We start from the raw sequence: 57,671 nt of genomic DNA on the forward strand, positions 1-57,671 counted from the left end.
GGATTACCCATAAGTATATTGTAGTAGTGATGAGTTAGGTGTGCCAATTATTTTAACAAAATGCAGAACAAATGTTTTCCTTGTAAAGAAATGCATGGTATAATATAAATATGGAAAATGTATATTTCTTACGAAAGAAAAATTACTTTCGTAGGTAGAGGAAATGGTATTCTTTACAGTATCATCTTGTCTAGTGCGCGAAGTATCGAAAACAGAAAGCAGGGACCTTTATGCAGATTGTATCCAGCTATGGAGTAGAAATTAAAAAAAAGAATATACCGCTCCGCGCTACGCTGGATATTTTTCGGAAAGCAGTTTCCTATCTGATTCCGGTAGATATGAAGATAATAAAAAAATAGTCCCTCTTTATGCCACTTTTTGCATATAAATTTCTATAATAAAAAGTGTGATCAAGTTTTTTAAATGAAATTTTGATCACACTTTTTTATATAGAATTATTTTTCTTTTGCCTGAGCACAGCGGCTAAATCCCCATTCACTCACATACAACACAGCAGCTGCTGGAATTGCTGTCACGCACACAACAACCAGATTAAACAGCCACTTGAAATTTGTAATAAAATGCAGGCTCTGGGGAACGGTAATTTTATCATACAGAAAAGCCAGAATCTGCGGATCTCTTGTCAAGATAAAAGCCAGAAATGCAACTCCTGCTCCAAGCACAACTGCCATACCAAAGAGCATCCCCCAGACACTCCATTTTGTCTTAGAATCTATCATCATGCGTTACGTCCTCCTTGAATTTGATAGTTGTAGTGTAACGCAAAGATGTGTTTCTTTTGTGAAAAGAATAGGAAATATTTCTTAATCTCTCTAAATTAAAGGAGAGCTGTCGCATTCATATGTGGCAGCTCTTTTTCTGACTAAATATGGTAACATTGTTTCTAGCAAAAAAGGTTGTAACACCATATAAGTGCACAACCCTTTTCATTTTATTCAGATCTGCCACATGTTTGTGTAACAGCTCTTCTTTTTTATTATATCATCAAATGTTATTTGAGATATAGATTATCTAGTTGCCAGTGTTCTGTGCTGTCTGTGCTGCCTGTGCTGCCTCATAATTATTTGTATTACCGATGTTTTGAACGCCCTGTCCGTCCTGTGCTGTCTGATAAATTACATTGTCGAACAGCTCAATCTTCGGTAATGTAGCGGCTTTCTTATAGTCAGTGGTAGTAGAAGACTGAATCTCGTATGTGTTCGTGAACGTAAACTTAACGTCATCAGCAAGATTTTCTACATCATACTCTTTAGAAGTAGATTTCTGAAGTTTACCTTTGTTGTTTACCAGATAGTATTTTTTATCTACAACATAGATTCTGTAATCATCATCTGCTTCCAGTCTCTTGCCATTCCAGTAAAGGTAACCGGATTTCTCACCTGTATAACCCTGACCATTCTTACCATTCTTGGTCTCGAAGTAGTATGTGTAGTTATCATCCTCTTCTTCAACATTAGCAATCTTGCCGGTCTTCATATAACCATCATTGTCGAAGTAGTAGAATTTCTTATCGATCATCTGTAAACCAGTCTGCATCTGACCTTTTTCATTGAAGCAGAAGTTCTTGCCATTGATCTTGATCTTCTTGGTATATACTTTAGCATTGTCATCAGTTAAGTGAGTATAGTTCTTCTCACCGTCATCAGCTCTCTTAGCTTTACCGTCTTTGAAGTAATACCAATCGGTATCATCGCCTGCCTTAAGTGCATCAGCACCATCGATCTGATACCAGCCATCAGCTCTCCAGCCCTCTTCAACTACGTTCATGTAACGTACTTCAGAAGCGGTAGCTGTGATGGAATCGCTATCCAGTTTTGCATTGGAAGCCATGGTTGCTTTAACACCATTGATCCACTCATACAGCATCTGACCATGCTCGTTGAAGTAGTAGTATTTACCGTTAATCTTCTTCTGCTTGGTAGAATTGTACATCTTACCATCGCTTCCGAACCAGTACCAACCTTCTTCATCACACGGATCATTATCATCCTGAGAATCATGTCTTACGGCATCTGCTGCATCTTTCTCATCATCATCTTCGGAATCCGGAGCAGCTAACCACAGCCAAGAAGAATTGGTTCTAGCACCGTCATCCTCTTCGCCTAAGTAGTATACGTTGTTGTTAGAATCAGCATACCAGCCATACTGCATTTTACCATCTTCGTCGAAGAAGTAAGTCTTGCCATTGATCTTTTTATCATCAGAAGTGGTCTTTTTGCCCTTGCTGCCGAAGTAGTACCAGCTTTCGCCATCCTCGTCCGGATCATCCTGATCGTCATCGGATACGGTCTTCTTCCACTCGTTAGTCAGCATATGACCATCTTCAGCTACATAGTAGTCATCGTCTACCCAAGAATCTGTCAGCATGTTGCCATCATCATCCAGATAGAACCACTTACCACCGTCCTTCTTCCACTCGCCTGTTACCATCTCATCGTCGCTATCATAGTAGTGCCAAACACCAGCGTCATCTTTCTGCCAACCAGCTGCGAAAGAAGTCATGGAAGCACCCATAGCGAGTAAAGCTGCTGCAGAAAGTACTGCAACTAATTTAGTCTGCTTTCTCATAATTAATGCACTCTCCTTTTTACTTTTTGAAATATTTTTCTCGAAATCCTAACTGCATTACCAGGTCATTATACTTCGGATATGGAAAAGTATCGCAAGTTGCAAAAAAAGGGAGAGATAATGTTACTGTTCACAGGTAGGCACTTTTGGAACCGAAAGTGCCGTAAGAAAACGTGGTGGCAGCAGGAATTTGCCGTATTTAAATGCGAAGCCACGGCAAATTCCGTTACTGGGCACGTATGCGTGAACAGTAACGAGATAATAGGGGAAATTTAAGATTTCCTTCCTTGCTATCCACAAAACGAAATGCTATACTGATACAAGCCGTTTCTCTGGTTTTACGAATAAGAAAAGGAGAAGAATGTGATGGAACAGACAGAGATTGCAAGAGAGCAGGGAGCTCCGACTGCATCCATTTTGGCAGAGCAGGCATGGGAGGGAAAAGTCCGAAAGGTTTTTTCATGGATTGTGTCGGTGTATCTGTGTGTGGTGTTTGGGGCATTTCCGCTATATTTCCATAATTATTATTATGATATTCTGGTATCGAAATATCAGTTTTACTGGCTCAGCACGGTTGCGATGCTGGCGTCATGCCTGATCGCAGCGATAGTATTTGCGTGCATGGACTTAAAGCGGTTTGGCGGGGCGCATGTGCGGCGCTTTTTGGGAGCGTTTCGACTGACTGAATTAAAAAAGCAGCCATTTGCCTATAAGGCGCTGGCAGTTTTCTGGGCGCTGGCACTGATATCGACGGTGCTGTCGGACTATGTGTATGAGTCGTTCTGGGGAAATGAGGGACGATTCAGCGGATTATTCTTGATTACGCTGTATGTGCTGGGAACGATTGTGATCAGCAAGTATGGTCGGATGAGAAAATGGTACCTGGATGTGTTTTTGGCATCGTCCGTTCTGGTCTGTCTGTTTGGAATCACAGATTATTTCCAGATGGATTTATTGGGATGGAAAAAGGGCGTGAGCAATGAACAGGGAAACCTGTTTGTATCTACATTGGGAAATATTAACACATATACGGCGTTTGTGGCGCTTACGATGGCGGTTGCCTGCGGCTGTTTTGTAAGTGAGAGAAAAGTGGGACGCCGTATCTGGTATTATCTGGTTTCGGCGCTGGCCTTTTTTGCATTGATTACCGGACAGAGTGATAATGCATATTTATCACTTGGAATGCTGTTTGCGGTGATGCCGCTGTTTTTATTTACGACATGGCGGGGCATCGCAGATTATGGTATTCTGGCGGCTACGTTTATGACCGTGATCAAGGTAGTAGATACGGTCAATAAAGTATATGCCGATCAGGTCATCGGTCTGGGCGGTGTGTTTGGCGTGTTGGTGCGCTATCGTTATCTGGAGGGAGTCGTCGTTTTATTCTGGATTCTGGCGGGGATTCTCTGTGTTTGGAAACGGAAGATGGAACAGACGAATCCAGAGAGCAAACCGGGACGATGGATTTGGCGTGGCTGGTGTGCAGTTTTGATTCTTGGATGCCTGGCAGTGGCATTTGTCTTCTATGATGCAAATCTGGGAGGACATGCGGAACGGTACAGCGCGTTGTCCCAGTATCTTGTTTTTGATGATGATTGGGGGACGAACCGGGGATATTGCTGGAGAATTGGCTGGCAGTCCTATCGCGAGCTGCCGTTCCTGCATCAGTTGTTTGGTTTTGGACCAGACACATATGGAATTCTGACTTGGGATTTCAGGCAGGATGCGCTGGATCGGTATGGAGTTTTCTATGAGAGCGCCCACAACGAATATTTCCAGTACCTTGTTACAATGGGACCGCTTGCGCTTGCATCCTATCTTGCGTTTCTGGGCGGCGCCTGCGTGAGAATGTGCAGAAAATGGAAAGAGTGCGCCTGGATTCTGGCGCCTGTTCTGGCGGTGCTCTGCTATGGAGCACAGGCAGTTGTTAATATCAACCTCCCGATCGCGACACCGATTATGTGGGCGATGCTGGCGATTGGGCTTGCACTCACAAGAGAGAAAGCAGAACAGGCAGAATAGCTCAAATAGACAGAATGGATTAAATAGACAGCAAATCCGGGCAGATTCGGCGGAAAAGCCGAAATGACGAACTTTGTCGATTGAGAATTTAAAGTAATGTGTGAACAGTAGCTGAGCGATGCTTCGTGTCGAAATTTGCGATCGATAGACTCTTTTATTTTTCTTAAAATCGGTTTATAAATAATATGAAACGAAAAAACGATAGGATCGCCTGGCAGAGCTGCGTTATGCAGTGTGGTCATCTGAATGGAAGAACAGGCAGTCAAAAGGAGGAGAGTTTATGGATGAAGCTAAAAAATTGGTCGTTTTGGAACAGGAAAATGAAGAATTAAAGCGTGAGCTTAAGGAGTTATTTAAAACTCTGGATCAGATGAATCAAAGCTTAAACCGGATGATTGACCACTACATACTCTGTAAGACGGAGAAGGCGGGATAAGCGGAGAAACTGGATAAGATGGGAGAGAAGAGGCTCATTTATACCAGATGGAGCAAGTGAACAATCAAATCAAAAATTAAATACTAAATCGAATATCAAAGCCGCATGATTCAGAAGGTATGTTATTAAACCAGAATGAATCATGCGGCATTTTTTATTTACTCTGTGTAATATGTAGTCGGCGCGTCAATTCCCAGATTAAATCATGCATCCAGGAGACAGTCTGCTCCAGCTGCTCGTTTTTCTCTCTTAGCGCCAATACTTCCTGATAGAGAGTTTCTTTGTCGGAATCTTTTGAAATATCCGGATGGATCTTCGAGGAAGTGGAAGACGATTTTGTTTTACCCGGTGCTGCGGAATGATCTGTCATCAATTTGGTGTTATCAGGTGCTGCATTTTGATCCGACGATTTTGCATCATCCGGTGATTTGCTCCGGCCGGATGGCTTTGTCTGCCCTGGTGCCTTAGCCTTGTTCGCCTGTTTGGCTTTAGAATCCAAAGGGCTTGCCGCATTAATCATGTGTCTGGAAATCAGGATCTGCCGTTGTGGATAGTCTAAGTCCATGAAATCCTGATACGGAATGGGAAGAGGAGTCATGGCGATTGAGCAATGCGGACACACCGCATTGGCAACGAGCTGAAAGAATCCATAATGTCCACAGTTTGGACAGCAATAAACATTTAAACCACGCATAGAGTTGCCTCCGTAGAAGTAAGAGTTGAGTCATTGGGAGAAAAATGAAAACATCCCCTTTATTATAATACGTTTTAATCGGGAACATTATAACTGGTTTTTAGAAAAAAATTTAAAAATTTCCAAAAAAATTTTTAAAACGATAAAAAAAGACATCTTTCAGAAAAAATACCGCGGTGTCACAAAAGTGTCCTGCGGTATTTGAACGGATGCAATATTATATTTTACTGGATGATTCCAGATGTGTCAACTGTCCAGGCAGTATCATTGCTGTCTTTGATATCCTTGAACCCTTTTCCGAGTTCCGGACGGGAAGCGGAAGAGGAGGAAGAGGTTGCTTTCTGGATGGTGCCGCTGGTGTTTACCAGGTAGCGTTTTTCACCGATGGAAACCGGCTCATAGCGGAGTTCCGGATCCGCCTTCTTTAAAAGACCGTTTACATAAACCTGGTTATCGCGCTCTCCATGGTAGCCCTGTCCTTTGAGGGAACCTTTGGTCTGGAAATACCAGATCTGGTTTTCTTCTAAATCATCATTGTAAATAGTCTGCTTGCCGGTACGCATCACGCCGTCGTCGCCGAAGTAGTAGGAGGCGAAGCTGCCATCCGCCTGTTTCAGGCTCTGAAGCCCGGTCTGCATTTCACCGCGCTCGTTGAAGCAGTAGCGCTCGGAATTGATGGTGAAAATAGCAAGATCCTTCTCGGCAAAGTAAGCAGTTCCGTTTTTAAAGAAGAAGGAAAATGGCTCTTCTTCTTCGCTGATGCCCGGTGCCCCTTCAATGGTGTACCAGCCGCTTGCCCGGCGTCCGCCATTTTCCGGATCGTAATAGCGGAAATCGTTTAAGCTGACAGTGTCTGTGGCAGAGTTGTCCGTTGTTGCTGCTTCGTTTGAAGGTGTGCTGGAGCTTACAAAGCCAGCTTCCGCGACATTGATCCAGCCTGTCTGCATCTGGCCGTCGATGAAGGTGTAGTAGCCATTGTCGATTTTGCGGTCCATCTGGTTTACGATCATGCGTCCTTCGGTGTCAAAATAGCACCAGACATCTTCATCGTCGGTGTCTTTCGTGATGGTTTCCAGCAGAATCCATCCGGTTTTTCTGGCGCCGTCATCCTCCTCGCCGAGGTAGTAGGTCTGTCCGTCCAGCTCCAGAAGCCCGGTCTGCATCAGTCCGTCCTCGTCGAAATAGTAGGTTTTTCCGTTGATGCTCATCCATTTGGCAGTTACAATCTTGCCGTCCTTGCCAAAATAGAGCCAGGAGCCGCCGTCCGGAGAATCCGGGCTGTCGTAGCTGATCTCATTTTCAGCCGAAACCCATTGGTTCTTTGCCATGTGCCCCTCATCGTTGACGAAATAGTCATCGACTCTCTGATTGGTAGCAATCTCGCCTTCCTCATCGAGATAAAACCAGTCGCCATTCCGCTTTTTCCATGTGTTTGTCTCTTTATAGCCGTCCTCATCGTAGTAATAAAGACGACCATCTTCCTCTGTCCAGCCGCTCTGAGCCGCCAGAACTCTGTAAGTTCCCGTATTTGTCATTATAGGTGCAGCAGCCGCGAACAAAGCCGCAGCGGATAAAACAGCTAAAGTTTTAGTTTGCTTACGCATGGTATAATCTCTCCTTTTTGAAAATGCGAAAATCCATCGCTGCATTACGGGGCTTATTATACGGGGATTATGCGTAAAAAGATAGTGTGCGTTGCTGGAAAGGGTGGAGAGATGTGGAAAAAGGGGTGAACCAGCTGGAACACCCCTTTTTCTATATGAAAATATAATTTTTTATTTTACGTATTTCGAATCCGTCAGGAACTCCAGCGTTAGCGTTCCTGCCAGCCTCTCCAGCGTATCTATCACATACTGGTTAATACTCTGTGATTTTTCCCGCGCGATCCGGTAGTCCATCGCGGAATTATAGTAGTTGTCTCCATCGACCGTATATCCGTCGAATCCCGCGCAGGCGGCGTGGTGGACGCTTGTTTTGGTCAGGACGTTCAGCAGCATGACAAAGGAATTATCGATGATCTCTGCATTCTGGTCGATCAGGGAATTATAGTTTAAGGTGTAATCAAAATGTGTATCTTTGACATTCGTCACGTTCGAGGTCGCGATGACGCGCACCGGGCGTCCCTGGGCGTCGGCGTGCTCGAGCAGGCGGTTGTTGAGCTGGACATACCGCCTGGAATTACTTAAGAACGCATAATCGATTGGAATTCCCTCCGGGATAAAATTGACGGAGATTGTGATCGGATTGTGCGCCTTAATATAGGAAAGAATTGCCTCCTTTTCCAGTTCCAGATTCTTTCCCGGACCGAGCAGCAGAAGCGGGCGCTCGCTCCAGGAAGCACTCAATGCCTGAATATCGGCTTCGTCATTGCATTCTGTGCTCTGATACCTGCGGTACAGTGTTTCAATGTAATCTTTGTCGTAGAGCAGTTTTTTCTCCGGCTCAATCGCATCCAGAATCGTATTGATGGATTTAAGCGACAGGGTGTGTTTATCCATCAGGAAGCGGACGTAGTTCGGATGGCAGTTGTTGGAGGCGGAAATATAGAAGAACAGGTTATATCCCCATGGGCTCTTGCGGAAGAACGGCATGATGCTGATGTCGATCGCCTCGAGCATCTGACTGACATTGAAATTGCGTCCGAATACGGTGTTCATATACATGGAAATGAGTTCGATCGGAAGATTTCCGGCGCTTTTTCCCATACCGTACAGGGTGGCATCAACTAAAACGGTGCGGTCTGCCGGTTCGCGTAAGACTTCCATGCTGTTCGAGTATGCGAGCTGGAAGTTATTGTGGGAGTGGTAGCCGATCGCGATCGATGGTTTTAAGTTGTAGTTTAAGAGCTGGAAATAGTGCAGCAGGTTATCCTGATGCAGCAGACCGTAGGTGTCTACAAGGGACATCGCATACGGTTCCAGATCGTTGACAAGGTCAACCAGATCCAGAAGCTCACGGTCGGAGTAGCTGGTGATCGAAACCGCCTGTGCAAACACTTTGTAGCCCAGTTTTTTGACTTCGTGGCAGAACTGGATCGCCTCATGCATCACATGTTTTTTGAAAATGACGCGGATGCCGTCGATGTAGGACTCAGAACATGGGCTTAAATTAGAAATATCGCAGGTTCCGTAGTCGATCATGGCGACGATCATCGTATTTCCCTTGTCCAGCTTGCCGAAAATCTGATCGGCACACTGGGTTGTCGGCATGATCGTGCGGTTGCGGTCGAAGGTGCGGCGGTCATCCAGAAAACCAACTTCCAGAATGTCCACGCCCGCGCTGATCAGACGTTCAAAAATAGTAACAATATTGTCGTGACCGAACTCCCAGTCGTTGACGTAGCCGCCGTCGCGGAGAGTGCAGTCGAGTAATTTGACTTGTTTCATGATGTTTGTCCTCTTGTTATGTTTGTAATTTTAAAAATTGACTCCCAGAAATGCCCCGATATCATGCGTATCCTTTGCCGTATAAACCGGCGCATATTCCTGCCATGCCTCCGCGGTATCTGGTCCGAAGCCGTAGGTAACTGCCATAAAATCGACAGCTGCCTCTTTGGCACCTTTTCCGTCGGAAGAGGTATCACCGATAAGAACTGCCTCGGATGGAGACAACTCCAAAGCTTTTAAGCACTTGTGCAGAACGTCAGCCTTCGTCATTTTGCTGGCAAAATCGCTGCCGCAGATGGAGTCACAGAGTTCTGTGAAATGGTAATGTTCCAGCAGAGTCAGCGCATAATCTTCACGTTTCAGGGTGGCAACCCCGATCTTGCAGCCCTGTGCGCGGAGTGCGCGGATCAGGTCTTTGATACCGGCGTATGGCTCGGCTTTCAGCAGGTCGTGATCCTTGTACTGGGTGCGGAAAATCTCGGTTGCGTGGTTCGCGGCGTCCTCGTCCAGTCCGTAGAGGCGGATGAGCGACAGCTTGACGGGCGGTCCGATAAAGGTGCGGAGTGTCGCCTCGTCGAGGGCAGGTTTTCCAAGTGCTTCTACCGTGTGGCGCACGCTCGCAAAGACGCCTTCGGATGTATCGAGCAGCGTGCCGTCGAGGTCGAAGATCACGCCGCGGTATGTTTTCTTATTCATAGGGTGCTAGTCCTCCTGTGTAAAATTGCCTGTACTGTTTCAAGGTCGACGGGGGTGTCTACGGAAAGCGTATATCCGCAGATGGGAAGAAATAGGATCGTTTTCCCATATTCGAGGAAACGCAGCAAATCCACGCCCTCGATCTGTTCCAGAATGCCCGGTCTGCTCTGACAGAAGAAATCGAGCGATTCCCGCGTATAAAGCCCGATACTCACAAATTTCCGGGAAGGTTTGTCAAGCGTCCCCTTGCGGAATGGAATTGGCGCACGGGAAATGTAAAGCCCTGTGCCGTCCGGGCGGCAGACCACTTTTATGTTGGATGGATCGGCTGTCTCGGCATCGTTCGGGATATCTGCCATGGCATTGATGAGAAATGGACGCTGTACATTCTCTTTTGAGGTAATAACAGTAAGCGCCTGCTCCATAAAATTTTGCAGAATCTCCGGTGTCAGAAGCGGTTCATCCCCGCCGATCATCGCATAAAAATCAAATTTCCGCGAAGAAGCAGACTTGGAATCTTCCAGAATCGTCACCGCCTCCTGAATGCGGGAGGTCGGATTCTGATGGGAATGGGAGGTGAAAACCGCCTCAAATCCATATGTCTGGCAAACAGCAGCAATCTCAGGGCTGTCGGTCGCAGCGTAAACGGCATCAAATACACCGCTGTCCCGCGCCGCTGCGAGAACCCGCACAACCATTGGAATCCCATCAATCTGTTTCAATGCCTTTCCCGGAAAGCGAACCGAATTAAGCCGCGCCGGAATCAGCGCGCAGACCTTTTTTTTCTGTGCTAATCGATTCATAAGACGTTCCTCTGTATGATAAAAATGCAGTTACATAAAGTAAACTGAACCGTAACGATTCAGGCATATCGATGTGAATCGGATGCCGACCTTTATTATAGAAAAGAAATAGGAAAAACACAAGACAACATAAGAAAAATATAAGTTGAGAAAAAAGACCGTAACTGTTCGCAGTAACAAAAGAACGTTTCAGAAGAAGGGAAAACGCCGTGCTGGCTATGAAAAGAGAAATATGTGTGATATAATATGAACACTTGACAAGGTATTTTCAGGAGGAAATCAAAATGAAACAGAAACTTTCTAATTATATAGCAGAAAAGCTTCTCGCATCCGGCATCACGGATGTGTTTATGATCACGGGCGGCGGCGCGATGCATCTGGATGACGCGCTGGGGCATCAGGAAGGGCTTCACTGCCTCTACAATCATCATGAGCAGGCATGTGCGATGGCAGCGGAGGCGTATGCCCGCATCCACAACAAGATTGCGGCAGTGTGCGTGACGACGGGACCTGGCGGCATCAATGCGATGAACGGCGTTGCGGGCGGATTTCTGGATTCAATCCCGATGTTTGTCATTTCTGGACAGGTGCGTTATGACACGACAGCGCGCAGCACGGGACTTCACCTGCGCGCGATGGGCGATCAGGAGTATGATATCACCAAATCGGTTGCCAATATGACAAAATACTGTGAGATGGTGATCGATCCGATGCGTATCCGCTTCTGTGTGGAAAAAGCCCTGTATCTGGCGTACAACGGCCGTCCGGGTCCTACCTGGCTGGATATTCCGCTGAATGTGCAGGCGGCAATGATCGAGACAGACGATCTGATCGGCTTTGATCCGGAGGATTATGAGGCGGGCGGAACCGGCTGGGCGGCAGAGAGCGCGTCCGAGATCCCGGAGGATACTGCCGGAAAGGGTGAATTTCGTGCAAAGCTTCCGGCGCGTGTGACGAAGGAGACGGCGCGTGCGATCATCGAGAAAGTCCGCACCTCCAAACGTCCGGTGATCAATGCCGGAAATGGTATCCGTATCGGCGCGGCGCACGATGTTTTCATGCGCGTGGTTGAAAAGCTGGGAATCCCGGTTGTGACCGGCGCGGACAGCATCGACTGTATCTATGACGAACACCCGCTGTACATCGGAAAAGGCGGCAACGTCGGCGATCGCCCGGGCAACTTCGCGATCCAGAACAGCGATCTGGTGCTGTCGCTCGGAAGCCGTCTGAGTTTCCGTCAGGTCGGTTACCGTTTTACTACCTGGGCGCGCGAGGCGTATGTGATTGTGAATGATATCGATGCCGAAGAGCTGAAAAAGCCGACCTTGCATGTGGACATGCCGGTTCACGCGGATGTGAAGGATCTTCTGACCGTGATGGACGAGGTTCTTTCGGAGGAAGGAAAAGCGGACGGCGCGGCTTCGATGACGCAGGAGTACAAGGACGCGCAGGCAGAGTGGCTGCGTATCTGCCAGGGCTGGAAGCATGATTATCCGGTGGTTCTGCCGAAGCACATGAACGGCGGCACGGAGACAGAGGCAAACGTATATGCATTTGCGTATGAGATGAGCCGCCGTTTAAATGAGAACCAGATCGTGGTTGTGGGGAATGGATCTGCAAATGTTGTGTGTGGACACGCAAATATTATGAAAAAGGGACAGAGATTTATCTCGAACTCCGGCATCGCTTCGATGGGCTACGGACTTCCAGCATCGATCGGCGCGTGCGTGGCAGATCACAGCCAGGATATTATCCTGATCACCGGAGACGGCAGTATTCAGATGAATTTACAGGAGCTTGAGACAGTTGTCAGCCACCGGATGCCGATCAAGATCTTCATTATCAATAACGGTGGTTACCATTCCATCCGCCAGACCCAGAAGAATTTCTTCGGCGAGCCGCTCATCGGTATCGGCGTGGACAGCGGCGATCTTGGATTCCCGAGTATGGAAAAGCTGGCGTGGGCGTATGGATTCCCATATGTATCGATTCATGGAAACAAGGAGCTGGGCGAGAAGGTAGAAGAAACACTGGCGATGGACGGCCCGGTGATCTGCGAGGTGTTTGTAACGCTGGATCAGAACTTTGAGCCAAAGTCCGCGGCGAAGAGACTGCCGGACGGAACGCTTGTATCGCCGCCGCTGGAGGATCTGTCCCCATTCCTGCCGGACGAGGAGATGGACCGTATCATGCTGATTCCGCGTATTAAAAAATAGTAAAGGAAACGATAGAATGAAGATAGTTGTCACAGGTGCCACCAGCTTTGTAGGTCTGGGGGCGGTGCGCGAGCTGTTACATCGCGGACATCAGGTATACGCCGTACTGCGGGAACATTCGACGAAAGCGGATCTGCTGCGGGAAAATGGAAAATTTCCGCAGGGACTCACGATTTTGGAGGAGGATCTGGGGAATCTCTCGAAACTGCCGGAACGGATTCCGGGCGGATGCGATGTGTTTCTCCATATGGGCTGGCGCGGTGCAGGGAGTGATTCACGGAAAAATGAGTCAGTCCAGGAGGAGAGCGTGCAGGACGCGCTGAATGCCGTCCGCGTGGCGAAAGACCTCGGATGCCGGCGGTTTCTCTTTACAGGTTCGCAGGCGGAGTATGGCGTCAAGAGCGAGCTGACAGACGAGGAGACGGTCTGCGAGCCGACCTCCCCGTATGGACGCGCGAAACTGGCAGTACGGCAGCAGGCGGAAGTGCTCTGCCGGGAACTGGGACTGGATTACGGGCATGCACGGATTTTCAGCACGTATGGACCGGGTGATCACCCGTGGTCGCTTCTTTCCTCCTGTGTCCGGGTCTTCCGGGCAGGGGAGAAGATGACGATGACCGCCTGCACGCAGCTCTGGAACTTCATGTATATTGACGATGCGGGGCGCGCTCTGGCGGATCTGGCAGAATATGCGGGAAATCTCACGGATCACGGATGTGTCTACAATCTGGGCGGTCCGATGGATGAGACAGGACCGCTGCGCGGGTTTGTCGAGACGGTCTATGAGCTGTGCGGCAGGCAGGGCAGCATGGAATTTGGCGTCCGCCCGCCGAATGCAGAGGGAATCGTCAATCTAATCCCGGATATCCGCAAGATGGAGCGGGTGGTTGGCTGGAAGCCACAGGTATATTTTGAAGAAGGAATGAAGAGAATTCTAGCTTTTCAGAAATGATTTTTCTGCCCTCTGTGCAGAGTGACGGGAGAGAATGGTAAATATTTGGACATATTTTATCAGTTTATGCCAAGTAAATAGCGAAGCAGCCAAAAATCGTTAAGAAAATTGTAGGTTGTCAAAAGAGAGAAAGACGTTTAAAATAAAGGCAGTATAGCCGAAGCGGCTTTCTCTTTTTTTTGTGTTCGAAATTTGGTGGAACGAAACAGAAGAGTTTAAACAAAAAGCAAATTAATAGGAATCAGAAAAGTATGAAAAAAATCAGTATATTAATTCCCTGCTACAACGAGGAAGAGAATGTAGGTCCGATCAGCGAGGCGGTTGTGGAGACGCTGGAGCGCGATCTGCCGGAATATGACTATGAGCTTGTCTTTATCGACAATGATTCGACGGACCAGACGCGCCCGATTCTTCGGAAGATCTGCAGCGAGAATCCACGGATCAAGGCAATTTTTAATGCCAAAAACTTTGGACAGTTCAATTCCCCGTATTATGGAATGTTACAGTGTACCGGCGACTGCGTGATCAGCATGGTGGCAGATTTTCAGGATCCGGTCGATATGATCCCGAAATATGTCCATGAGTGGGAAAATGGCTACAAGATTGTCATCGGCATCAAGACGGGAAGCAAGGAAAACCCGATCATGTATGCGCTGAGGAGCTGCTATTACAAGATGATAAAGAAACTCTCCGATGTCGAGCAGATTGAGCATTTTACCGGTTCGGGTCTGTATGACCGCGATTTTATTGAGATTCTGCGGGAGCTTGACGATCCGACGCCGTTTCTGCGCGGAATCGTGGCGGAGCTTGGTTATAAGCGCAAGGAGATCCCATATATCCAGCCGCAGCGCCGCGCAGGCAAGACACACAACAATTTTTACCGGCTCTACGATGCCGCGATGCTCAGTGTGACCTCCTATACGAAGGTCGGTCTGCGCCTGGCGACGATCTTTGGAAGTATCTGCGCGGCGATCAGTATGATCGTGGCGATTGTATATCTGGTGATGAAACTGCTTCACTGGTATGATTTTCCGGCTGGTATGGCGCCGGTTCTGATTGGAATGTGCTTTTTAGGGTCGGTTCAAATCTTTTTCATTGGTCTGGTGGGAGAGTATATTTTATCGATCAATTCGAGAGTCATGAAGCGTCCGCTGGTAGTGGAGGAAGAGCGGCTGAATTTTGATACACCGGTAAAAAAAGTTGGGGGCAAACAGCATGAAATGTAATGTCGATGTAGTTCGGATTCGTGAAAATTCGATTCAGCTCAATGGCTGGGCGATCGGAAAGACGCCGGAGACGGAGATCACCTATCAGGTTGAAGATGGGGCACATCAGCCGATTCGGTTTCAGTATGTGGCGACCCGCCGCGACGACGTCAGCCAGATTTATTTTGGGCGAACGGTAGAAAAAGAGCTTGGATTTGATATCCAGTTCCCGTATGAGCGCGGAAAAGATTATTATCTGATCGCAAAAGGCGAGGGACGCAAAATCCGCATTAAATATAATGAAGAACTGATCCGCAAGCGCAGCAGTGTGGCGCACAAGCGGATGCAGAAGATCCGCGATCTGATGAACATGGAGACTGTGCGGGTCTGCCTGGATTTCTGGAAGGAAAACGGTCTGAAAGCCCTGCTGGTAAAATCCAAGCACAAACTGCAGGGAATTGACAATGACTACGATTACGGCGAGTGGTATTCACTGACGAAGCCGACGGCGGAGGAGCTGGAGGAACAGAGGAAAAAGGTGTTTGACGCGCCGGTTAAATTCTCGATCGTGATTCCGGCATTTAAGACACCGGAGCGATTTCTGCGGGAAATGCTGGATTCGATCGCGGAACAGACATACGCAAACTGGGAGGTCTGCGTGGCGGACGGCAGTCCGGCAGGACAAAGCTGCGAGCGGGTGCTGGAGCAGTATGCGAAGAAGGACAGCCGCTTTAAATACGTAATTTTAGGCGAAAATAAGGGCATTTCCGGCAATACGAATGCAGCAATGGATATGGCGACCGGCGATTATATCGTGCTGGCAGACCATGACGATAAGCTGACACCGAATGCTCTCTATGAGTGTGCGAAACTGTTACAGGAACATCCGGGATGCGACTGCTTCTATTCGGATGAGGACAAGCTGGATATGGACGGCGGCGCTTTGTTTGATCCGCATTTTAAGCCGGATTTCAATATCGATCTGCTCTGCAGCGTCAACTATATCTGCCATCTGTTTGTAGTCAGCCACGATCTGGCAGCGCAGGTGGGCGGGTTCCGTCAGGAATACGACGGGGCGCAGGATTATGACTTCATTTTCCGTTGTACGGAGAAGGCGAAGGAGATCCGCCATATCCCGAAGGTGCTGTATCACTGGCGCTGCCACAAGGATTCGACAGCGAGCAACCCGGAGAGCAAGCTGTACGCATTTGATGCGGGTGCGCGCGCGATCATGGATCATTATAAACGCGTCGGTATCGAGGCGGAGCGCGTGGAAAAAGGTGTGGACTACGGCATTTATCACTCTGTATATAAAATTCAGGGGGAACCGCTGGTATCGATCATCATTCCGAACAAGGATCACCATACGGATCTGGATCTATGCCTGCGGGCGATTGAGACGCGGGCAACGTACCGCAATGTTGAGTTTATCATTGTAGAGAACAACAGCACGGAGAAGGAAACCTTTGAATACTATGAAAAGATTCAGAAGGAATTTTCCAATGTCCATGTGGTAACCTGGGAGCGCGAGTTTAACTATTCGGCGATCAACAACTTCGGCGTGACCTTCACAAAGGGCGAATATCTGCTGTTTTTAAATAATGATACCGAGCTGATTGCGGAGAATTTCATCGAGGAGATGCTGGGACTGTGCCAGCGGGAGGACGTCGGCGCCGTTGGCGCGAGACTGCTCTATCAGGATGATACGATCCAGCATGCGGGCGTCGTGGTTGGTTTCGGCGGCATCGCAGGGCATACGTTTATCGGGCTTCATAAGGCGGAAAACAGCTATTTCCACCGTGCGATGAGTACACAGGATTACAGCGCTGTGACGGCGGCGTGCCTGATGACAAAGAAAGCGCTCTTTGATGAGGTCGGCGGCTTTACGGAGAAGCTGGCGGTCGCATTTAACGATATCGATTATTGCATGAAAGTGCGGGCATCAAATCATTTAGTGGTTTACAATCCGTACGCATTGCTGTATCATTATGAGTCGAAGTCAAGAGGACTGGAGGATACGCCGGAGAAGGTGGCGCGTTTTAACCGGGAGATCAGGATTTTCTCGGAGCGCTGGCCGGAGATCCTTAAAGATGGAGATCCTTACTACAATCCGAACCTGACGCTGCGGAAGTCCAATTTCGCCCTCAGGGATCTGAAAAAAGAGAAAATCGGAGAACCGTATCATCTGGAGGTATAACCCGGGATGGAGATTACAACGACAATTATTATTCCCAATTATAATGGGTTAAAGTTTATGGACGAATGCATCCGTTCACTGAATGCACAGACGTATCCGAATTTCCGGACGCTGGTGGTGGACAACGGTTCGACGGACGGAAGCGTGGAGTGGCTGAAGGAACATCAGATCGATACGATTTTCCTGCCGGAAAACACGGGATTTTCCGGCGCAGTCAACGTCGGAATCAAGGCGGCAGACACACCGTATGTGCTGCTTTTAAATAATGACGTCCGGGTGGACGAGTATTTCGTGGCGGAGATGGTGCGTGCGATCGGTCAGTCGGAGCGCATCTTTTCCGTCAGCAGCCGGATGATCCAGATGTACCATCCGGACAGGCTGGATGATGCAGGCGATATGTATTCCCTGCTTGGCTGGGCGTACCAGCGCGGCGTGGGACGGGATCTTACGCATTACCGCCGTTCAAGCCGGGTATTCTCGGCGTGCGCGGGCGCAGCGATCTACAGGAGAGAGGTATTTGAGGAGATAGGCTATTTCGATGAGATGCATTTTGCCTATCTGGAAGATATTGATGTGGGCTATAGAGCCCGGATTGCGGGTTATGATAATATATACTGCCCGGCGGCGCTGGTATGGCACGTCGGAAGCGGAACCAGCGGTTCCAAGTACAATTCATTCAAGGTTAAGCTGGCGGCACGCAACAATGTGTATCTGAATTATAAAAATATGCCGTGCTTACAGCTTATCATAAATGCGATTCCGATCGCAGCGGGGATTTTCGTGAAATATTCATTTTTCAGGAAACTCGGGTTTGGAAAAGATTATCTGGAAGGTCTGAAAGAAGGCATACGGACGGCAAAGAAGTGTAAAAAAGTGGCGTACCGCCCGGAACGGCTTAAAAATTATCTGGCGATAGAGCTGGAACTTTTAGCCGGGACATTTCTCTATGTCTATGAATTTGCTGTGAGACAGATCGAGAAAAAAGCAGCATCTGATAAATCGTGAGGAAAAGGTTAGAGTTGTTACTGGGCGCGTATGTGTGGACAGTAACTTAGAGTTTGCGCGATGTGTGAACGGTCATGGTTTAGCAGATGCAACACGGAGAAAGGCTGCTTATCAGACAATGTCTGAGCGGCAGCAAGCAAGTGAAAGATGAGGTAGCTTATGAATTATGAGGATGATGAGCTGGAGCGCATGAGGGCGCGCCGCGAGGGCAGAAGCAGCCGTGCCAGTCAGGCAGGGTATTCTTCGCGCGGCAGTTCTGCTTCCGGCACCAGCCGCAGAAGAGTCAGCAGTACAGTCGAAAATAGCCAGAGAAAAGGTGAGGCGGGCAGCGGTTCAGTACGTTCCGGCTACAGCGGTCCTAAGAGCGCTGGAAGTGGAAAAAAGAGTTCGGGACGCCGCGGCAGCCATTACCGTAAATCGGCACGCCACAGAAAGCATATGATCATTGCGGCGGAGATTGTCGTGATTATATTGATGATTCTGGGCGGTGCGTTCTGGTATATGTATCACAGAACCTTCGGTTCTATGCAGAAGATTGATTTTAACGAGGACCAGGTTAAGAACGTCAACCTGTCCCAGGAACAGATCGATGATATGAAGGGCTACATGACCGTGGCGTGCTTCGGTGTCGATTCGCGAAGTGAGCACGGGCAGATGAATGTCGGAAAAGGTACGAACGCGGATGTCAACATGATTGCCAATATCAATCTGGAGACGGGTGAGATCCGCCTTGTATCGGTATTCCGGGACAGTTATCTGAATATCAACGATAAAAACTCTTATAATAAGATCAACGCCGCTTACGCACAGGGCGGTCCGGAGCAGGCAGTTAAGGCGCTGAATAAGAACCTGGGTCTTAACATTACCCAGTATGCGACGTTCAACTGGAAAGCGGTTGCGGATGCCATCAACATTCTGGGCGGTGTAGATGTCGAGCTGAGCGATGCAGAGTTCTCCTGGATCAATGCCTTCATCACGGAGACAGTAAAGGAGACTGGTATCGGTTCTCATCAGCTGACCCATGCGGGCAATGTACATCTGGATGGTATTCAGGCAGTTGCATACGGACGTATCCGTTATTCAGATACGGACTATGCGCGTACCGAGCGTCAGAGAATTATTCTTCAGAAAGCCTTTGATAAGGCAAAAAATGCAGACTGGGCGACACTCAACTGTCTGATTCAGACGATCATGCCGCAGCTTGCAACCAATGTTGATATTACGGATTTGATTCCGCTGGCACGCAATATCGCGAAGTTCCATATCGGTGAGACCGCCGGATTCCCGGCAGCCAGAGGCGAGCAGGATGTTGGAAAGATCGGCGACTGCGTTATCCCGCAGACACTGGAGTACAACGTAAAAGAGCTTCATAAGTTCCTGTTTGATGAGGAAGATTATCAGGTTCCGTCCAATGTCAAGGAGTACAGCAGCCATATCGCGCAGGTAACAGGTCTTACGACGAATGCGAAGCTGATCGGTCATGTTCCGGTCGATCAGGGTGTCAGCGCCCAGACGTTTATCAAGAAACGGGCGAGCCGGATTGCCGCGCAGGCAGCGGCGAAGGATGCCGCTAAGAAGTCATCGACGAGTGCTTCGGACGAGTCGGATGACGAGAGCGGGGATGAGACCAAGAAGGGCGAGAGCGAGAGCTCGATCGGATTGGACGAGATCTTTGATCCGGATGAAGACTGGATTGACTGGGAGGAAGAAGAGTCGAAGAGCAACAGCAGTAAGGGACCAGGAACAACGACGACTCCCGGCAAGAAAAATCATACGGATAAGACAACCGAGGCGGATGATTCTTTATCCGGACCAGGCAGCACATCGGAGACGAAGTCTTCCATTGCAAAACCGGGATCTACAACCACAACGGCGGCAGAGACATCGGCATCCAGTGAAAAGACTTCTCCGGGTGCATCAGATAATTCTGGTGTGAAAAGTCCGGTCACAGAGATTCAGGAACCGGGGGATTCCGGAAACAGCGATGCAGCAGGCCCCGGCGGTCCGGCAGGTCCGGGAGCTTAATCTGAATTCAGGTGATATACTATGATAAAAGATAACCAGAAACGGCTGAACCATTTCCACGTAGTGCTGGACGCATGTGTCATTGCATGCGCCTACGCACTTGCGTGGTTTATCGTCAATGGAACGCCGTGGTTTAATGTAACAGGGCATAATAAGAGCGCAATGGCAGTCGTCTATCTGGCGGCTGGCGTTCTTATTGTACCGTTTTATTTGATTTTATACGCATTTTTTCATCTTTACACGCCCAAACGGGTTCAGGGAAGACGGGTGGAGTTAGCCAATATTTTTAAGGCGAACATCATCGGTCTTTTGGTGATCTCACTGATGCTTTACCTAGGCGGTAAAAATGAGTATTTCCACAACTTCTCCCGTCCGATGGTATTTTTGTTTTTTGGCATCAATCTCTTTGCTGAGATTCTGATGCGGAATATCCTGCGGATAGCGCTTCGGTCGATGCGGTCGAAGGGATATAACCAGAAGCATCTGCTTCTGGTCGGTTACAGCCGGGCAGCGGAAGGATTTATTGACCGTGTGAATGTCAACCCGGAGTGGGGCTATAAAATTCGCGGTATTCTGGATGACCATGAGGAGTGGGGCAAAGAATATAAGGGAGTGCGCGTGATCGGCAAAATTGACGATCTGGATACGATTCTGGCGCTCAATACGCTGGATGAGATCGCGATCACCCTGAGCATCCAGGAGTATGGAAAACTGGAAAAAATCGTGGCAGGCTGTGAAAAATCGGGTGTGCATACGAAATTTATCCCGGATTATTATAACTTTATCCCGACCCGTCCGTTTATGGAGGATCTGCAGGGACTTCCGGTGATCCACATCCGCCATGTGCCGCTCACGAATCTGCTCAACGCAACGATGAAGCGGACGATGGATCTGGTCGGCGGCATGATGGCGCTCATCCTGTTTTCACCGGTGATGCTGGTGACGGCGATTCTTATAAAGGCGACTTCGCCGGGACCGGTCATTTTCTGTCAGGAGCGGGTGGGACTTCACAATAAGCCGTTTAAGATGTATAAGTTCCGATCGATGGCGGTACAGTCGGCGGCAAAGGAGAAAAGCCAGTGGACGACGCCGGGAGACCCGCGTGTGACTCCGATTGGAAGATTTATCCGGAAGACGAGCATTGACGAGCTTCCGCAGCTGTTTAATGTTCTGAAGGGCGATATGAGCCTGGTTGGACCGCGCCCGGAACGCCCGTTTTTCGTTGAAAAATTCAAGGAAGAGATTCCGCGTTATATGATCAAACACCAGGTGCGTCCGGGAATGACTGGATGGGCACAGGTCAATGGTTACCGGGGCGATACCTCGATCACGAAGCGGATTGAGCATGATCTGTATTACATCGAGAACTGGACGCTGGGATTTGATTTTAAAATCATGTTTTTGACGGTTTTTAAGGGCTTTATAAATAAAAACGCGTATTGATGAGGAAAACCACATGGGATATGAAGAAGAAAGAGATAGGTCAGGACACCGCCGGAGCCGACGGGCAAAACCGTCGGAGATGGAAGACGATGGTCTGACACTGATCACGGATTCATTTACGGAACGCCGGGAGGACGGATCCCACCGGAGCGGAGATAGAAGCCGAAGTGGTCAGAAAGCGACAAAGAGGGGACAGACGCAGCCTGGCAGCAGCCGGGAGAGCCGGAATCAGGAGAAAACCCGGACCATGAACCGGTCGGATATTTACGCCGACCCGGTTAAATTGAAAGCGCGCCGGAAAAAGAAGCGGAAGATATGGTTTATTCTTCTGGAGATTGCAGTGCTGATCGGGATTCTCTGCTTTGCGGGATATTCGTATATCAGCAGCCGTCTGGATCTGATGCAGCGGCTTCCGTGGAACCCGGATGAGATCAAAAACGTCGAGATTTCGGAGGAGAAGCAGGAGCAGATGAGCGGTTACTGGACGATCGCGGTTTTCGGTGTGGATAGCCGTAACTTATCGGTCGGAAAGGGCAACAACTCGGATGTCAATATTCTCTGCAACATCGATCAGGGAACCGGTGAGATACGTCTGGTTTCGGTGTACCGGGATTCATATTTAAATATCAGCGACAAGAATACCTACAACAAAATCAACGCCGCTTATATGCAGGGCGGACCGGAGCAGGTTGTCAAGGCGCTCAATAGGAACCTGGATATCGATATTGACGATTATGCGACCTTTAACTGGAAAGCCGTTGCAGATGCGATCAACATTCTGGGCGGCATTGACGTGGAGATCACGAAATCAGAGTTTTATTATATCAATGCGTTCATTTCTGAGACGGTCAAGGCGACCGGCGTCGCTTCGACCCAGCTTAAATCAGCGGGCATGAACCATCTGGACGGTGTGCAGGCGGTTGCATATGGGCGTCTCCGTCTGATGGATACGGACTATGCCCGTACCGAACGGCAGAGAAAGGTTATTTCCCTCGCGTTTGAGAAGATGAAAAAAGCAGATTGGGCGACGATCAACAATATTGTGCAGACGGTATTTCCACAGGTGGCGACCAGCATCGAGATCAATGATCTGTTGAAGATAGGACGAAATATTACGCGTTACCATCTGACCGAGACGACCGGTTTCCCGTCGGAGCTGAGGGAAAAGAAGATGGGACGCAAGGGCGCCTGCGTCATCCCGCAGACGCTGGAGAGCAATGTCATCGAGCTGCATCATTTCCTGTTTGGCGATGAGGAATACACGCCGACTGAGACGGTCCGGACGATCAGTCAGAAAATTGTATCAGATACGGGCGTTCATGGCACGAAACAGGCAGAAACGAAGGCATTGCCGAAGACGACCGAGGCGACGACAATTTCCATCCTGGATCCGACGCAGGAGAGCGGCGCGGACGAAAGCCAGGAAGCCGGGAGCGGCAGCGACGAGTCGGAGAAAGAGACCGGTAATGCTTCGGAAACACAGGAGAATGACGTTTCTGAGCAGGAAAGCCGTCCGGACGGTACGCATGCATCAAAGGAAAATGCGCGGGAGAGCAGTGAGGCAGAGTCTGGCGGTTCTTCGCCGGCATTTCCGGGCAGAAATTCTGGCACCGGCACGGAGAATGGCAGAGAAAAACCTTCCGGCAGCGGTTCCCCGAATGGAAGCAGTGCACCGGGAAGTAAGACGGATGCGGGAATCATCATTGAGTGATGAGAGAGTGTGAAACGGAGGAAATGCTTTGAATTTAGATGGTTTGTACCGGATGCAGGGAATGTTATTTTCCCTGATGATTCTGGGTGCATTCTTAAAGAAGAAGGGAATTATTACGGATGAGGGAAAAAGGGTCATTGCGGATCTGGTCATCTTTGTGACACTTCCCTGCAGTATCATCGAGTCATTTGAAGTAGAACTGAGCATGGATATCTTAAAGAGCAGCGCACAGGCGCTGCTCGTCTCGTGTATGGTTCAGGTGGCTTGTTATATCTTAAATATGGTACTGTATCCGGGTGTGGGAGAGGAAAAAAAGAAGGTTCTCAAATACGCGACGATGGCGTCCAATGCCGGGATTCTGGGAAATCCGGTGGCGGAGGGCATCTTCGGCTCGATGGGGCTTTTCTACGCCTCTTTTTACCTGATTCCGCAGAGAACTGCGATGTGGTCGCTGGGAATGACGTATTTTACGAAGGCGCCGGATCGGAGGACGCTGATTAAAAAGATATGCACGCATCCGTGTATTGTCTCCGTATTCATCGGCTTTGGGCTGATGCTTTTGCAGATGCAGATTCCGGGATTCCTGGGAGATACGGTACATAGCTTAAACAAGGCAAACACGGCAGTCTCCATGATTTTCGTCGGAACCGTTCTGGCGGAGGCAGATATGAAGACGATGATCACGCCACTCAGCTGCTACTATGCCGCCGTGCGCCTGCTCCTGATTCCGGCGCTTGTGTGGATCGGCTGCCTCCTGTTCCATATCGACACGCTGGTGATGGGGATTTCTGTGGTGCTGGCAGCGATGCCGGCAGCAAGCACGACGGCGATTCTTGCCGCGAAATATGGCGGGGATGAAGTCTTTGCGACGAAGTGTGTGGTATTTACGACGCTGCTTTCGATGGTGTCGGCACCGGTTTGGTGTATGGTGCTGCAGCGGTAATCCCTTAGTTACTGTTCACGGGTAGGCACTTTTGGAACCGAAAGTGCCGTAAGAAAACGTGGTGGCAGCAGGAATTTGCCGTATTTGAATGCGAAGCCACGGCAAATTCCGTTACTGGGCACGCATGCGTGAACAGTAACATCCCTTATGAGTTCGTATTTCTATAAGGGGGTTTTCGCTTGCATTGGATGAAAAGATATGTTATATTAGGGATAGAAAAAAGGAAAAGCCAGAGGAGCGGCTTACCTGAATAAATTAAACAACTGTTTTATTAACAGCCGTCATTATTGCAGTAATGGCGGCTATTTTCGTTTTCCCTTGAAAATTGTATAACACAATCCAACAAGGGCGCAAATGAATATTCCAATCTGAATCAAATCAGAGTATGTAACATACATTGGCAATGCCCTCCTTTCTTTCGTCTGGAGGGTTAGATTTGTGCCTCGTTCCAGTCTTTGATAAACAAGCTTTGCTGAAATCTAGCAACCCTCCGATAACAGAGGGTAAGCCGCCTGGCTCTCTGGTTTTTCCCATGTACGAAGTATATCATATTTTATCAGAACAGACAATGATAAAACGAAACAAATCCCCTCAGATTGCTCTGAGAGGATTTGCAGATTCATGATTTATAATAGCAGTTCATATTGCTTGGTTATAGTCTTACAAACATTCTGTAATTTTACTTTTCATCCACAACCTGGAAAATGTAGAACTTCAGATAATAGGACGTCTCATCCCCCGCCCACAGAATCGGATGGTCGGCTGCCTGGGTGCGGTATTCGATCTGGCGCAGGCGGCGGTGAGCGCTGCGGGCTGCCTCCTGAATCGCCTTTGTGAAGAGTTCCGGCGTCATGAAATGGGAGCAGGAGCAGGTGGCGAAGTAGCCGCCGTCCTTTACCAGACGCAGACCGCGAATATTGATCTCGCGGTAGCCCTTGATGGCATTTTTGACCGAGCTGCGGGATTTTGTGAAGGCAGGCGGATCGAGGATCACAACGTCAAATTGCTCACCTTTTGCCTCTAATTCCGGAAGCAGGTCAAAGACATCCGCGCACTGAAAGGTGGTAGTGCCGGAAACACCGTTTAACTCTGCATTTTCACGCGCCTGTGCGACGGCAAGTTCGGACGCATCCACGCCGATGACCTCTTTGGCGCCGGAGACGGCTGCATTTAAGGCAAAGGAGCCGGTGTGGGTAAAACAGTCCAGAATGCGTTTGCCCGGGCAGAGACGCTGGATTGCCAGACGGTTGTATTTCTGGTCGAGGAAAAAGCCAGTTTTCTGCCCGTCCTTGACATCTACCAGATAGCGGACACCATTTTCAACGATCTCTACTTTTGTATCAAATGGTTCCCCGATAAAGCCCTTATAGCGCTCCATGCCCTCCTGTAAGCGGACCTTAGCGTCGCTGCGCTCGTAAATACCGCGGATATGAATGCCGTCTTCCTCAAGCACCTTGACGAGCTTTTCCAGAATCAGCGGTTTCAGACGGTCGATACCGAGCGCCAGGGATTCAACGACCAGCACATCGGAAAATTTGTCGATCACGATGCCCGGAAGGAAATCTGCTTCGCCGAAAATCAGGCGGCAGCTGCTGGTATCAACTGTCTGACGGCGGTATTCCCAGGCATTGCGGACGCGCATTTCGATAAAAGCATCGTCGATGACAGTATCCTTTTTGCGGGAAAGCATCCGCACGGTAAGCTTGGAGCGGGTGTTGATAAAACCACATCCGAGCGGATAACCGTCAAAATCTTCGACACGAAGGATATCGCCATTTTCAAATTCGCCCTCAATTCGTTCAATTTCATTATCATAGATCCACATACCGCCGGCTTTCAGGGAACGAGCCTCGCCTTTGCGGATATGGACAACTGCCTGTGTATTCATCATGGATGTAACAGTCCTTTCATATAAAAATGTAAAATTCGTTTCTTTTATTAAGTATACAAGAGGAGAGAAGGACTGACAAGTGAAAACCGAGAGATGTTTTTAAGCTTCACAGATTTATGATTTTATTTTCACAATTACATCACAAATAACTGATAGACTATCTCATGTAAACAGAGAGAGGGCAGAAAGCCTGAGACAGAATATAAGAGTATGAACAATCCGCTGCGGGAAGGTTCGCAAAATGGACAGTACGCGGCTGTGATTCCTGAGAACAGGAGGTATGAATATATGTATGACGAGAATGAAAGAAATGAGAGACACGATCAGGATGTAGATTATACGGAGGGCGCTTATTCGGACAGCGCTTATGAGGAAAAGAATAACGATACTGCTAAAAAAGAAGAAACTTCCGATTATGGTGGTTATCATGATTCCCGTTACCGGGGCAGTCTCGATGGAGAACCGGAGGCAGCAGCCGGAGCAGATCCGAAAGAGAATGCAGAGAAGCAGCCGGAACGCAGCTATATTCCGGAAGAACGGAGTGGCCGGGGACATGGCTCTAAGAATACTGGTAAGAAAATTGCGGCACTTGTGATGTCGGGCATTCTGTTTGGCTGTGTGGCAGGCGGAACCATGGTCGGTGTGAATGCACTTTCAAACCGGCTTCTTTCGGGTGAGACCGCACAGGAAACGATCGGTCAGGTTTCCCAGGAGACACAGGCAGATGCGGGCACTAAAACGCAGTCCTCCATTGGCAACGATGTTTCTTCGATTGTAGAGAAAGCGATGCCGTCCGTTGTAGCGATCAACAACAAGATGATTTATACACAGGACAACTGGCTGTTTGGTCAGCAGCAGTACGAGGTGCCGAGCAGCGGTTCAGGAATCATTGCCGGACAGAATGACACGGAACTTCTGATTATTACCAATAACCATGTCGTTGAAGATTCCGAGGAACTTTCGGTTACCTTTATTGATAACCAGAGCGTTAAGGCAGCGGTCAAAGGTACTGATTCCGATTCGGATCTGGCAGTCATTGCCGTACAGCTTTCGGATATACCGGAAGAAACGAGAAAACAGATTAAGGCAGCCGATCTGGGCGATTCTGATTCCCTGAAGCTGGGACAGGGTGTTGTGGCAATCGGTAACGCACTGGGACAGGGGCAGTCGGTTACCGTCGGTTATGTCAGCGCTTTAAATAAAAAGCTAACCATCAACGACGTAGAGCGGACACTTCTGCAGGTCGATGCGGCGATCAACCCAGGCAACAGCGGCGGCGCACTTTTAAATATGAACGGTGAAGTTATCGGCATCAATGCGGCGAAGTATTCGGACACCAGTGTTGAGGGCATCGGCTATGCGATCCCGATTTCACAGGCAAAGGATATTATCAGCGACCTGATGACGAAGACGACGAAGGTAGCTGTCGATGAGAATGAGCAGGGATATCTGGGAATCCAGCTTCAGAATATCGACAGCCAGATGGCGCAGGCGTATGGCATGCCGGAAGGTATCTATGTATACAAGATTGTTGCGGGCGGCGCGGCATCCAAGTCGGATCTGCGGGAGCGTGATATTATCACCAAGTTTGACGGTGAGAAGGTAAAGAATGGTGATGATCTCAAGAAACTGCTGACTTACTATAAGGCAGGTTCCACCGTTACCATGACGGTACAGAGTCTGGAAAATGGCAAATATGTCGAGAGAAACGTACAGATTACACTGGGCTCCAAGAGCGATATGCCGCAGAGCCAGGATAGCCAGAACGAGAGTCGGAGTGAATCACAGGCAAGTCCGCAGAGAAAACTGGGAAGATAGAAAATATCCCATCAGCGAAGTGGGCTGGAATGGATATTTGCCCGTAACGGTGAAGATACGGAACTGTTGCGAAGCGGAAATGAATAAAATCAGGAAGATATAGAAAAGAAGGCAGGTGAACCGCCGGTAGATCCTCTTGTAATCAGAGAGGGCGGTGATTCATCTGTCTTTTTGTTTCATAGGAAATTTTTTTATTTTTAAAATGAAATGACGGCTGCTGTTATGATTTACGTTTTTCGCAAGCTATGATAAAATGAAAAGGTGCTTTCAGATTGGAGGAAATATAAAAATATGAGTGATAACCAGAATATAGATACGACAACCAATATAAACGAAACAGATACAAATAAAACCAGTACAGATCATTCGGATGATTACGAGAAAATCTGCTACGTCTGCCGCCGCCCGGAGAGCAAGGCGGGAGAGATGATCACGATGCCGGGCGGGATGAATTTCTGCCATGAGTGTATGCAGAAAGCATTTGACTCGATTTCCAAGTCGGGCATGGACTTTTCCAAGCTTCAAAATATGCCGTTTATGAACATGAATCTCAATGATTTTGCGGGCATGCAGATGCCGAATACAGAGATTCCAGAGAAAAATAAGATCAAGAAAAAGAGCAAGGCAAAAGACGCGGAGAAATTTCTGACGATGAAGGATGTTCCGGCACCGCACCAGATCAAGGCGCAGCTGGATACGTATGTGATCGGGCAGGAGCGGGCGAAACGGGCAGTTTCAGTGGCAGTCTACAACCATTATAAGCGCGTGATTCTCCGGCAGCAGGACGAGCTTCGGGCAAATGAAAATACGGAAGAAAAGGCGGAAAACGCGGCGGCACAGGGAATGCAGATGCAGGGCGGCGAGCCGGAGATTGAGAAATCCAACATCCTGATGCTGGGACCGACCGGAAGCGGAAAAACGTACCTGGTCAAGACGCTGGCGAAGCTTTTGGATGTGCCGCTGGCGATCGCGGATGCGACGGCGCTCACGGAAGCTGGATATATCGGAGATGATATAGAAAGCGTAGTCTCCAAGCTTCTGGCAGCGGCTGGAAATGATGTGGAGAAAGCTGAGCAAGGCATCATTTTCATCGATGAGATCGATAAAATTGCGAAAAAGAAAAATACGATGAGCCGCGATGTCAGCGGTGAGTCGGTACAGCAGGAGCTTTTAAAACTTCTGGAAGGCAGCCAGGTAGAGGTGCCGGTCGGCTCAAACCAGAAGAATGCACTCACGCCGATGGCGACTGTGGATACGAACAACATCCTGTTTATCTGTGGCGGCGCGTTTCCGGGATTGGATGATATCATCAAGGAGCGCCTGAAAAAGCGTTCCACGATGGGCTTCAACTCCCATTTGAAGGATGAATTTGACAATGATCCGGATATTTTGAGCCAGGTGACAACGGAAGATCTGCGGAATTTTGGCATGATTCCAGAGTTTCTCGGACGTCTGCCGGTGCTTGTGAGCCTGCAGGGGCTGACAAAGGAATTGCTGATGCGGATTCTGAAAGAACCGAAAAATGCGATCCTCAAGCAGTATGAGCGCCTGCTGGCGCTGGATGAGGTCAAACTGGTGTTTGAGGACGATGCACTGGAGTGGATCGCCGAGCGGGCGCTGGAAAAAGATACGGGTGCCCGTGCGCTGCGTGCCATTTTAGAGGATTTTATGATGGATATCATGTATGAGATCCCGAAAGATCCGAATATCGGATCCGTTGTGATTACGCGCCCGTATCTGGAGAAGAATGGCGGTCCGCGGATAGAGATGCGGGGATAATAGCTTTTCAGGAACATGATCGGTGAACGGTGTCATGTATGTGGTGAAAGTTAGCGATGTAAGGATCCGGAAAAGCAATTTGTGTGTGAAGAGAAAACAGCAGAAGTTAATTAACTTCTCATGGATAAAAAAGAGTTATATAGGTTTAACGTCCCATACCCCCACTCCCGGCTGGGATATTCGATGGAATTTCGGCGGTCAGCCCCGCGGATCAGAAATGCCTTGGCAATCGAGGTGTTGATCCGCGGGGCTGATGGCGTATAGGCAGACCAGGAGAGCAGGATCGCGGCGGCTCCGGCGGTCATGGCGGCGGCAAATGAGGTTCCGGTTACCTCCTGATAATCGGGAAGCGGGAGCCGGACGCCGGGGGCGGCAAGGTCGGGCTTGATAGTTCTGGTGCGGGTAAAACCGCGGCTGGAATGCAGATAGATCCCGCCCGTCTGGTGGCTGTAGGCGGCGGTGGTGATGATGGCTGCTGTATTGCCCGGATCGGTGATGGTTGTGTCCGGATCCGGGCGCAGAAAGAAGGTTTCATCCGAGATAAAGCCGTGCACCGGCAGCCACATATGATATTCACCCTGAATCGAGAGCGTATGGTAGACGCGGATTTTCCAGATTCCGGCGGCGGGGGCATCAAAGCGCATCAGGATCAGTTCGCTTCCGGTCGCCAGCTCGGAGCTGGTATAGTTGAGGTGAATGGTCGTTCCTTCCAGAAGAAAGGGAATCCGGCGTTCTTCGTCGCCGGAGAGCCGGATGCGTCCCGTTTCGTCGCCGGAGGGGGATAAAAATCCGACACTGTAAAGCTCCGATTCACGCGCCCACAGTTCCAGCGTAAATCCCCGTTCGCCGGGACCGACCCGCAGTTCCACATCCTCATAGGAGGTGGAAGCAGGAAATACACTGCGAAAATGGTGCCCGCGCCCGGTTTCATTGCCTCCGGCGGCGACCAGAATCTGCCCGCTGGCGCGCGACAGGCTGTTCAGATATAGACCAAGCGGCGAAGTGCCGCTGTGGCTTCCGGTATTGGTGCCAAGACCCAGCAGGATCACAAGGGGCTTTTTCTCCTGCCTGGCAATATAAAGAAGAAACTTGATTCCGAGCATGATGTCGTCCTCCTGAAAGGCGATGGCATCCTCGCGGATCAGAAAAAAATCGCGAAGATAGGTTCTGGCTGGTTTCAAGCGTACAACGACCAGTTCCGATTCCGGCGCCGCCCCGGAGAAAAAAGCATCGGCATCTTCGGAACCGGCGGCGACCAGCGCCATCTGCGTGCCGTGGCGGAGAGGATCCGAGGTGGGGACGATGGAATGCGGATCTTCCGAGCGCAGCGCCTCGTTGATGTGGGAACGCTGGTAGACACTTCCGTAGTGCAGCGCATCGATCGGATCCGGCGTGCTAAGCCCCGTGCCCGGAACCGTCTGATCCCAGATGGCGGCGATGCGCGTGCTTCCATCCGGATCGCGTAACAAGGGATTTGTATAATCGATCCCCGTATCCACAATTCCAATCAGCGTCCCGCGCCCCTTGTTTCCCAGGAAGGGCTGTTCTGCCGTCCGGGAAATTCCTGCGCTGTCCAGGCTGGATGTATCTAATATGGTATAAAGATTCGGGATCGAGTCATAGCCATACTGCTGGACTGAGAGCGGCAGCGCCTCCGCCAGAGACCGGTGCCAGATCACATACTCATGATTGACAAAATCATAGCAGCCGGAATCATTTTCCAAAATCTGGTTATAGGTAAAAGGAAAAAAACGTTCGATAAAATCGGCGGTTTGGTTGTCTGGAAGAGAAGAGCAATTCATAGCGTTTTCCATAGAGATTTTTTAGAATTTAAGATAAGATATGCGGTAAAATACGAAAGCTTCCCTATACTCTGTCGGAAAAACTTGTTATAATAAATATAAGTTAGATAATGACATTTATATGAGGAGGTGGCCTTATGAAAAAATACCTGTATATGATAGCTGCCCTGTTCGGCATCGATTATTTCTGCAAGGAAAACATAGAAGCCCAGAAACCGGAAGATTTTCCGCGCGACATGGAAAAAAGCCATGGAAAGATCCGCCTGTACCGCAATCACAACGACGGTCTCTGTTTTGGAGTAAAAAAAGAAAAGAAAGAACTGGTCCGCATGGTGCCGGTTGTCTTTACCTCGGCGGCAGCGGGCATTCTGACATGGTTATTGTGCCGGGACGAAGGCAGAAAAGCCGATCGGATCGGTTTTGCCCTCATCACGGCGGGTGGTTTAAGTAACCTGTATGACCGCCTCAAACGCGGTTATGTGGTAGATTATTTCAGCATCCGGTGTAAATACCTGGAAAAGGTCGTCTTTAATCTGGGAGACTTTTTTATCTTCGCAGGAAGCGCCCTGATCGCAGCCTCCGATCTGCTGGGAGCCGTCCGTGATCTTAGTTCTCCGGCAGAGGCTCACATAAAAGCGCTCCGACTGCCGTGGCGAAAGACGGATGAGGCGGAATGATATAGTCGATTCCAAAGACATCGTGCATCTGATTGAAAATGTCAAAGGTCTTTGCAGCAGGTGCAAGGCTGGCGAGAGAACCGGTCAGGACGACATTCCGGGTGGTGTCCTGGCTGAGAGTCAGGGACGCCATCACACCCACATTTTCATAAATCATATTGAAAAGAGCGGCAGCCAGGTCAGCATCCGAGGCGCCGCTTTTGATTCGCCCAAAATTGGCAGCGGTTAAGTCGGCGGCAAGTCCCGGGACATCTTCCTCCTGCACGTCGGCGATGCGGAGATCTGCCATGGCCTTATTGCCGCGCAGCGCCATCTCTGAGAGGGCAAAAATGTCGGTGACGCCGAGAAAGCGCTCCGCCATGCCGGCAAGTGTCCCACCGCCGACGCCGCTTCCGCCCAGATGACGGAAGCCGTTTGTCCTGGAAGCGCGGATAAAGGCAGAGCCGGTTCCAAGGCTGACCACCAGCGCTTCGTCAAGCCCGGACAGGTATAGGCCGCCGTGTCCGATGGCATCCAGCTCCAGGGCATGGATGGTCGGGATGCCGAAGATATTTTCATGGAAATACGTCGAACCGAGCCCGGTCAGGACGATTTTTTCAACATCGTCAAACGAAGCGCCCTGCTGATCCAGGAAACGCCCGAGAACACCGTAAGCCGAGGTGCGCGGGTCATCCGCGTGAACCTGAAGCGTACCAAGCAGAGTGCCATGCTCATCCAGCGCCGCCGCCTTGGTGCTGGAACTGCCGATGTCGATTCCGAGGGATAAATTCATTTGCTTATCTCCTTTATGATATTCCTGCTGCCACCGCGTTTCCTTACGGCACTTTCGGTTCCAAAAGTGCCTATCCGTGAACAGTAACGCTGGTTTGTATCTTTTATGACTGTAAGAATTGGATTGTTTTTATAAACATTATAGGGTAAAGTAAAATAAAGTGCAATGGAAGAATGTGGTCCGAATGTTCTTAAAATGATATTTCAAATGGATAACATAAAGATTTATATGTCACGCCCAAGCTTTGTTGAGATTCCGGCAGAGACTGAAATATGCTTTAATGATAAGGAAATAGTGACCGAAAATACGGGATATCAGGCATGGTGGAGCAGAGAGTATGAGGTCCATGTTTAATAAGGAGTTCTTTAAGTGTTCCCAGTTTACGCACATTAACAGATGTACTTTTTCCCTCGTTATTAATATAGCTTTTTGCAATATAAAAAGACTCCGAATTTTTTTGACACAAAAAAAAGCAGGTTCTATGCGGCCTGCAAGGTATTTTTCTATTATTCAACGGTCAAACTCCCGGAGACGGCAGAAGTATGGAAATGCAAGCCTGTCTTTATTGACAGAACCTATGAAATACGGTAGAATCAACCTTAAAAAAGAGTAATCCCCTACATGGGGAGATAGGAGTTGAGTTTTTTGAGTTCTGGTGATGGGATACAGCTATTGATTTTGATACTTCTGCTTTTGATGTCGGCTTTCTTTTCTTCTACGGAGACGGCGCTGACGACGGTCAACAAGATCCGGGTGCGGACGCTGGCGGAGAATGGCGATAAGCAGGCAGAGTATGTATTGAAGATCATAGAGGATCCGAGCAAAATGCTGAGTGCGATTCTGATCGGCAACAATGTGGTAAACCTGTATGCGTCTTCTCTTGCGACGGTTCTTGCCACCCACATCTGGGGCAACAAGATCGTAGGGATTGCGACGGGCATTCTGACGCTTTTAATCCTGATTTTCGGCGAGATCACGCCGAAGACGGTTGCGACGATACAGGCTGAGCGGATTGCATTTCGGTTCGCTAAAATCATTTATTATATCATGACGGTGCTGACACCGGTCATTTTTGTGGTCAACCAGCTATCATTTTTAGTGTTGAAGCTGCTTCGCGTGGATGTGAAGGCAAAGGGCGAGTCCATCACGGAGGATGAGCTGCGAACGATCGTGGAGGTCAGCCACGAAGAGGGCGTCATCGAGTCCGAAGAGAAGAAGATGATCAACAATGTGTTTGATTTCGGGGACGCCGTGGCGCGTGATGTCATGCTTCCGAAGGTCAACATGACGTTTGTGGACGTGGATGCGACGTATGACGAGCTGATGGAGGTATTCCGCAGTGAGAAATACACGCGTTACCCGGTCTATGAGGAGACGACGGACAATGTCATCGGTGTTCTGAACATCAAGGATATTTTCTTAAAAGGCGGGGAAGAGGGCTTTTCTGTCCGGAAATATCTGCGGAAACCTCTCTATACATATGAGTTTAAGAAGGTTGCTGAGCTGATGCGCGAGATGCGGAAAGCAGCGATCAGCATCGTGATCGTGCTCGACGAGTACGGTTCGACGGTCGGTCTTATCACGCTGGAAGATATGCTGGAGGAGATTGTCGGAGATATCCGGGACGAGTACGATGGAGATGAGGAAAAATCCATTCAGCGCATCGCCCCGCGGGAATACATGGTAGATGGTTCGGTCAAACTCGACGATCTGGATGAACGCCTGAATTTGGAGCTCCAGTCAGACGAATATGATTCCATCGGCGGACTGGTGATCGGACTTTTGAACCATCTTCCACAGGAAAAAGAAGAGGTTGTGGTGGAAAACGTCCGCCTCGTCGTTGAATGTGTGGATAAGAACCGGATCGATAAGATTCATTTGTACCTGTTAAGCCCGTCGGAGGCGGCGTTAGCTAAACATACCGCCGATGGTGCCGCTTCCGGCGCAGAGGGCGAAGGAAAGCAGCAGGGATGAGGCAGTCTCCTTGAGGGACTGTCGGATCGCAAAAGACAGGGCTAGAAAAATAAGAAAATAAAGGGCGCCGGCACAGAATCCCCAGAGGAACCGGCGCCTTTTTGCTTTCTTTCCGGCGACGAGTCCTGCCAGAAAGCAGGCGAGAATGTAGATGCCGCGCACTCCTAGCGTGATTTCCTTTTCACCCCACTGAAAACGGTACATCCCAAACGCGAGCAGAAGCAGAAAGACAGCGGTTGCCGCGTAGGAGAAGAGGGAAGAACGGAGCAGAATCTGGATAGCTGATTTTTCCATGATAAAATACCTGTGTGCATTCTTTTTTTATTCATATGAACAAAGAAGGACAAATATGCTTGCAGAATGAAACACTGTTATAAACAAGCGTTACTGTTCACGCATACGTGCCCAGTAACGGAATTTGCCGTGGCTTCGCATCTCAATACGGCAAATTCCTGCTGCCACCACGTTTTCTTACGGCACTTTCGGTTCCAAAAGTGCCTACCCGTGAACAGTTCCCAAAAAGCCGGAATCTGTGAGAAACACGTTAAATTGAAACGCTTGCACAAGCGGGCAACATATGATATAATCTGTAGGACTTTATATACTAAAAAAATGAAGGAGGACATAGAGATGAAACACGTAAAGACACTGAGCGCAAGCACACTGAAGAACAGCATGAAGAAAGGCGGCTGCGGCGAGTGCCAGACATCCTGCCAGTCTGCATGTAAGACATCCTGTACTGTAGGTAACCAGAGCTGCGAGAACCAGAACCGCTAATTGGCAGTACAAAACAAATGAGGCGTTTTCTGATAAATCAGAGCTTTTCATGAGTGGGAGAGCTGGAGTCTGAGAAAACGCAGAGTTGACACAGGGAGGCAGACAAGACGGAGCGCGGTCCGAGGAGAGGACTGCATATGTTCCGGGTTGTCTGCCTGCCTATGTCTTATAGAAGGAGAAAGACAGTGATTCATCAGTATATAAATAATGGATATTATATCGTACTGGATGTCAACAGTGGCTCCGTCCATTCGGTCGATCCGCTTCTGTACGATGTGATTTCCTTTTTATCGGAGCGGATTCCGGACAGCGAGAAGCCGTTTCAGATTGCCCAGTCCCTGAAAGACGAGACGGCGGCAGCATTAAAAGAGAAATACAGCCAGGAAGAGATCGGAGAGGCGTTTGAGGACATTCAGGAGCTCATCGATCAGGAAGAACTCTTTACCGCTGACATTTACAAAAACTTCGTTATGGATTTCAAGAAGCGCCAGACGGTTGTCAAGGCACTCTGCCTGCATATCGCGCATGACTGCAACCTTGCCTGTCAGTACTGCTTTGCAGAAGAGGGCGAGTATCATGGACGCAGAGCGCTGATGACCTTTGAGGTCGGCAAGAAAGCGCTGGATTTCCTGATTGCCAATTCTGGAAACCGCCGGAACCTGGAAGTCGATTTCTTCGGCGGTGAGCCGCTGATGAACTGGCAGGTGGTTAAACAGTTAGTCGAGTACGGACGTTCCCAGGAAGAGGCGCACAACAAGAAATTCCGTTTCACACTGACCACCAACGGCGTTCTGTTAAACGATGAAATTATGGAATTCTGCAACCGCGAGATGGCAAACGTCGTGCTCAGTCTGGATGGACGAAAAGAGGTCAACGACAAGATGCGCCCATTCCGCAACGGAACCGGAAGCTACGACCTGATCGTGCCGAAGTTCCAGAAATTTGCAGAAAAGCGCGGAGACCGCGATTATTTCGTGCGTGGTACCTTCACACACAACAACCTGGATTTTGGCAAAGATGTTCTGCATTTTGCCGATCTTGGATTCAAGAAAATGTCGGTTGAGCCGGTCGTAGCACCGGATGAAGAGCCCTACGCGATCAAAGAGGCGGATCTTCCGCAGATTCTCGAGGAATATGACCGTCTGGCAGCAGAGTATGTCAAGAGACACAAAGAGGGACGCGGCTTCACGTTCTTCCACTTTATGCTCGATCTGACACAGGGACCGTGCGTGGCAAAACGTCTGTCCGGATGCGGTTCAGGAACTGAGTATCTGGCAGTTACCCCGTGGGGCGACCTCTATCCGTGCCATCAGTTTGTAGGAAATGAAGATTTCCTTCTCGGCAATGTAGATACGGGCGTGACCAACACGGCAGTCCGCGATGAGTTCAAGCTCTGCAATGTTTATGCGAAGGACAAATGCCGGGATTGTTTTGCCAGATTTTACTGCAGCGGCGGCTGTGCGGCCAATTCCTACAACTTCCACGGTTCCATCACGGATGCGTATGATATCGGGTGCGAGATGCAGAAAAAACGTATCGAGTGCGCGATCATGATAAAAGCTGCTCTTGCAGACGGCTCTGACGAGTAGAGAACAAGGAGAGAGAGGAATGAAGAACAAAAAAGGAAAAAGCTTCCTGGGGATGCTGCTCCTTCTGATTGCCATCGGCGTATTCGGCTATTTCGGCTATTCGACGATGAATCAGATCAAGCTGGGTCTTGACCTGGCTGGCGGTGTCAGCATTACCTATCAGGCGAAAGAAGAAAATCCGTCTTCCGAGGATATGGCGGATACGATCTACAAGCTCCAGCAGCGTGTACAGAATTACAGTACCGAGGCGGAGGTTTACCAGGAGGGTAATAACCGTATCAACGTAGATATTCCGGGTGTATCGGATGCCAACGCGATTCTGGAAGAGTTAGGAAAACCGGGTTCCCTGATTTTCGTGGACTCTGAAGGAAATCAGATCCTTGATGGTAAACAGGTTGCCAGCGCGAAAGCCGGCATGACCGAGGATAAGGCGACCGGTTCCAAGGCGTATGTCGTTTCTCTGACCTTTACCGAGGAAGGTAAACAGGCATTTGCTGAGGCGACCACGAATGGCGTCGGAAAACCAATTTATATCATTTATGATAACCAGATTATTTCTGCTCCGACCGTCCGTGAGGCGATCACAGGCGGACAGTGCCAGATCGACGGCATGGCGGATTATGAAGAGGCAAATAATCTTGCGTCCACGATCCGTATCGGTTCCCTGTCCCTGGAGCTGGAAGAGCTGCGTTCCAACGTAGTTGGTGCGAAGCTGGGCCAGGAGGCGATCTCCACCAGCTTAAAGGCAGGTCTGATCGGATTTGCCATTGTCATTGTATTTATGATTGCTGTATATCTGCTTCCGGGTCTGGCTGCATCTCTGGCTCTGTGCCTGTATGTCGGTCTGATCCTGATCCTGTTAGTTGCATTTGAGGTGACTCTGACGCTTCCGGGCGTGGCTGGTATCATCCTGTCGATTGGTATGGCGGTGGATGCGAACGTTATCATTTTCACCCGTATCAAAGAGGAGATCGGTCTGGGAACTTCTGTTAAAAATGCGATCAAGGCAGGTTTCGCCAAGGCACTTTCCGCGATCATCGACGGAAACGTAACCACCCTGATTGCGGCAGCGGTTCTGTTCTGGAGAGGTTCCGGTACCGTCAAGGGCTTTGCGGCGACGCTGGCAATCGGTATCGTGCTTTCTATGTTCACGGCGCTGTTTGTAACCAAATTTGCCCTGAACTGCTTCTATGAGATGGGCTTTGAGGATGCGAAGTTCTACGGATGCCGCAAGGATATGAAGACGCGTCCGTTCCTGAAATTCCGCAAGCTTTACTTTGCTCTGTCGCTCGTGATCATTCTGGCAGGCGTCGGTAGCATGGTTCACAATCAGTCTTCGATGGGTGTGCCGCTCAACTACAGCATGGAGTTCAGAGGCGGTACTTCTACAAACGTTACCTTTAACGAGGATATGTCTCTGGAAGATATTTCCTCCCAGGTGGTTCCGGTGGTAGAAAAGATTACCGGCGAAGCTGGCACACAGACCCAGAAGGTAGCCGGAAGCAACGAGGTTATCATCAAGACACGTACCCTGAACATGGACGAGCGCGAAGAGTTAAACCAGGCGCTGGCGGATCAGTTTGGTGTGGATAAAGAGAAGATCACAGCCGACAGTATCTCCGGTGCGGTCAGCCAGGAGATGAAGCGCGATGCGATTGTGGCGGTTACGATTGCGACGATCTGCATGTTGATCTACATCTGGTTCCGTTTCAGCAATATCACGTTCGCGGCAGGCGCGGTTCTTGCCCTGATGCACGATGTACTGGTTGTCCTGACCTGCTATGCGATGCTGCGCTGGTCGGTTGGTTCGACGTTCATCGCCTGCATGCTGACGATTGTCGGTTATTCAATCAACGCGACGATCGTTATCTTCGACCGTATCCGTGAGAATATGAAGCTTCTGGGCAATAAAGAGTCCGCTGAGACGATCGTCAACACCAGTATCAGCCAGACCCTGACGCGAAGCATCAACACGACGCTGACGACCTTCGTCATGGTCCTGATTCTTTACATTCTGGGTGTATCTTCCATCCGTGAGTTTGCTCTTCCGCTGATGGTAGGTCTGATCTGCGGTACGTATTCGTCCGTATGCCTGTCCGGCTCTGTCTGGTATGTGCTGAATAAAAAGCGCATGGAGAAGAATGCCAAACCGGCTGGCAAGAAGGCAAAGGCAGAGAAGTAAAAAGTATAGGAAAAAAGATGGAATACAAGATTTTATACAAAGATGGCCGCGCAAAACGCGCGGAAATGAAAACGGTCCACGGAACCATCCAGACGCCTGTTTTCATGAATGTCGGCACGGTGGCGGCGATCAAGGGCGCGGTTTCGACCGATGATCTCCGCACGATCGGCACGCAGGTGGAACTTTCCAATACCTACCACCTCCATGTCCGTACCGGCGACAAGCTGATCCGACAGTTTGGCGGTCTGCACAAATTTATGAACTGGGATCGCCCGATCCTCACGGATTCCGGCGGATTTCAGGTGTTTTCCCTGGCGGGACTGCGGAAGATTAAAGAAGAGGGCGTTTATTTTAACTCCCACATCGATGGTCACAAGATTTTCATGGGACCGGAGGAAAGTATGCAGATTCAGTCCAACTTAGGTTCGACGATCGCGATGGCATTTGATGAGTGCCCGCCGAGTCTTGCCGATCGGGACTATGTACAGAAATCAGTGGAGCGCACGACGCGCTGGCTGGCGCGCTGCAAGGATGAGATGGCACGCCTCAATGCACTGCCGGATACGGTCAACCGGGAACAGCTCCTGTTTGGTATCAATCAGGGTGCGATTTACGAGGATATCCGTATCGAACACGCGAAGGAAATCAGCAAAATGAACCTCGATGGCTATGCGGTCGGAGGTCTGGCAGTTGGCGAGAGCCATGAGGAAATGTATCGGATTCTGGATGCAGTCGTTCCGCACCTGCCGGAGGACAAGCCGACTTATCTTATGGGCGTTGGAACACCGGCAAACATCCTGGAAGCGGTAGACCGGGGCGTCGATTTCTTTGACTGTGTGTACCCGTCCCGGAATGGACGCCACAGCCATGTATACACGAACCATGGCAAATTAAATCTCCTGAACAGCAAATATGAGCTGGATCCGCGCCCAATCGAGGAAGGCTGCGGCTGCCCGGCATGCCGTTCTTACTCCCGCGCATATATCCGCCACCTGTTTAAGGCGAAGGAAATGCTGGGGATGAGATTATGCGTCTTGCATAATTTGTATTTTTATAATAAAATGATGGAAGAGATTCGCGACGCGATCGAACATCACTGTTATGCTGAGTATAAAGCAAAGAAACTTGCAGGCATGATGGGTGAATCGAACTAAAGGAGGAAATATACCACATGAGCAGCACAAGCGGAATGATCGTTTACCTTGTATTTATCATTGCCATCTTCTATTTTATGGCAATCCGTCCACAGTCCAAGGAAAAGAAAAAACAGGCAGAACTGATGGCAACCGTAGCAGTAGGCGACAGCGTTCTGACATCCAGCGGCTTCTACGGCGTGATTATCGATATGACCGATGATACTGTAATCGTAGAGTTCGGAAGCAACAAGAACTGCCGCATCCCGATGCGTAAGGATGCAATCGTTCAGGTTGAGAAACCGGAAGTCTAAGAAGAACGGTAAGAAAGTGAGAGGATCGCAGCTCCCGATGGGGGCGGCGGTCCTTTTTTTGTGTAACAGGAAATTCCTTGGAATTCCCTATTACACAAAAAGGCACTAACGTGCCAATGATGCGCACTCGCGCGAAGCAGAAACATGTCGCAAGCGACCGCGCTCGGCGCGAGAATGTGCCAAGGCACATTCTTTTTTATTTTACAGATAACCCCAGGTTATAGAATAAATTCCAAATTACTATATGGGGAATACCGGTTTTCCTTCGTCAGAAGATTGCAAAATAGGACGGAATCCGATATGATAAAAAGTAACCGTTTGAAACAAGGGAGGTATTTTATTATGAATTGCAATATTACTGTGATTCCGGGCGACGGAATCGGACCGGAGATTGTGAGAGAGGCATGCGGCGTGCTGGACAAGGTGGGCGCCGTCTACGGTCATACATTTAATTATACAAAAATCCTGATGGGCGGCTGTTCCATCGACGAGTACGGCGTACCGCTGACCGATGAGGCACTGGAGACCGCGAAAAAGAGTGATTCCGTCCTGCTCGGTGCAGTCGGCGGCAACGTGGGAAATTCCCGCTGGTACGATGTAGCTCCGAACCTGCGTCCGGAGGCCGGTCTTCTTGCCATCCGTAAAGGTCTGGGACTGTTCGCGAATATCCGCCCGGCATACCTCTACAAAGAGCTGGCAGATGCCTGCCCGTTAAAGAAAGAGATCATCGGCGACGGCTTCGATATGGTTATCATGCGTGAGCTGACCGGCGGTCTGTACTTCGGTGACCGTTACACGAAGGAGATTGATGGCGTGACGACCGCGGTAGATACCCTGACCTACAATGAAAATGAGATCCGCCGGATCGCAATCAAGGCATTCGATATCGCGATGAAGCGCCGCAAGAGCGTTATTAGCGTCGATAAGGCAAACGTACTGGATTCCTCCCGCCTGTGGAGAAAGGTAGTCGAGGAAGTTGCTAAAGATTATCCGGAAGTTACCCTGACCCATATGCTGGTTGATAACTGCGCGATGCAGCTTGTCATGAATCCGGGACAGTTCGACGTGATCCTGACTGAGAACATGTTTGGCGATATCCTTTCTGACGAGGCAAGCATGATTACCGGCTCCATCGGTATGCTGTCTTCGGCCAGCTTAAACGAGGGCAAATTTGGTCTCTACGAGCCGAGCCACGGTTCCGCACCGGACATCGCGGGCAAGGACATCGCAAACCCGATCGCAACTATTCTTTCCGCAGCGATGATGCTCCGCTATTCCTTCGATCTGGATAAGGAAGCAAAAGCCATCGAGGATGCCGTACAGCAGGTACTGACCGAGGGCTACCGTACCGTGGATATCATGGCGGATGGCTGCAAGCAGGTTGGAACCGTTGAGATGGGCAGGCTGATCTGTGAGAGAATTAAATAGAAAGATTGCAAAAATTTCATAAATGCGATAAAATCAAAGATAAACGTAAAAACCGCCCCTGTCACCAGGGGCGGAGGTCGTCGAAAGAGATAGAAGGAGACGAAAAGATGAAAAGTGATGCAGTAAGAAAAGGGATGCAGCAGGCACCTCACCGTTCTTTGTTTAATGCACTCGGTATGACGGAAGAGGAGATGAACAAACCTCTCGTCGGTATCGTAAGTTCTTATAATGAGATTGTTCCGGGACACATGAACCTGGACAAGATTGTAAATGCCGTGAAGCTGGGTGTAGCGATGGCTGGCGGCACACCGGTTGTATTTCCGGCGATCGCAGTCTGTGATGGTATCGCTATGGGACATGTCGGCATGAAATATTCTCTGGTTACCCGTGATCTGATCGCAGATTCCACCGAATGTATGGCGCTGGCACATCAGTTCGATGCGCTGGTTATGGTTCCAAACTGTGATAAAAACGTACCGGGACTTCTGATGGCAGCAGCCCGCGTCAATGTACCGACTGTATTTGTCAGCGGCGGTCCGATGTTAGCCGGTCATGTAAAGGGACAGAAGAGAAGTCTTTCCAGCATGTTCGAGGCAGTTGGTTCCTACGCAGCAGGCACCATGACGGAAGAAGATGTGAAAGAATTCGAATGTAAGGTCTGCCCGACCTGCGGTTCCTGTTCCGGTATGTACACCGCCAACAGCATGAACTGCTTAACAGAGGTACTCGGCATGGGCCTTCAGGGCAACGGTACGATCCCGGCAGTTTACTCCGAGCGAATCAAACTGGCAAAACACGCTGGTATGAAGGTTATGGAGATGTATGAGAAAAACATCCGTCCGAGAGATATTATGACAGAAAAGGCATTTTTAAATGCACTGACCGTGGATATGGCACTCGGATGTTCTACCAACAGTATGCTGCATCTTCCGGCGATTGCACATGAGGCAGGCGTAGACCTGAACATGGAGCTGGTCAATGAGATGAGCAAGCGCACCCCGAACCTGTGCCATCTGGCACCGGCAGGTCCGACCTATATGGAGGATCTGAACGAGGCAGGCGGCGTGTATGCGGTTATGAATGAGCTGTCCAAGAAGAACCTTCTGAATCTGGACTGCATGACCGTAACCGGCAAGACCGTTGGCGAGAATATCAAGGGCTGTGTCAACAAGAATCCGGAGGTTATCCGACCGATCGACAATCCGTACAGCCAGACTGGCGGTATTGCGATCCTGAAAGGAAACCTGGCACCGGATACAGGCGTTGTAAAACGTTCTGCCGTTGCACCGGAGATGCTGGTACATCAGGGACCAGCGCGTGTATTTGACTGTGAGGAAGACGCGATTGCAGCGATCAAGGGCGGCAAGATCGTGGCTGGCGATGTTGTTGTCATCCGTTACGAGGGACCGAAGGGTGGTCCGGGCATGCGTGAGATGCTGAACCCGACTTCTGCCATCGCAGGTATGGGACTTGGTTCCAGCGTAGCTCTGATTACAGACGGACGTTTCTCCGGCGCATCCAGAGGTGCATCCATCGGACACGTTTCTCCGGAGGCGGCAGTCGGCGGACCGATCGCGCTGGTTGAGGAAGGCGATATTATTTCCATCGATATCAATAATAACTCCCTGAACGTACTCGTATCCGACGAGGAGCTGGCAGAGAGAAGAAAGAAATGGCAGCCGAGAGAACCGAAGGTTACGACCGGATACCTGGCACGTTACGCAGCGCTTGTAACGAGCGGAAACCGGGGCGCAATCCTGGAGGTTCCGAAGACACAGAAGTAATCATTGCGGGCTTCAGACAGGTGCTTTTGAGACGGAAAGTACTGCTTGTGCCAAAAGGCAGTGGATGGGACGATTTATCAGGCTGCCCCTACGGAGAACTTGACAGCGCGACAGACGCTTTCGGAAGCTTTGCGGGGATATGTACTCTCGGAGTTTTTCAGCCCCGCTTTTGCGGTTGATGAAAGCCCGGGAGTATATGCATTTAAAATGGTTTAAGGAAGGAAAGCAGGTTAGACAGATGAAGACATTGACAGGAGCAGAGATTGTCATTGAATGCTTGAAAGAGCAGGGGGTAGACACGGTGTTCGGTTATCCGGGCGGCGCGATCCTCAACATTTATGATGCACTTTATAAACACAAGGATGAAATCACCCATATTTTGACCTCTCATGAACAGGGAGCGTCCCACGCGGCAGACGGCTACGCGAGAGCAACCGGTAAGGTCGGTGTGTGTATGGCGACATCCGGTCCGGGAGCTACAAACCTGGTTACGGGTATTGCAACAGCTAACCTGGATTCCATTCCGATGGTAGCCATCACCTGTAATGTAACGACAGGGCTTCTTGGAAAAGACAGCTTCCAGGAGATCGACATTCTGGGTGTTACCATGCCGATCACGAAATATAATTTTATCGTAAAGGATGTCACGAAGCTGGCAGATGTGATCCGTCGTGCGTTCGTGATTGCTAAGAGTGGCCGTCCGGGTCCGGTTCTGGTGGATATCACCAAGGATGTGACGGCAGCGGCCTGCGAGTACGAGCCGAAGGAACCGCAGCCGATCGAGCGCGAGACAGAGCTGATCCGTGAGGAAGACATGGAAAAGGCGATCGAGATGATCAAGGCAGCGAGAAAACCGTTTATTTTCGTCGGCGGCGGTGCAGTGGCATCGGATGCTGCCAATGAATTAAGTGCATTTGCACATAAAATTCAGGCGCCGGTGGGAGACAGCCTGATGGGTAAAGGTGCATTTGACGGAACCGATGTCCTTTATACCGGTATGATCGGTATGCACGGAACCAAGACATCCAACCTCGGTGTGGCAGAGTGCGATCTGCTGATCGTTGTAGGCGCGCGTTTCAGTGACCGTGTTGTGGGCGATCCGAACCATTTTGCAACCAATGCAAAGATTTTACACATAGATATCGATCCGGCGGAGATCAACAAAAATATCCAGACCGATGCGAGCATTATTGGTGATGTCAAGATTATTCTGCGTAAGCTAAACGCGCGTCTGGATCCGATGAACCATGACGAGTGGCTGAGCCACATTGAGCGTCTGAAAGATATGTACCCGCTCCGCTACAACAAGGAAGTTCTGACCGGTCCGTATATCATGGAAGAGATCTACAAGGTAACCGGCGGCGATGCGCTCATCTGTACCGATGTCGGACAGCATCAGATGTGGGCGGCACAGTATTATAAATACAAACGTCCGAGACAGCTTCTGACCTCCGGCGGTCTGGGCACGATGGGCTACGGTCTGGGCGCAGCGATTGGTGCGAAGATGGGCTGCAAGGATAAGACGGTTATCAATATTGCCGGAGACGGCTGTTTCCGTATGAACATGAACGAGATTGCGACGGCAACCCGCTACAACATTCCGGTTATCGAGGTTGTATTTAACAACCATGTTCTGGGTATGGTGCGCCAGTGGCAGACCCTGTTCTATGGAAAACGCTATTCCCAGACGGAGCTTTACGATCAGATGGATTTCGTCAAGGTGGCAGAGGGCATGGGCGCGAAAGCATACCGTATCACGAAGAAAGAGGATGTGGAGCCGGTGCTGCGCGAGGCGATCAGCTTAAATATCCCGGTTATGATCGAGTGCCAGATCGGCAGCGATGACAAGGTATTCCCGATGGTTCCGGCTGGAAAACCGATCGAGGAAGCGTTTGATGAGATTGACTTACGCATCGAATAGTTGTAAAATGGGGGCAATTATCACATTTTTGTGTAAGACAGGAGGAGATTTATTATGAGCAGAGTCTATAACTTTTCGGCAGGTCCGGCAGTACTTCCGGAGGAGGTACTGAGAGAGGCAGCGGCAGAGATGCTGGATTACCAGGGCAGCGGCATGTCCGTCATGGAGATGAGCCACCGCTCCAAGGATTTCCAGGCCATCATTGATGATGCAGAGAAGGATCTGCGCGAATTGATGCAGATTCCGGACAATTACAAAGTATTATTCGTACAGGGCGGCGGCAATATGCAGTTCGCCATGGTTCCGATGAACCTGTTCAAAAATAAGGTGGGGGATTACATCATCACCGGACAGTGGGCAAAGAAAGCATATCAGGAGGCAAAGATGTTTGGTACCGCCAACGCGATTGCATCCAGCGCTGACAAGACCTTTTCCTACATCCCGGATTGTTCGGACCTTCCAGTGGATGAGGACGCAGATTACGTGTATATCTGCTTAAATAACACTATTTACGGAACCGTATACCACGAGCTTCCGAACACCAAGGGCAAGACACTGGTAGCAGACATCTCCTCCTGTTTCCTGTCAGAGCCGCTGGATGTGAGTAAGTTTGGTATTCTCTGGGGCGGTGTCCAGAAGAACGTAGGTCCGGCTGGTATGGCGATCGTCATCATCCGCGAGGATCTGATCACTGAGGATGTTCTTCCGGGAACACCAACCATGCTGCGCTACAAAACATACGCAGACAATGACTCTCTGTACAACACACCGCCTACATACACCATCTATATGTGCGGCAAGGTATTTAAATGGCTCAAGAAAATGGGCGGTTTAAGTGCCATGAAGGAGCGCAACGAGAAGAAGGCGAAGATTCTTTACGATTTCCTCGATGAGAGCAAGCTCTTCAAGGGAACCGTTGAGAAAAAAGACCGTTCCCTGATGAACGTACCGTTCGTCACCGGCGATGCAGATCTGGATGCCCTGTTTGTCAAGGAAGCCAAAGAGGCAGGTTTTGTGAACTTAAAAGGTCACCGTACCGTCGGCGGTATGCGTGCCAGCATCTACAATGCAATGCCGATCGAGGGCGTTGAGAAATTAGTTGCTTTCATGCGCGAATTTGAGAAAAAACATACAAATTAATCAATTTTAAAATTTATGCCATTGCTGCGGCGAAAGGGAGGGGGAATCCGTTCCTTTCTGCTGCAGCAGTGGACTTTTTAAAACAAAAACAGCCCGCGTATGGGAAGATTTGAAATTTTGAAAGAAAAGAGAGTTAAAAAATGAGAAAAATCCATTGCCTGAACCCGATTTCCAAGCTGGGAACCGGTTTACTGACCGAAAATTATGAGATGACTGACAACCTGGCGGAGGCAGAGGGCATTCTGGTCCGCAGTGCTGCCATGCATGATCTGGAACTTCCGAAGGGACTGCGTGCTGTTGCACGTGCCGGAGCGGGCGTCAACAACATTCCGCTTGACAAGTGTGCGGAGGCTGGTGTTGTCGTATTCAATACACCGGGCGCCAATGCAAACGGTGTCAAAGAGCTGGTGCTGGCTGGCATGCTGCTGGGAGCCAGAGACGTAGTCGGCGGCATCGACTGGTGCAAGGAGCAGAAGGACAATGAAAATATCTCCAAAGATATGGAGAAGGCGAAAAAGAAATTTGCCGGTCATGAGATCCGCGGCAAAAAGCTTGGTGTTATCGGACTGGGCGCCATCGGCGCAGAGGTTGCAAACGCAGCTGCAGCGCTCGGCATGGAAGTATACGGCTATGACCCGTTTATTTCTGTCAAAGCAGCGTGGATGCTTTCCAGAGACGTAAAGCACATCACATCGGTTGATACGATCTATCAGGAATGCGATTACATCACCGTTCATGTACCGCTGCTTGACAGCACCCGCCAGATGATCAACAAAGACAGCCTGGGACAGATGAAGGACGGTGTGGTTATCTTAAACTTTGCGCGTGACCTTCTGGTAAATGACGACGATATGGCAGAGGCGCTGGCTTCCGGTCGTGTAAAACGCTATATCACCGATTTCCCGAATGCAAAAGTAATGCAGATGCCGAACGTCATCGCAACCCCACATCTGGGCGCATCCACAGAAGAATCCGAGGATAACTGTGCCGTGATGGCAGTCAAAGAGCTGATGGATTACCTGGACAATGGTAATATCAAGAATTCCGTCAACTTTCCGAATTGCGATATGGGCGTGTGCACAACCGTAGGTCGTCTTGCACTTCTTCATAAGAACGTGCCGAACATGATCGGACAGATTTCCTCGATCCTGGCATCGACTGACATGAACATCGCAAACATGACGAACAAGAGCCGTGATAAATACGCTTATACGCTGGTTGATCTGGAGACCAAGGCAGACGCGGCGACGATTGAGAAGCTGAAAGCTATTCAGGGTATGATGCGCGTGCGCGTGATCAAATAATAAGTGAACATAAAAATAGCGGATTATATCGTATAAGGTAGTTCTGCTGAAAACAGCCGGAGAAAGTGTGGTTTTGGCGCACCTTTTTCGGCTGTTTTTGTCATTGGGTGGAAAATTGCTCAAGACTGGGGTCTTTCATTTCATAAACACGCGTCCACTCCTTAGTGCCATCTTTTTTGACGGTCTCGGAGCGGTTCATCGCCAGAAAACGGATCAGTTCATAGCAGTCAATCCAGATTTCGTTGTTTCCTTCTTTCTGGGATTCGTCAAAAATGAGCTGCAATCCGAAATGCAGGTGCGGTTCAGCGATGTTGTTGGTGTTTTCAGTGCTGCTGTAGCCGGTGTGCCCGAGATAACCGATCACGTCCCCGGCGGTGACGAGACTGCCCTCTTTCAGGTTTGACTGGTAGGGGTAGTCTTTGCGTAAATGTGCATAATAGTAGTATCGTTTCCCGTCAAAGCTGCGGATGCCGATGCGCCAGCCGCCGTACTGGTTCCAGCCGAGCGCTTCGACGCGACCGGATTCCACGGCAATCACAGGCGTTCCCGTCTGCCCCATCATGTCATGCCCGAGGTGCCGTCTTCGGTAACCGTAGCTGCGGGAGACACCGAAATCGTCATAGTGGCTGTAGGGAAAGTTTTTCGCCAGTGGGAGAAAAGCTTTCAGACCATATTTGGTAACCCAGACTTTTTCCTCACCGGAGGGAGTCAGGGGGACGGCGTCGGGATCGGAGAGAGACGGAGCGGAGTTTGGCTGTTGGTTAGAATCGGTGGTGGTAGGTTGAGTCTGAGCTTGGATAGAAGAGTCGGGCGCACTTTGTGTGTTGGATGAGATTGAGGCTTCTGGTGAAGGTTGGGCGGATGATTTGATCGTGTCTGCACCAGGTGTTGTTATCGTTGCGTAGGAGGGATTGGCACCAGGATCCCCCTCCTGTATCTGCGCGTCCGCCAGCGCAAAAGCCGGTGCTTCCGATTTCGGAATCTCAATTTCATACAGCCCGACCATCCCATCCAAGACCGCGCCGTAAGCCTCACGGTAATACGCAAAAGAGGTCATATTTTTCGTCAGTTTTTCCACCGTAACGCCATTTTGGAGCTGTTCGGCGGCTTTCGCCATGTCGGGTGCTTGATAATGTGAAAAATCGCCCCCATAGCGCGCCCCCAGATAGGCAAGCAGATCGACCCAGTTCAGGTGGATCTCCTGCTGGCAGGTATCGACATCGTAGCGGAATGCCTGTGTCATGGCATCGGCGGTCACATCGAAATCCACCCAGCGGATGAAATGTTCCGACGCATTCCCGGTCGTGACCTGACGGCTGTTCGGGCGCTGGAAGGACCAGCTGACAAAGAGCGCCGCAATGGCGCAGATTTCCAGTGCAATGATAACAGAACTTCGTTTCAAGACAGATCCCTCCTGTGCGATAGTATTTAAATGCGAAGCCACGGCAAATTCTGTTAGTGGGCACGTATGCGTGAACAATAACATTTTTGCAATCTGATAAGATTGTATGAGAGGATGGGAGAAAGTATGAGTCCATCTTTGGAAAAATATGAGAAAAAGCGTTTGAGGCGAGGAAAAAGGATGGGCTGATTCAGGCAAACAGATTATATCAGAGAGAAAAGTGATAGAAAAAATAGAAGAAAACAATAGATGACCTGCAGAGAGATAAAAAAGAGAGTAAATCATATATACAAGGAGATACATGAAATGGAAAAGAAGGAAGAAAAGAAAAAGCCGTCCGGCTCATTCTCAGAAGTCTGGGACAAGCGCGGACAGGAGACGGATGCAGCCAATGATTTCCGGAAGAAAATCGAGATGGAGATCACCGAGGCACGCCCGGGCTATGCAGTTGGAGAGATTGTATTGAAACCGTGGCATATGAATATCTTAGGTATCGTGCACGGCGGCGTCCTGTATTCACTGGCGGATACCGTGGGTGGCACCGCAGCGATGACCGGGCGCGACTACGCAGTCCCGACCGTGGATGGCACGATCCATTATCTGAAAGCTGGAAAAAACACATCCAAAATCATCGCCCGGGCGCAGGAAATACAGAATGGTTATGCATTTTCGGTGTGCGAATGCAAGATTTATGATGATAAGGAGACGCTGCTGGCATCGGCAACGATGACGTATTATCATTTGAGGAAGAGGTAGAGCTGCAAGATACAATCACAGCTCTATCACACTCCCATCCTCCGGTACCAGTAAATCCCCGTGATAATATGCTTCCCCTTCAGCGCGGTACAAAGCGGCGCGTTCCGGATAAGTCTTATCTTCAGTGTGCCACAGAATCAAATGCCGCGCACCGAGGCGTTCGGCGAGTTCGCAGGCGTCTTTGACGGTGCTGTGATGTTTTTCATAAGGGGAGAAGATTTCCCGGTCGCGGTAGAGGCAGAAGGCTTCATGGAAGAGCCAGTCGGCGCCTTTGGCAAATTCTTCGCAGAGCGGGTTCAGCGGCTCGTCGCCCGGGCAGCAGACGATCTTGCCGTCCGGCAGCACGGCGCGGAAGCCGAACTGGCGCGCCTTGGTCGAATGAATGTCAAAGAAGGTGACCTCCATATCGAGAATCTGCCGGGTTTCGCGGTCAGAAACCGGGATAAGCTGGATCGGACCGCCGATCAGGTCGCAGAATTTCTTCTGGAGTGTCAGGCGGCAGAGGGTCTGAATCGTGTCGATCAGCCCGTCGTGGCAGTAAATATGAAAAATTCCCTCATAATTTCCCTTTTTGATGGCAGTGCCAATCATCCGGATCATCCAGATCACGCCGAGAATGTGGTCGGTGTGTTCGTGTGTCACGAAGAGATGGTGGATGCGGTTTAATGGAACCTGCATTTCTTCCAGAATCCGCAGGATGCCATTGCCGCCGCCGGCGTCTGTCATGAAATATTCCTCGCCGGAGCGGATGGCGAAGCAGGTATTATAATAACGTGTCATCGTGGCGTTGCCGGTGCCAAACACGTAGAGAGTGTGTGGTTCTGTCATGAATGTTCCTCCTGTATTTATGTATGGAAAAAAATGTTTCTGTTCACGGGTAGGCACTTTAGGAACTGAAAGTGCCGAAAATATATTTTGACCCTGATCTGAATCTATGCTACTATAAATCTATCAAAAAGGCAAATGCAATGTAGATAATGTGCTGTTTACCCAAAGCCAACGGTTACTGTTCACACACGTGTGCCCAGCAACGGGATTTTGCCGATGCTACGCATTCCAAATCGGCAAAATCTGCTGCCGGAACTGTATCGTACGGAATTTTCAGTTCAGAAAATTCCTACCTGTGAACAGTTACAGCCAACGCGACGATAACGAGTCAAAACAATATCCGGGCAGACAGCGCAGTTTGGGAGCTGATAACATGAGGGATTTAGCATATTTGAAGCTGCTTTCGCGGGAGTATCCGAATATCCGGGCGGCGGCGAGTGATATTATTAATTTACAGGCAATCTGTGGACTTCCGAAGGGCACGGAATATTTTTTCAGTGACCTGCACGGTGAGCATGAGGCGTTTATTTATCTGCTCCGCAGTTCGTCGGGTATTATCCGGGAGAAGATCCGCGAGACATTTGGACATATTATTTCGGAGGAGGACGAGGTACGGCTGGCGAACCTTATCTATTATCCGGAAAAAATGATCAATCAGATCAAACAGGCGAACGAATACACGGAGGACTGGCAGAAGACGGCGGTCTACCGTCTGGTGCAGATCTGCCGGGAGGTTTCGTCGAAATACACCCGTTCCAAGGTAAGAAAAAAGATGCCGAGGGAATTTTCGGGTGTGATCGATGAGCTTTTATATGTCGATAATACCGATGACAATAAGACGGAGTATTACAGCGAACTTATCAATACCCTGATTGACGTCCGGGTGGCGGACAGCTTTATTGTCGTGATCTGCAGCCTGATCCGGAGTCTGACGATCGATAATCTTCATATCCTGGGCGATATATTTGACCGTGGTCCGAGACCGGATATCATTCTGGAGGAACTGATGCATTTCCATGATGTGGATATCCAGTGGGGCAATCATGATATTTCGTGGATGGGCGCGGCGACGGGCAACCGGGCGTGTATCTGCAATGTTTTGCGTATGGCGCTCGGTTACAATGGATTTGATGTATTGGAGGACGGCTACGGAATTAACCTGCGCCCGCTGTCGATGTTTGCGGAGCGCGTGTACCGGGACGATCCGTGTACCTGTTTTCTGCCGCAGATTCTTGACAAAAATATTTACGACGCAGTGGATCCGAAGCTGGCGGCGAAGATGCACAAGGCGATCGCGGTGTTACAATATAAGGAAGAGGGGCAGATCATCAAGCGCCATCCGGAGTACGGGATGGAAGAGCGGATACTTCTGTCAGCGATTCGTTATGACCGCGGCACGGTCACGATCGATGGAAAAGAGTATCCGATGCGCGACATGAATTTCCCGACGGTGGATCCGGCGGATCCGCTGCGGCTGACGGACGAAGAGGAAGAGCTGCTTCACACGCTGGAGCTGTCGTTCCGCCACAATGCGCGGCTGCATGAGCATGTCCGTTTCCTATATTCCAACGGAAGCATGTATAAATGCTGCAATTCCAACCTGCTCTATCACGGCTGTATCCCGATGACGGAGAATCGGGAATTTGACGGTCTGATGGTGGGCGGCAAGATGTACCGCGGCAAGGAATTGATGGATTTTATTGACACACAGGTTAAAAATGCCTATTTTCTTCCAGAGGACGCGCCGGAGAAGGAGGCGTGCCGCGATTTTATGTGGTATCTGTGGAATGGTGCGAAATCACCGGTATTTGGAAAGGACAAAAACCGCAGCTTTGAGCATTATTTCATCGAGGATCCGGAAGTGATGAGAGAGACGATGAACCCGTATTACCAGCTCAGTGAGGAAGAAGAGACCTGCGATATGATTTTGAAGGAATTTGGACTTCCGACGAAGGGCTCGCATATCATCAACGGGCATATGCCGGTGAAGATTAAGAGTGGAGAGACACCGATCCGGGCTGGCGGCAAGCTCTTCATCATTGACGGCGGGCTGTCGAAAGCCTACCAGGAGCGGACGGGAATCGCCGGATATACGTTGATTTTCAATTCGCACCATCTCGCGCTTGCGGAACACAAGCCATTTGACCCGGAGCGCGAGCGGACGCCGAAGGTATATATTGTGGAGAAAATGCAGAAGCGCATCACAGTGGCGGATACCGATGAGGGCAAGGAGCTGGCGGGCCGCATCGAGGATCTGAAAGAGCTCTTGAAAGCGTACCGGAGCGGACTTTTGAAAGAGCGCATACGCTGAGGCAGTTGAAAGGGACGGGAACTGGAAGCTTGTTTCTTTCGGCTGGGTGAAACGGGAGAAACGGGACGGTTTGAGGAATAAGGAGACAAGATGAGAAAGACAGAGTTTTTACAGGAGCTTCGGGAGGCGCTGGACGGCGAGGTTTCGGTTTCAGTCATTCAGAGCAACATAAGCTATTACGATCAGTATATCAGCCAGGAGGCGGCGAAAGGGCGCAGGGAGGAAGAAGTGATCGAGGAGATCGGCAGCCCACGCCTGATTGCGAAAACCATTATCGACAGCAGCGAGGGCGCCGGGGAGACCGGCCAGGGCGGTTCGTACACTTCGGGAGACGCTGCCGGGAGCGGGCGCACAGCGTCCTCCTACAACGGCGGTTTTTCGGAGCGGGACGACAGCGGTCTGCCGCCGAACTTCCATTACATCGATTTGAACAAATGGTACTGGAAGGTGATTCTCAGCGTGGTGGTTATCGCGATCTTATTTGTGCTGTTTGCACTGGTCGGAGGTATTTTCACCATCCTGATTCATCTGGCGGGGCCGATTCTTCTGATTTGGCTGATCTATACAGTTATTAAGAGTATTTGGAAATAGAAAAGAACCCCTGCCGCCGGCTGTGAGGGATGACCGGAGCGGGGGTTCTTTTCTTTTTTTTTCGCAAACATATGGAGGTTTATTGAGTTGAAAAATGTTGTATTATGGAACATTTCAGAGGGAGTTTCCATAATACAAAAAAAGCACTTGTCATGCCGTCTTTGGCAAACAAATGCTTTTTAGCTGGGCTACAAGGATTCGAACCTTGAAAATGACGGAGTCAGAGTCCGTTGCCTTACCATTTGGCGATAGCCCAATGAATTGAACGATTTGTATTATACTGTAAGGAAACAGATTCGTCAACTACTTTTTTCGCTTTTTTGATAATTTTTTTTGTTTGGGCGGCTGCTGTGGCAGAAACCGCGCCATGCGTCCGGCAAATTCTGCAATATTCTGGGTCTGTAAGTAGACAACGTGGTTCGAATCGGATATAATGAGTTTCATGACAGAATGTTAAGGCAGTATAGGACGAAACGGCAGATGGCGGATGCGCGGAGATAGTGCGGGGAGCCGGAAGCCGGAAAGGAAAAGAGAGCGATATGTATACATTTGACAGCCGGGTCCGGTACAGTGAGACGGATGAAGAGGGAAATCTTTCTGTAGTGGGAATCATGAATTATCTTCAGGATTGTTCGACGTTCCAGTCGGAGGATCTGAAACTCGGGATTTCCTATCTGAATGAGGAAAAACGGGCGTGGTGGCTGAGCGGATGGCAGATAGAGATTCTCAGACAGCCGCATTTTGGCGAGCGGATCCGTATTTCGACCTGGCCGTATGGGTTTAAGGGAATCTATGGCTACCGGAATTTCACGATCGAGGATGAGATGGGAAACCCGCTGGTGCGGGCGGATTCAACCTGGTTTTACTACGATCTGGAAAAAGGATGCCCGGTGCGGGTGCCGGAAAGCCAGTTGGAGGGCTACCAGATTGAAGATAAACCGCTTGCAATGCCGCCAGCGCCGAAGAAAATTCGCCTGCCTGAGACGTATGAGACGGCGGCACCGGTCACGGTGGAACGCCATCATCTCGATACGAACCGGCACGTGAACAATGCACAGTATGTGGCGATTGCGCGTGAATTGCTGCCTGTGGACTTTGCACTCGGAGAACTGCGGGTGGAGTACCGGAAGGCGGCAGTGCTTGGGAATGTGATGTACCCGAAACTGGCGCAGGTGCCGGAAGGATACGTGGTATCGTTGCAGGATGCGGAAGGTCAGGTGTATGCGAATTTGTGGCTGGCAAGGACTGGTTTGTAAAGAGTTTGTATGTAGCAGTGAAGAAACTGAATCATTGCAGCCGAAGAAAGATTCGGCGTGGATTGTCTGCCAGTAAATGAAAAATGCAACCGTTAAATAAAAAAAGAGATCGGCAGAAAAGAGAGGACGAATGACATGATTGAACTGGGAAGAGTACAGGAACTGATGGTAGTGCGGGAGAAAAACTTCGGCGTGTATCTGGGACAGAAGAAAGATGACGCGGCGGCGGTCCTGCTTCCGAAGAAACAGGTGCCGGAGGGCACAAAAGTGGGCGATAAGCTCAAGGTATTTATTTATAAAGATTCCGAGGATCGCCTGATTGCGACGACCTCGATGCCGAAGCTGGAACTGGGCGGGACGGCGGTTTTGAAGGTCAAGGATGTATCGAAGATCGGCGCCTTTCTCGATATGGGGCTGGAAAAAGATCTGCTGCTCCCGTTTAAAGAGCAGGTATATCCGGTTCGCGCCGGGGAAGAGTGCCTGGTAGCGCTGTATATCGATAAGAGCGGTCGTCTGGCGGCGACGATGAAGGTATATTCGTATCTTTGCAGTGATGCGCCGTACAAGAAGGACGAGTGGACCGAGGGACGCGTCTATGAGATCAATGAAAATCTGGGCGTGTTCGTGGCAGTGGCAGACCGCTATTTCGGTCTGATTCCGAACCGTGAGCTGTATGGAAAATGCCGTCTGGGCGAGGTTTTAAAGGTACGCGTGACGAAGGTGCGCGAGGATGGAAAAATGGATTTGAGCCTGCGCGAGGTGGCGTACCGTCAGATGAATGCGGATGCCGAGGCGGTGCTGGCACGTCTGAAAGAAAAAAACGGCGTTCTGCCGTTCAATGACCGCGTGGAGCCGGAGATTATCCGCCGCGAATTTAATCTAAGCAAAAACGCGTTCAAGCGTGCGGTTGGACACCTTTTAAAAGAAGGAAAAGTAGAGGTAAACGAAGATTCTATCCGTTTAAAATAAAAGATAAAGGAGAGATTTGACATGAAGAAAGTAATCAGCACAACCAATGCACCGGCAGCGATCGGCCCGTATTCCCAGGCAATCGAGGTAAATGGAATGGTATTTGCATCCGGTCAGATTCCGGTCAATCCGGCAACCGGCGAGATCCCGGAGGGAATCGAGGCTCAGGCAGAGCAGGTTTTAACCAATGTAAAGAATCTTCTGGCGGCAGCAGGTGCTTCCATGGAGCAGGTTGTAAAGACCACCGTATTTATCCAGAACATGGATGATTTTGGAAAAGTAAATGAAATCTATGCGAAATACTTCGAGGGCGCATGCCCGGCACGTTCCTGCGTCGAGGTATCTAAACTTCCGAAGGGCGTCCTGATGGAGATGGAAGCGATCGCAGCAAAATAAGAATGAATCGCATATTTGGAAAATTTCGCCGGAAAAACAAGTTCCAGTCTGTGAAAATCCCGGCGTGTGAGGGCAAAATGACGAAAAAATTCACTTTTTTTCGTCCGCCCTCTTTTTTTTTTCGTCACTTTGCTTTAAAATAAAGGGAAAGATCCGTCCAAGATTCAGATGGGGAACGGTTATGGTCCACAGGCACAGATTGCCGGAGGGGTAACAAACGGGTTTGGGGAATGACAGGTTGAAAGACCCGGAAACACAGCTGGACGGAGGATAAAAGAAAAGGAGAGAGGAATATGATTTCGAACCAGATACTCCAGACAAACATTGAGGGGTTAAAAGGAATTACGCGTGTCGATCTCTGTATCTGTGATACGGAAGGCAAGGTGCTGGCATCCACATTTACTGGCGCTGAGGAATATGAGAGTGCAATTCTGGCTTTCGTAGACTCTCCGGCGGACAGCCAGGTGATACAGGGATATCAGTTTTTCAAGGTGTTTGACGATCACCAGTTAGAATATATACTTCTTGCCAAGGGCGGAAGCGACGACGTATAC

The 57,671-nt window shown here is 49.7% G+C and carries 45 protein-coding genes and 1 tRNA gene (1 of these 46 running past the window's edge); 32 read left to right on the forward strand and 14 right to left on the reverse strand.

What is annotated here, in order from left to right; all coding sequences use genetic code 11:
• Positions 1–455: 455 nt before the first annotated feature.
• Positions 456–743, reverse strand: a complete 288-nt coding sequence (locus tag PG862_RS07705) for a hypothetical protein (protein WP_118673487.1) — start codon at positions 741–743, stop codon at positions 456–458.
• 289 nt (positions 744–1,032) lie between these two features.
• Entirely contained in the window at positions 1,033–2,589 is a 1,557-nt protein-coding gene (locus tag PG862_RS07710; RefSeq protein ID WP_270707028.1) for a glucan-binding protein, read from the reverse strand.
• 366 nt (positions 2,590–2,955) lie between these two features.
• Between PG862_RS07710 and PG862_RS07715 the strand changes: the two genes are divergently transcribed.
• Positions 2,956–4,611 carry an O-antigen ligase family protein gene (locus PG862_RS07715; protein ID WP_270707029.1) on the forward strand — a complete coding sequence of 552 codons (1,656 nt, stop codon included), beginning with the start codon at positions 2,956–2,958 and terminating at the stop codon, positions 4,609–4,611.
• Between the two features lie 280 nt (positions 4,612–4,891).
• Positions 4,892–5,047 (forward strand): hypothetical protein, encoded by a 156-nt coding sequence (locus PG862_RS07720; RefSeq protein WP_181357241.1) that lies wholly within the window; start codon positions 4,892–4,894, stop codon positions 5,045–5,047.
• 154 nt (positions 5,048–5,201) lie between these two features.
• On the opposite strand, the gene PG862_RS07725 is transcribed toward PG862_RS07720, so the two are convergent.
• From PG862_RS07725 to PG862_RS07745, 5 genes are all read right to left on the reverse strand, one after another.
• A complete protein-coding gene (locus PG862_RS07725) occupies positions 5,202–5,741 on the reverse strand; it encodes a hypothetical protein (RefSeq protein ID WP_270707030.1) in 540 nt (179 codons plus the stop codon).
• 224 nt (positions 5,742–5,965) lie between these two features.
• Positions 5,966–7,345, reverse strand: coding sequence for a cell wall-binding protein (locus PG862_RS07730; protein WP_118293401.1), 1,380 nt, complete (start codon positions 7,343–7,345; stop codon positions 5,966–5,968).
• Between the two features lie 171 nt (positions 7,346–7,516).
• A complete protein-coding gene (locus tag PG862_RS07735; protein ID WP_270707031.1) occupies positions 7,517–9,127 on the reverse strand; it encodes an aldolase catalytic domain-containing protein in 1,611 nt (536 codons plus the stop codon).
• Positions 9,128–9,157: 30 nt separating this feature from the next.
• Positions 9,158–9,823, reverse strand: coding sequence for an HAD hydrolase-like protein (locus PG862_RS07740; RefSeq protein ID WP_022359155.1), 666 nt, complete (start codon positions 9,821–9,823; stop codon positions 9,158–9,160).
• Positions 9,820–10,626 (reverse strand): 3-deoxy-manno-octulosonate cytidylyltransferase, encoded by an 807-nt coding sequence (locus tag PG862_RS07745; protein ID WP_270707032.1) that lies wholly within the window; start codon positions 10,624–10,626, stop codon positions 9,820–9,822. Before PG862_RS07745 ends, PG862_RS07740 begins: the two co-directional genes overlap by 4 nt.
• A gap of 284 nt (positions 10,627–10,910) precedes the next feature.
• Between PG862_RS07745 and PG862_RS07750 the strand changes: the two genes are divergently transcribed.
• The 9 genes from PG862_RS07750 (at position 10,911) to PG862_RS07790 (ending at position 24,323) form a co-directional block, all read left to right on the forward strand.
• Positions 10,911–12,842 (forward strand): thiamine pyrophosphate-binding protein, encoded by a 1,932-nt coding sequence (locus PG862_RS07750; protein WP_270707033.1) that lies wholly within the window; start codon positions 10,911–10,913, stop codon positions 12,840–12,842.
• 16 nt (positions 12,843–12,858) lie between these two features.
• Positions 12,859–13,794 (forward strand): NAD-dependent epimerase/dehydratase family protein, encoded by a 936-nt coding sequence (locus PG862_RS07755; protein ID WP_117796036.1) that lies wholly within the window; start codon positions 12,859–12,861, stop codon positions 13,792–13,794.
• A gap of 251 nt (positions 13,795–14,045) precedes the next feature.
• Positions 14,046–15,020, forward strand: a complete 975-nt coding sequence (locus PG862_RS07760; RefSeq protein WP_107001455.1) for a glycosyltransferase family 2 protein — start codon at positions 14,046–14,048, stop codon at positions 15,018–15,020.
• A complete protein-coding gene (locus PG862_RS07765; protein WP_270487238.1) occupies positions 15,010–17,196 on the forward strand; it encodes a glycosyltransferase family 2 protein in 2,187 nt (728 codons plus the stop codon). Before PG862_RS07760 ends, PG862_RS07765 begins: the two co-directional genes overlap by 11 nt.
• A gap of 6 nt (positions 17,197–17,202) precedes the next feature.
• On the forward strand, positions 17,203–18,201 hold the full coding sequence (locus tag PG862_RS07770) for a glycosyltransferase family 2 protein (protein WP_022359149.1): 999 nt from the start codon (positions 17,203–17,205) through the stop codon (positions 18,199–18,201).
• A gap of 159 nt (positions 18,202–18,360) precedes the next feature.
• Positions 18,361–20,226: an LCP family protein gene (locus PG862_RS07775; protein WP_118524723.1), complete on the forward strand. Its 1,866-nt coding sequence runs from the start codon at positions 18,361–18,363 to the stop codon at positions 20,224–20,226.
• 21 nt (positions 20,227–20,247) lie between these two features.
• Positions 20,248–21,669, forward strand: coding sequence for an undecaprenyl-phosphate glucose phosphotransferase (locus tag PG862_RS07780; protein ID WP_022359147.1), 1,422 nt, complete (start codon positions 20,248–20,250; stop codon positions 21,667–21,669).
• Positions 21,670–21,682: 13 nt separating this feature from the next.
• Entirely contained in the window at positions 21,683–23,380 is a 1,698-nt protein-coding gene (locus tag PG862_RS07785) for an LCP family protein (protein ID WP_270707034.1), read from the forward strand.
• A gap of 28 nt (positions 23,381–23,408) precedes the next feature.
• Positions 23,409–24,323, forward strand: coding sequence for an AEC family transporter (locus PG862_RS07790; protein WP_270707035.1), 915 nt, complete (start codon positions 23,409–23,411; stop codon positions 24,321–24,323).
• 679 nt (positions 24,324–25,002) lie between these two features.
• On the opposite strand, the gene PG862_RS07795 is transcribed toward PG862_RS07790, so the two are convergent.
• On the reverse strand, positions 25,003–26,211 hold the full coding sequence (locus tag PG862_RS07795; RefSeq protein WP_270707145.1) for a class I SAM-dependent rRNA methyltransferase: 1,209 nt from the start codon (positions 26,209–26,211) through the stop codon (positions 25,003–25,005).
• Between the two features lie 291 nt (positions 26,212–26,502).
• Here PG862_RS07795 and PG862_RS07800 point away from each other — a divergent pair, with 291 nt between their 5' ends.
• Positions 26,503–28,032: a S1C family serine protease gene (locus tag PG862_RS07800; RefSeq protein ID WP_270707036.1), complete on the forward strand. Its 1,530-nt coding sequence runs from the start codon at positions 26,503–26,505 to the stop codon at positions 28,030–28,032.
• Between the two features lie 291 nt (positions 28,033–28,323).
• Entirely contained in the window at positions 28,324–29,811 is a 1,488-nt protein-coding gene (gene clpX / locus PG862_RS07805; RefSeq protein WP_270707038.1) for an ATP-dependent Clp protease ATP-binding subunit ClpX, read from the forward strand.
• Positions 29,812–29,921: 110 nt separating this feature from the next.
• Here clpX and PG862_RS07810 read toward each other — a convergent pair whose 3' ends face one another.
• Positions 29,922–31,613, reverse strand: coding sequence for a S8 family peptidase (locus tag PG862_RS07810; protein ID WP_107001462.1), 1,692 nt, complete (start codon positions 31,611–31,613; stop codon positions 29,922–29,924).
• Between the two features lie 137 nt (positions 31,614–31,750).
• On the opposite strand from PG862_RS07810, the gene PG862_RS07815 reads away from it, so the two are divergent.
• On the forward strand, positions 31,751–32,290 hold the full coding sequence (locus PG862_RS07815; RefSeq protein ID WP_270707039.1) for a signal peptidase II: 540 nt from the start codon (positions 31,751–31,753) through the stop codon (positions 32,288–32,290).
• Here the strand turns inward: PG862_RS07815 and PG862_RS07820 are convergent.
• Positions 32,220–33,062 carry a BadF/BadG/BcrA/BcrD ATPase family protein gene (locus tag PG862_RS07820; RefSeq protein ID WP_270707040.1) on the reverse strand — a complete coding sequence of 281 codons (843 nt, stop codon included), beginning with the start codon at positions 33,060–33,062 and terminating at the stop codon, positions 32,220–32,222. The genes PG862_RS07815 and PG862_RS07820 overlap by 71 nt on opposite strands.
• Before the next feature lie 645 nt (positions 33,063–33,707).
• On the opposite strand from PG862_RS07820, the gene PG862_RS07825 reads away from it, so the two are divergent.
• Positions 33,708–35,036 (forward strand): HlyC/CorC family transporter, encoded by a 1,329-nt coding sequence (locus PG862_RS07825; protein ID WP_107001466.1) that lies wholly within the window; start codon positions 33,708–33,710, stop codon positions 35,034–35,036.
• Here PG862_RS07825 and PG862_RS07830 read toward each other — a convergent pair.
• The gene (locus PG862_RS07830; RefSeq protein WP_107001467.1) at positions 34,971–35,330 is read right to left on the reverse strand and encodes a TIGR04086 family membrane protein; all 360 of its coding nucleotides are present in this window, start codon (positions 35,328–35,330) and stop codon (positions 34,971–34,973) included. The two genes, PG862_RS07825 and PG862_RS07830, sit on opposite strands and share 66 nt — an antisense overlap.
• A 336-nt stretch (positions 35,331–35,666) precedes the next feature.
• On the opposite strand from PG862_RS07830, the gene scfA reads away from it, so the two are divergent.
• From scfA to PG862_RS07880, 10 genes are all read left to right on the forward strand, one after another.
• On the forward strand, positions 35,667–35,813 hold the full coding sequence (scfA, locus tag PG862_RS07835) for a six-cysteine ranthipeptide SCIFF (RefSeq protein ID WP_022359867.1): 147 nt from the start codon (positions 35,667–35,669) through the stop codon (positions 35,811–35,813).
• Positions 35,814–35,998: 185 nt separating this feature from the next.
• Positions 35,999–37,402 (forward strand): thioether cross-link-forming SCIFF peptide maturase, encoded by a 1,404-nt coding sequence (scfB, locus tag PG862_RS07840; RefSeq protein ID WP_118684288.1) that lies wholly within the window; start codon positions 35,999–36,001, stop codon positions 37,400–37,402.
• Positions 37,403–37,421: 19 nt separating this feature from the next.
• Positions 37,422–39,584 (forward strand): protein translocase subunit SecD, encoded by a 2,163-nt coding sequence (gene secD, locus PG862_RS07845; RefSeq protein WP_117796027.1) that lies wholly within the window; start codon positions 37,422–37,424, stop codon positions 39,582–39,584.
• Between the two features lie 17 nt (positions 39,585–39,601).
• On the forward strand, positions 39,602–40,738 hold the full coding sequence (gene tgt, locus PG862_RS07850; protein ID WP_022359869.1) for a tRNA guanosine(34) transglycosylase Tgt: 1,137 nt from the start codon (positions 39,602–39,604) through the stop codon (positions 40,736–40,738).
• Positions 40,739–40,755: 17 nt separating this feature from the next.
• Positions 40,756–41,031 (forward strand): preprotein translocase subunit YajC, encoded by a 276-nt coding sequence (yajC, locus tag PG862_RS07855; protein WP_022359870.1) that lies wholly within the window; start codon positions 40,756–40,758, stop codon positions 41,029–41,031.
• Between the two features lie 342 nt (positions 41,032–41,373).
• Positions 41,374–42,459: a 3-isopropylmalate dehydrogenase gene (gene leuB, locus PG862_RS07860; RefSeq protein ID WP_117796026.1), complete on the forward strand. Its 1,086-nt coding sequence runs from the start codon at positions 41,374–41,376 to the stop codon at positions 42,457–42,459.
• Positions 42,460–42,566: 107 nt separating this feature from the next.
• The gene (gene ilvD, locus PG862_RS07865; RefSeq protein WP_107001470.1) at positions 42,567–44,243 is read left to right on the forward strand and encodes a dihydroxy-acid dehydratase; all 1,677 of its coding nucleotides are present in this window, start codon (positions 42,567–42,569) and stop codon (positions 44,241–44,243) included.
• 238 nt (positions 44,244–44,481) lie between these two features.
• A complete protein-coding gene (gene ilvB, locus PG862_RS07870) occupies positions 44,482–46,164 on the forward strand; it encodes a biosynthetic-type acetolactate synthase large subunit (protein ID WP_118524737.1) in 1,683 nt (560 codons plus the stop codon).
• 54 nt (positions 46,165–46,218) lie between these two features.
• Positions 46,219–47,304 carry a 3-phosphoserine/phosphohydroxythreonine transaminase gene (gene serC / locus PG862_RS07875; RefSeq protein WP_107001472.1) on the forward strand — a complete coding sequence of 362 codons (1,086 nt, stop codon included), beginning with the start codon at positions 46,219–46,221 and terminating at the stop codon, positions 47,302–47,304.
• A gap of 140 nt (positions 47,305–47,444) precedes the next feature.
• Entirely contained in the window at positions 47,445–48,608 is a 1,164-nt protein-coding gene (locus tag PG862_RS07880) for a phosphoglycerate dehydrogenase (protein ID WP_022359875.1), read from the forward strand.
• A gap of 100 nt (positions 48,609–48,708) precedes the next feature.
• On the opposite strand, the gene PG862_RS07885 is transcribed toward PG862_RS07880, so the two are convergent.
• Positions 48,709–50,010, reverse strand: coding sequence for a peptidoglycan DD-metalloendopeptidase family protein (locus tag PG862_RS07885; RefSeq protein WP_333563199.1), 1,302 nt, complete (start codon positions 50,008–50,010; stop codon positions 48,709–48,711).
• 306 nt (positions 50,011–50,316) lie between these two features.
• On the opposite strand from PG862_RS07885, the gene PG862_RS07890 reads away from it, so the two are divergent.
• Positions 50,317–50,766, forward strand: a complete 450-nt coding sequence (locus tag PG862_RS07890) for a PaaI family thioesterase (RefSeq protein ID WP_182427970.1) — start codon at positions 50,317–50,319, stop codon at positions 50,764–50,766.
• A 15-nt stretch (positions 50,767–50,781) separates the two neighbouring features.
• Here the strand turns inward: PG862_RS07890 and PG862_RS07895 are convergent, their stop codons facing one another.
• Positions 50,782–51,594 carry an MBL fold metallo-hydrolase gene (locus PG862_RS07895; RefSeq protein ID WP_118673409.1) on the reverse strand — a complete coding sequence of 271 codons (813 nt, stop codon included), beginning with the start codon at positions 51,592–51,594 and terminating at the stop codon, positions 50,782–50,784.
• 373 nt (positions 51,595–51,967) lie between these two features.
• Between PG862_RS07895 and PG862_RS07900 the strand changes: the two genes are divergently transcribed.
• Positions 51,968–53,905, forward strand: coding sequence for a fructose-1,6-bisphosphatase (locus tag PG862_RS07900; protein ID WP_118472935.1), 1,938 nt, complete (start codon positions 51,968–51,970; stop codon positions 53,903–53,905).
• Between the two features lie 90 nt (positions 53,906–53,995).
• Complete coding sequence (locus PG862_RS07905; protein WP_118524728.1) at positions 53,996–54,496, forward strand: HAAS signaling domain-containing protein; 501 nt, start codon at positions 53,996–53,998, stop codon at positions 54,494–54,496.
• Between the two features lie 183 nt (positions 54,497–54,679).
• Here the strand turns inward: PG862_RS07905 and PG862_RS07910 are convergent.
• Positions 54,680–54,752: transfer RNA gene (locus PG862_RS07910), tRNA-Gln, on the reverse strand.
• Positions 54,753–55,035: 283 nt separating this feature from the next.
• Between PG862_RS07910 and PG862_RS07915 the strand changes: the two genes are divergently transcribed.
• The 4 genes from PG862_RS07915 to PG862_RS07930 form a co-directional block, all read left to right on the forward strand.
• The gene (locus tag PG862_RS07915; RefSeq protein ID WP_118293429.1) at positions 55,036–55,752 is read left to right on the forward strand and encodes an acyl-[acyl-carrier-protein] thioesterase; all 717 of its coding nucleotides are present in this window, start codon (positions 55,036–55,038) and stop codon (positions 55,750–55,752) included.
• A gap of 135 nt (positions 55,753–55,887) precedes the next feature.
• Entirely contained in the window at positions 55,888–56,721 is an 834-nt protein-coding gene (locus tag PG862_RS07920; RefSeq protein ID WP_022359882.1) for a CvfB family protein, read from the forward strand.
• A 21-nt stretch (positions 56,722–56,742) separates the two neighbouring features.
• The gene (locus PG862_RS07925) at positions 56,743–57,117 is read left to right on the forward strand and encodes a RidA family protein (protein WP_118293414.1); all 375 of its coding nucleotides are present in this window, start codon (positions 56,743–56,745) and stop codon (positions 57,115–57,117) included.
• Positions 57,118–57,410: 293 nt separating this feature from the next.
• Positions 57,411–57,671: the 5' end (the start) of a PucR family transcriptional regulator gene (locus tag PG862_RS07930; RefSeq protein ID WP_107001479.1), read on the forward strand. It continues 828 nt past the right edge of the window; only the first 261 of its 1,089 coding nucleotides appear in the window; its start codon is at positions 57,411–57,413; its stop codon lies beyond the right edge, outside the window.

The organism is Clostridium fessum (assembly GCF_027698965.1).
Taxonomy (GTDB): Bacteria; Bacillota; Clostridia; order Lachnospirales; family Lachnospiraceae; genus Otoolea; species Otoolea fessa.

Bases quoted from the DNA above. Each gene is read 5' to 3' on its own strand.
- PG862_RS07705 (WP_118673487.1), bottom strand. From the start codon at position 743: ATGATGATAGATTCTAAGACAAAATGGAGTGTCTGGGGGATGCTCTTT.
- PG862_RS07710 (WP_270707028.1), bottom strand. From the start codon at position 2,589: ATGAGAAAGCAGACTAAATTAGTTGCAGTACTTTCTGCAGCAGCTTTA.
- PG862_RS07715 (WP_270707029.1), top strand. From the start codon at position 2,956: ATGGAACAGACAGAGATTGCAAGAGAGCAGGGAGCTCCGACTGCATCC.
- PG862_RS07720 (WP_181357241.1), top strand. From the start codon at position 4,892: ATGGATGAAGCTAAAAAATTGGTCGTTTTGGAACAGGAAAATGAAGAA.
- PG862_RS07725 (WP_270707030.1), bottom strand. From the start codon at position 5,741: ATGCGTGGTTTAAATGTTTATTGCTGTCCAAACTGTGGACATTATGGA.
- PG862_RS07730 (WP_118293401.1), bottom strand. From the start codon at position 7,345: ATGCGTAAGCAAACTAAAACTTTAGCTGTTTTATCCGCTGCGGCTTTG.
- PG862_RS07735 (WP_270707031.1), bottom strand. From the start codon at position 9,127: ATGAAACAAGTCAAATTACTCGACTGCACTCTCCGCGACGGCGGCTAC.
- PG862_RS07740 (WP_022359155.1), bottom strand. From the start codon at position 9,823: ATGAATAAGAAAACATACCGCGGCGTGATCTTCGACCTCGACGGCACG.
- PG862_RS07745 (WP_270707032.1), bottom strand. From the start codon at position 10,626: ATGAATCGATTAGCACAGAAAAAAAAGGTCTGCGCGCTGATTCCGGCG.
- PG862_RS07750 (WP_270707033.1), top strand. From the start codon at position 10,911: ATGAAACAGAAACTTTCTAATTATATAGCAGAAAAGCTTCTCGCATCC.
- PG862_RS07755 (WP_117796036.1), top strand. From the start codon at position 12,859: ATGAAGATAGTTGTCACAGGTGCCACCAGCTTTGTAGGTCTGGGGGCG.
- PG862_RS07760 (WP_107001455.1), top strand. From the start codon at position 14,046: ATGAAAAAAATCAGTATATTAATTCCCTGCTACAACGAGGAAGAGAAT.
- PG862_RS07765 (WP_270487238.1), top strand. From the start codon at position 15,010: ATGAAATGTAATGTCGATGTAGTTCGGATTCGTGAAAATTCGATTCAG.
- PG862_RS07770 (WP_022359149.1), top strand. From the start codon at position 17,203: ATGGAGATTACAACGACAATTATTATTCCCAATTATAATGGGTTAAAG.
- PG862_RS07775 (WP_118524723.1), top strand. From the start codon at position 18,361: ATGAATTATGAGGATGATGAGCTGGAGCGCATGAGGGCGCGCCGCGAG.
- PG862_RS07780 (WP_022359147.1), top strand. From the start codon at position 20,248: ATGATAAAAGATAACCAGAAACGGCTGAACCATTTCCACGTAGTGCTG.
- PG862_RS07785 (WP_270707034.1), top strand. From the start codon at position 21,683: ATGGGATATGAAGAAGAAAGAGATAGGTCAGGACACCGCCGGAGCCGA.
- PG862_RS07795 (WP_270707145.1), bottom strand. From the start codon at position 26,211: ATGAATACACAGGCAGTTGTCCATATCCGCAAAGGCGAGGCTCGTTCC.
- PG862_RS07800 (WP_270707036.1), top strand. From the start codon at position 26,503: ATGTATGACGAGAATGAAAGAAATGAGAGACACGATCAGGATGTAGAT.
- clpX (WP_270707038.1), top strand. From the start codon at position 28,324: ATGAGTGATAACCAGAATATAGATACGACAACCAATATAAACGAAACA.
- PG862_RS07810 (WP_107001462.1), bottom strand. From the start codon at position 31,613: ATGAATTGCTCTTCTCTTCCAGACAACCAAACCGCCGATTTTATCGAA.
- PG862_RS07815 (WP_270707039.1), top strand. From the start codon at position 31,751: ATGAAAAAATACCTGTATATGATAGCTGCCCTGTTCGGCATCGATTAT.
- PG862_RS07820 (WP_270707040.1), bottom strand. From the start codon at position 33,062: ATGAATTTATCCCTCGGAATCGACATCGGCAGTTCCAGCACCAAGGCG.
- PG862_RS07830 (WP_107001467.1), bottom strand. From the start codon at position 35,330: ATGGAAAAATCAGCTATCCAGATTCTGCTCCGTTCTTCCCTCTTCTCC.
- scfA (WP_022359867.1), top strand. From the start codon at position 35,667: ATGAAACACGTAAAGACACTGAGCGCAAGCACACTGAAGAACAGCATG.
- secD (WP_117796027.1), top strand. From the start codon at position 37,422: ATGAAGAACAAAAAAGGAAAAAGCTTCCTGGGGATGCTGCTCCTTCTG.
- tgt (WP_022359869.1), top strand. From the start codon at position 39,602: ATGGAATACAAGATTTTATACAAAGATGGCCGCGCAAAACGCGCGGAA.
- yajC (WP_022359870.1), top strand. From the start codon at position 40,756: ATGAGCAGCACAAGCGGAATGATCGTTTACCTTGTATTTATCATTGCC.
- leuB (WP_117796026.1), top strand. From the start codon at position 41,374: ATGAATTGCAATATTACTGTGATTCCGGGCGACGGAATCGGACCGGAG.
- ilvD (WP_107001470.1), top strand. From the start codon at position 42,567: ATGAAAAGTGATGCAGTAAGAAAAGGGATGCAGCAGGCACCTCACCGT.
- ilvB (WP_118524737.1), top strand. From the start codon at position 44,482: ATGAAGACATTGACAGGAGCAGAGATTGTCATTGAATGCTTGAAAGAG.
- serC (WP_107001472.1), top strand. From the start codon at position 46,219: ATGAGCAGAGTCTATAACTTTTCGGCAGGTCCGGCAGTACTTCCGGAG.
- PG862_RS07880 (WP_022359875.1), top strand. From the start codon at position 47,445: ATGAGAAAAATCCATTGCCTGAACCCGATTTCCAAGCTGGGAACCGGT.
- PG862_RS07890 (WP_182427970.1), top strand. From the start codon at position 50,317: ATGGAAAAGAAGGAAGAAAAGAAAAAGCCGTCCGGCTCATTCTCAGAA.
- PG862_RS07895 (WP_118673409.1), bottom strand. From the start codon at position 51,594: ATGACAGAACCACACACTCTCTACGTGTTTGGCACCGGCAACGCCACG.
- PG862_RS07900 (WP_118472935.1), top strand. From the start codon at position 51,968: ATGAGGGATTTAGCATATTTGAAGCTGCTTTCGCGGGAGTATCCGAAT.
- PG862_RS07905 (WP_118524728.1), top strand. From the start codon at position 53,996: ATGAGAAAGACAGAGTTTTTACAGGAGCTTCGGGAGGCGCTGGACGGC.
- PG862_RS07915 (WP_118293429.1), top strand. From the start codon at position 55,036: ATGTATACATTTGACAGCCGGGTCCGGTACAGTGAGACGGATGAAGAG.
- PG862_RS07920 (WP_022359882.1), top strand. From the start codon at position 55,888: ATGATTGAACTGGGAAGAGTACAGGAACTGATGGTAGTGCGGGAGAAA.
- PG862_RS07925 (WP_118293414.1), top strand. From the start codon at position 56,743: ATGAAGAAAGTAATCAGCACAACCAATGCACCGGCAGCGATCGGCCCG.